The 56,192-nt window shown below is 68.9% G+C and carries 58 protein-coding genes and 2 pseudogenes; 37 read left to right on the forward strand and 23 right to left on the reverse strand.

Features of this window, described 5'->3' with window-relative positions:
- Positions 1–202 precede the first annotated feature (202 nt).
- From eno to JNW87_RS00635, 5 genes are read right to left on the reverse strand one after another with little or no spacing between them, the layout of a single operon-like run.
- Positions 203–1,543 (reverse strand): phosphopyruvate hydratase, encoded by a 1,341-nt coding sequence (gene eno / locus JNW87_RS00615; protein ID WP_309233871.1) that lies wholly within the window; start codon positions 1,541–1,543, stop codon positions 203–205.
- Entirely contained in the window at positions 1,510–2,202 is a 693-nt protein-coding gene (locus tag JNW87_RS00620) for a phosphotransferase family protein (RefSeq protein WP_238452697.1), read from the reverse strand. The genes eno and JNW87_RS00620 overlap by 34 nt, the downstream gene beginning before the upstream one ends.
- A complete protein-coding gene (locus JNW87_RS00625) occupies positions 2,202–2,516 on the reverse strand; it encodes a hypothetical protein (RefSeq protein WP_238452698.1) in 315 nt (104 codons plus the stop codon). The genes JNW87_RS00620 and JNW87_RS00625 overlap by 1 nt, the downstream gene beginning before the upstream one ends.
- 1 nt (position 2,517) lies before the next feature.
- Positions 2,518–3,660: a Gfo/Idh/MocA family protein gene (locus JNW87_RS00630; RefSeq protein WP_109805412.1), complete on the reverse strand. Its 1,143-nt coding sequence runs from the start codon at positions 3,658–3,660 to the stop codon at positions 2,518–2,520.
- Between the two features lie 2 nt (positions 3,661–3,662).
- On the reverse strand, positions 3,663–4,490 hold the full coding sequence (locus tag JNW87_RS00635) for a class I fructose-bisphosphate aldolase (RefSeq protein ID WP_201749989.1): 828 nt from the start codon (positions 4,488–4,490) through the stop codon (positions 3,663–3,665).
- A 187-nt stretch (positions 4,491–4,677) separates the two neighbouring features.
- Here JNW87_RS00635 and JNW87_RS00640 point away from each other — a divergent pair, with 187 nt between their 5' ends.
- The 3 genes from JNW87_RS00640 (at position 4,678) to JNW87_RS00645 (ending at position 7,000) form a co-directional block, all read left to right on the forward strand.
- The gene (locus JNW87_RS00640; protein WP_238452699.1) at positions 4,678–5,490 is read left to right on the forward strand and encodes a carbohydrate kinase family protein; all 813 of its coding nucleotides are present in this window, start codon (positions 4,678–4,680) and stop codon (positions 5,488–5,490) included.
- Between the two features lie 11 nt (positions 5,491–5,501).
- Positions 5,502–5,690 carry a PfkB family carbohydrate kinase gene (locus tag JNW87_RS41170; protein WP_375373442.1) on the forward strand — a complete coding sequence of 63 codons (189 nt, stop codon included), beginning with the start codon at positions 5,502–5,504 and terminating at the stop codon, positions 5,688–5,690.
- 86 nt (positions 5,691–5,776) lie between these two features.
- Complete coding sequence (locus JNW87_RS00645; RefSeq protein ID WP_238452700.1) at positions 5,777–7,000, forward strand: LacI family DNA-binding transcriptional regulator; 1,224 nt, start codon at positions 5,777–5,779, stop codon at positions 6,998–7,000.
- An 8-nt stretch (positions 7,001–7,008) separates the two neighbouring features.
- Here the strand turns inward: JNW87_RS00645 and JNW87_RS00650 are convergent.
- The 3 genes and pseudogenes from JNW87_RS00650 to JNW87_RS00660 form a co-directional block, all read right to left on the reverse strand.
- Positions 7,009–7,590, reverse strand: a pseudogene (locus tag JNW87_RS00650) (phytanoyl-CoA dioxygenase family protein); the annotation flags it as partial.
- 25 nt (positions 7,591–7,615) lie between these two features.
- A complete protein-coding gene (locus JNW87_RS00655; protein ID WP_109805417.1) occupies positions 7,616–8,776 on the reverse strand; it encodes a hypothetical protein in 1,161 nt (386 codons plus the stop codon).
- A 45-nt stretch (positions 8,777–8,821) separates the two neighbouring features.
- A complete protein-coding gene (locus JNW87_RS00660; RefSeq protein WP_109805418.1) occupies positions 8,822–9,613 on the reverse strand; it encodes a phytanoyl-CoA dioxygenase family protein in 792 nt (263 codons plus the stop codon).
- Between the two features lie 107 nt (positions 9,614–9,720).
- Between JNW87_RS00660 and JNW87_RS00665 the strand changes: the two genes are divergently transcribed.
- The 10 genes from JNW87_RS00665 (at position 9,721) to JNW87_RS00710 (ending at position 26,998) form a co-directional block, all read left to right on the forward strand.
- Positions 9,721–10,020, forward strand: coding sequence for a cupin domain-containing protein (locus tag JNW87_RS00665; protein WP_238452701.1), 300 nt, complete (start codon positions 9,721–9,723; stop codon positions 10,018–10,020).
- Positions 10,017–10,583, forward strand: a complete 567-nt coding sequence (locus tag JNW87_RS00670) for a helix-turn-helix transcriptional regulator (RefSeq protein ID WP_238452702.1) — start codon at positions 10,017–10,019, stop codon at positions 10,581–10,583. Before JNW87_RS00665 ends, JNW87_RS00670 begins: the two co-directional genes overlap by 4 nt.
- 261 nt (positions 10,584–10,844) lie before the next feature.
- A complete protein-coding gene (locus JNW87_RS00675; protein WP_109805420.1) occupies positions 10,845–12,140 on the forward strand; it encodes an extracellular solute-binding protein in 1,296 nt (431 codons plus the stop codon).
- 1 nt (position 12,141) lies between these two features.
- Positions 12,142–13,101 (forward strand): carbohydrate ABC transporter permease, encoded by a 960-nt coding sequence (locus JNW87_RS00680; protein ID WP_109805421.1) that lies wholly within the window; start codon positions 12,142–12,144, stop codon positions 13,099–13,101.
- Between the two features lie 4 nt (positions 13,102–13,105).
- Positions 13,106–14,011 (forward strand): carbohydrate ABC transporter permease, encoded by a 906-nt coding sequence (locus tag JNW87_RS00685; protein WP_109805422.1) that lies wholly within the window; start codon positions 13,106–13,108, stop codon positions 14,009–14,011.
- An 83-nt stretch (positions 14,012–14,094) separates the two neighbouring features.
- Positions 14,095–16,140 (forward strand): hypothetical protein, encoded by a 2,046-nt coding sequence (locus JNW87_RS00690; protein ID WP_109805423.1) that lies wholly within the window; start codon positions 14,095–14,097, stop codon positions 16,138–16,140.
- A 12-nt stretch (positions 16,141–16,152) separates the two neighbouring features.
- The gene (locus JNW87_RS00695; RefSeq protein WP_238452703.1) at positions 16,153–18,834 is read left to right on the forward strand and encodes a hypothetical protein; all 2,682 of its coding nucleotides are present in this window, start codon (positions 16,153–16,155) and stop codon (positions 18,832–18,834) included.
- A gap of 4 nt (positions 18,835–18,838) precedes the next feature.
- On the forward strand, positions 18,839–21,073 hold the full coding sequence (locus JNW87_RS00700; RefSeq protein ID WP_238452704.1) for a hypothetical protein: 2,235 nt from the start codon (positions 18,839–18,841) through the stop codon (positions 21,071–21,073).
- Between the two features lie 48 nt (positions 21,074–21,121).
- Positions 21,122–22,393 (forward strand): AGE family epimerase/isomerase, encoded by a 1,272-nt coding sequence (locus tag JNW87_RS00705; RefSeq protein WP_109805426.1) that lies wholly within the window; start codon positions 21,122–21,124, stop codon positions 22,391–22,393.
- Positions 22,394–22,429: 36 nt separating this feature from the next.
- The gene (locus JNW87_RS00710; RefSeq protein ID WP_238452705.1) at positions 22,430–26,998 is read left to right on the forward strand and encodes a heparinase II/III family protein; all 4,569 of its coding nucleotides are present in this window, start codon (positions 22,430–22,432) and stop codon (positions 26,996–26,998) included.
- On the opposite strand, the gene JNW87_RS00715 is transcribed toward JNW87_RS00710, so the two are convergent.
- Positions 26,968–27,474 (reverse strand): SigE family RNA polymerase sigma factor, encoded by a 507-nt coding sequence (locus JNW87_RS00715; RefSeq protein WP_109802807.1) that lies wholly within the window; start codon positions 27,472–27,474, stop codon positions 26,968–26,970. The genes JNW87_RS00710 and JNW87_RS00715 overlap by 31 nt on opposite strands.
- An 88-nt stretch (positions 27,475–27,562) precedes the next feature.
- Here JNW87_RS00715 and JNW87_RS00720 point away from each other — a divergent pair, with 88 nt between their 5' ends.
- The 3 genes from JNW87_RS00720 to JNW87_RS00730 all read left to right on the forward strand — a co-directional run bounded on the left by JNW87_RS00720 (position 27,563) and on the right by JNW87_RS00730 (position 30,317).
- Positions 27,563–28,531: a LysR family transcriptional regulator gene (locus JNW87_RS00720; protein WP_109802866.1), complete on the forward strand. Its 969-nt coding sequence runs from the start codon at positions 27,563–27,565 to the stop codon at positions 28,529–28,531.
- 153 nt (positions 28,532–28,684) lie between these two features.
- The gene (locus tag JNW87_RS00725) at positions 28,685–29,536 is read left to right on the forward strand and encodes an aldo/keto reductase (protein WP_109802808.1); all 852 of its coding nucleotides are present in this window, start codon (positions 28,685–28,687) and stop codon (positions 29,534–29,536) included.
- Positions 29,537–30,092: 556 nt separating this feature from the next.
- The gene (locus tag JNW87_RS00730) at positions 30,093–30,317 is read left to right on the forward strand and encodes a hypothetical protein (RefSeq protein ID WP_109802809.1); all 225 of its coding nucleotides are present in this window, start codon (positions 30,093–30,095) and stop codon (positions 30,315–30,317) included.
- A gap of 2 nt (positions 30,318–30,319) precedes the next feature.
- Here JNW87_RS00730 and JNW87_RS00735 read toward each other — a convergent pair whose 3' ends face one another.
- Complete coding sequence (locus JNW87_RS00735; RefSeq protein WP_161557878.1) at positions 30,320–30,811, reverse strand: hypothetical protein; 492 nt, start codon at positions 30,809–30,811, stop codon at positions 30,320–30,322.
- A gap of 104 nt (positions 30,812–30,915) precedes the next feature.
- On the opposite strand from JNW87_RS00735, the gene JNW87_RS00740 reads away from it, so the two are divergent.
- The 4 genes from JNW87_RS00740 to JNW87_RS00755 all read left to right on the forward strand — a co-directional run bounded on the left by JNW87_RS00740 (position 30,916) and on the right by JNW87_RS00755 (position 33,760).
- Positions 30,916–31,164 carry a hypothetical protein gene (locus JNW87_RS00740; RefSeq protein WP_109802810.1) on the forward strand — a complete coding sequence of 83 codons (249 nt, stop codon included), beginning with the start codon at positions 30,916–30,918 and terminating at the stop codon, positions 31,162–31,164.
- 251 nt (positions 31,165–31,415) lie between these two features.
- Positions 31,416–31,706, forward strand: a complete 291-nt coding sequence (locus JNW87_RS40345; RefSeq protein ID WP_236648003.1) for an aldo/keto reductase — start codon at positions 31,416–31,418, stop codon at positions 31,704–31,706.
- A 156-nt stretch (positions 31,707–31,862) separates the two neighbouring features.
- On the forward strand, positions 31,863–33,260 hold the full coding sequence (gene tnpB / locus JNW87_RS00750; protein WP_236648004.1) for an IS607 family element RNA-guided endonuclease TnpB: 1,398 nt from the start codon (positions 31,863–31,865) through the stop codon (positions 33,258–33,260).
- On the forward strand, positions 33,257–33,760 hold the full coding sequence (locus JNW87_RS00755) for an aldo/keto reductase (RefSeq protein WP_236648005.1): 504 nt from the start codon (positions 33,257–33,259) through the stop codon (positions 33,758–33,760). Before tnpB ends, JNW87_RS00755 begins: the two co-directional genes overlap by 4 nt.
- A gap of 73 nt (positions 33,761–33,833) precedes the next feature.
- On the opposite strand, the gene JNW87_RS00760 is transcribed toward JNW87_RS00755, so the two are convergent.
- Positions 33,834–35,420 carry a S8 family serine peptidase gene (locus JNW87_RS00760; RefSeq protein WP_161557879.1) on the reverse strand — a complete coding sequence of 529 codons (1,587 nt, stop codon included), beginning with the start codon at positions 35,418–35,420 and terminating at the stop codon, positions 33,834–33,836.
- Positions 35,421–35,575: 155 nt separating this feature from the next.
- Positions 35,576–36,073, reverse strand: coding sequence for a GNAT family N-acetyltransferase (locus tag JNW87_RS00765; RefSeq protein WP_109802812.1), 498 nt, complete (start codon positions 36,071–36,073; stop codon positions 35,576–35,578).
- A gap of 256 nt (positions 36,074–36,329) precedes the next feature.
- On the opposite strand from JNW87_RS00765, the gene JNW87_RS00770 reads away from it, so the two are divergent.
- A complete protein-coding gene (locus JNW87_RS00770; RefSeq protein ID WP_255420212.1) occupies positions 36,330–36,830 on the forward strand; it encodes an SRPBCC family protein in 501 nt (166 codons plus the stop codon).
- 92 nt (positions 36,831–36,922) lie between these two features.
- Here JNW87_RS00770 and JNW87_RS00775 read toward each other — a convergent pair whose 3' ends face one another.
- Positions 36,923–38,008 carry a Gfo/Idh/MocA family protein gene (locus tag JNW87_RS00775; protein WP_109802814.1) on the reverse strand — a complete coding sequence of 362 codons (1,086 nt, stop codon included), beginning with the start codon at positions 38,006–38,008 and terminating at the stop codon, positions 36,923–36,925.
- 271 nt (positions 38,009–38,279) lie between these two features.
- Here JNW87_RS00775 and JNW87_RS00780 point away from each other — a divergent pair, with 271 nt between their 5' ends.
- The 11 genes from JNW87_RS00780 (at position 38,280) to JNW87_RS00830 (ending at position 43,180) form a co-directional block, all read left to right on the forward strand.
- Positions 38,280–38,696 carry a YbaB/EbfC family nucleoid-associated protein gene (locus JNW87_RS00780; RefSeq protein WP_236648007.1) on the forward strand — a complete coding sequence of 139 codons (417 nt, stop codon included), beginning with the start codon at positions 38,280–38,282 and terminating at the stop codon, positions 38,694–38,696.
- Positions 38,697–38,703: 7 nt separating this feature from the next.
- A complete protein-coding gene (locus JNW87_RS00785; protein WP_109802816.1) occupies positions 38,704–39,021 on the forward strand; it encodes a hypothetical protein in 318 nt (105 codons plus the stop codon).
- Between the two features lie 4 nt (positions 39,022–39,025).
- Positions 39,026–39,520 carry a hypothetical protein gene (locus JNW87_RS00790; protein WP_109802817.1) on the forward strand — a complete coding sequence of 165 codons (495 nt, stop codon included), beginning with the start codon at positions 39,026–39,028 and terminating at the stop codon, positions 39,518–39,520.
- Positions 39,521–39,817: 297 nt separating this feature from the next.
- Positions 39,818–40,030: a hypothetical protein gene (locus JNW87_RS00795; protein WP_238452706.1), complete on the forward strand. Its 213-nt coding sequence runs from the start codon at positions 39,818–39,820 to the stop codon at positions 40,028–40,030.
- Complete coding sequence (locus JNW87_RS00800; RefSeq protein WP_109802819.1) at positions 40,030–40,482, forward strand: SUKH-3 domain-containing protein; 453 nt, start codon at positions 40,030–40,032, stop codon at positions 40,480–40,482. The genes JNW87_RS00795 and JNW87_RS00800 overlap by 1 nt, the downstream gene beginning before the upstream one ends.
- Before the next feature lie 157 nt (positions 40,483–40,639).
- Complete coding sequence (locus JNW87_RS00805) at positions 40,640–40,978, forward strand: helix-turn-helix transcriptional regulator (protein ID WP_109802820.1); 339 nt, start codon at positions 40,640–40,642, stop codon at positions 40,976–40,978.
- Complete coding sequence (locus JNW87_RS00810; protein ID WP_109802821.1) at positions 40,975–41,430, forward strand: SRPBCC domain-containing protein; 456 nt, start codon at positions 40,975–40,977, stop codon at positions 41,428–41,430. Before JNW87_RS00805 ends, JNW87_RS00810 begins: the two co-directional genes overlap by 4 nt.
- A complete protein-coding gene (locus tag JNW87_RS00815; RefSeq protein WP_109802822.1) occupies positions 41,427–42,026 on the forward strand; it encodes a dihydrofolate reductase family protein in 600 nt (199 codons plus the stop codon). Before JNW87_RS00810 ends, JNW87_RS00815 begins: the two co-directional genes overlap by 4 nt.
- 317 nt (positions 42,027–42,343) lie before the next feature.
- Positions 42,344–42,709, forward strand: a complete 366-nt coding sequence (locus JNW87_RS00820) for a GYD domain-containing protein (RefSeq protein ID WP_236648009.1) — start codon at positions 42,344–42,346, stop codon at positions 42,707–42,709.
- A gap of 24 nt (positions 42,710–42,733) precedes the next feature.
- Positions 42,734–42,958, forward strand: a complete 225-nt coding sequence (locus tag JNW87_RS00825) for an SDR family oxidoreductase (RefSeq protein WP_201749732.1) — start codon at positions 42,734–42,736, stop codon at positions 42,956–42,958.
- Between the two features lie 60 nt (positions 42,959–43,018).
- Positions 43,019–43,180 carry a hypothetical protein gene (locus tag JNW87_RS00830; protein ID WP_201749730.1) on the forward strand — a complete coding sequence of 54 codons (162 nt, stop codon included), beginning with the start codon at positions 43,019–43,021 and terminating at the stop codon, positions 43,178–43,180.
- A 36-nt stretch (positions 43,181–43,216) separates the two neighbouring features.
- Here JNW87_RS00830 and JNW87_RS39105 read toward each other — a convergent pair whose 3' ends face one another.
- The 8 genes and pseudogenes from JNW87_RS39105 to JNW87_RS00865 all read right to left on the reverse strand — a co-directional run bounded on the left by JNW87_RS39105 (position 43,217) and on the right by JNW87_RS00865 (position 50,268).
- Positions 43,217–43,507 carry an aldehyde dehydrogenase family protein gene (locus tag JNW87_RS39105; RefSeq protein WP_309233873.1) on the reverse strand — a complete coding sequence of 97 codons (291 nt, stop codon included), beginning with the start codon at positions 43,505–43,507 and terminating at the stop codon, positions 43,217–43,219.
- A gap of 83 nt (positions 43,508–43,590) precedes the next feature.
- Positions 43,591–44,724: pseudogene (locus JNW87_RS00835) on the reverse strand (aldehyde dehydrogenase family protein); the annotation flags it as partial.
- An 84-nt stretch (positions 44,725–44,808) separates the two neighbouring features.
- Positions 44,809–45,636: an SDR family NAD(P)-dependent oxidoreductase gene (locus JNW87_RS00840; protein ID WP_109802824.1), complete on the reverse strand. Its 828-nt coding sequence runs from the start codon at positions 45,634–45,636 to the stop codon at positions 44,809–44,811.
- Between the two features lie 20 nt (positions 45,637–45,656).
- A complete protein-coding gene (locus JNW87_RS00845) occupies positions 45,657–46,268 on the reverse strand; it encodes a hypothetical protein (protein ID WP_109802825.1) in 612 nt (203 codons plus the stop codon).
- Positions 46,269–46,302: 34 nt separating this feature from the next.
- On the reverse strand, positions 46,303–47,361 hold the full coding sequence (locus JNW87_RS00850; protein ID WP_109802826.1) for an ABC transporter ATP-binding protein: 1,059 nt from the start codon (positions 47,359–47,361) through the stop codon (positions 46,303–46,305).
- Complete coding sequence (locus JNW87_RS00855) at positions 47,358–48,167, reverse strand: ABC transporter permease (protein WP_146231127.1); 810 nt, start codon at positions 48,165–48,167, stop codon at positions 47,358–47,360. Before JNW87_RS00855 ends, JNW87_RS00850 begins: the two co-directional genes overlap by 4 nt.
- Before the next feature lie 5 nt (positions 48,168–48,172).
- The gene (locus tag JNW87_RS00860) at positions 48,173–49,087 is read right to left on the reverse strand and encodes an ABC transporter permease (protein WP_109802828.1); all 915 of its coding nucleotides are present in this window, start codon (positions 49,085–49,087) and stop codon (positions 48,173–48,175) included.
- Positions 49,087–50,268, reverse strand: a complete 1,182-nt coding sequence (locus JNW87_RS00865) for a PotD/PotF family extracellular solute-binding protein (RefSeq protein ID WP_109802829.1) — start codon at positions 50,266–50,268, stop codon at positions 49,087–49,089. The genes JNW87_RS00860 and JNW87_RS00865 overlap by 1 nt, the downstream gene beginning before the upstream one ends.
- A gap of 284 nt (positions 50,269–50,552) precedes the next feature.
- Here JNW87_RS00865 and JNW87_RS00870 point away from each other — a divergent pair, with 284 nt between their 5' ends.
- Genes JNW87_RS00870 through JNW87_RS00890 form a run of 5 tightly spaced genes read left to right on the forward strand, consistent with a single transcriptional unit; the run spans position 50,553 to position 54,536 of the window.
- Positions 50,553–51,308 carry an IclR family transcriptional regulator gene (locus tag JNW87_RS00870; RefSeq protein ID WP_109802830.1) on the forward strand — a complete coding sequence of 252 codons (756 nt, stop codon included), beginning with the start codon at positions 50,553–50,555 and terminating at the stop codon, positions 51,306–51,308.
- A gap of 10 nt (positions 51,309–51,318) precedes the next feature.
- The gene (locus JNW87_RS00875; protein WP_146231128.1) at positions 51,319–51,705 is read left to right on the forward strand and encodes a cupin domain-containing protein; all 387 of its coding nucleotides are present in this window, start codon (positions 51,319–51,321) and stop codon (positions 51,703–51,705) included.
- The gene (locus JNW87_RS00880; RefSeq protein WP_109802832.1) at positions 51,702–52,553 is read left to right on the forward strand and encodes a transketolase; all 852 of its coding nucleotides are present in this window, start codon (positions 51,702–51,704) and stop codon (positions 52,551–52,553) included. The genes JNW87_RS00875 and JNW87_RS00880 overlap by 4 nt, the downstream gene beginning before the upstream one ends.
- Entirely contained in the window at positions 52,550–53,539 is a 990-nt protein-coding gene (locus JNW87_RS00885; RefSeq protein ID WP_238452707.1) for a transketolase family protein, read from the forward strand. Before JNW87_RS00880 ends, JNW87_RS00885 begins: the two co-directional genes overlap by 4 nt.
- Positions 53,540–53,558: 19 nt before the next feature.
- Positions 53,559–54,536 (forward strand): NAD(P)H-quinone oxidoreductase, encoded by a 978-nt coding sequence (locus JNW87_RS00890; RefSeq protein ID WP_238452708.1) that lies wholly within the window; start codon positions 53,559–53,561, stop codon positions 54,534–54,536.
- 250 nt (positions 54,537–54,786) lie between these two features.
- Here JNW87_RS00890 and JNW87_RS00895 read toward each other — a convergent pair whose 3' ends face one another.
- Positions 54,787–55,446, reverse strand: a complete 660-nt coding sequence (locus tag JNW87_RS00895; protein WP_238452709.1) for a hypothetical protein — start codon at positions 55,444–55,446, stop codon at positions 54,787–54,789.
- Positions 55,447–55,459: 13 nt separating this feature from the next.
- Complete coding sequence (locus JNW87_RS00900; protein ID WP_238452710.1) at positions 55,460–55,804, reverse strand: hypothetical protein; 345 nt, start codon at positions 55,802–55,804, stop codon at positions 55,460–55,462.
- Between the last annotated feature and the right edge of the window lie 388 nt (positions 55,805–56,192).

A 56,192-nucleotide genomic window follows, 5' to 3' on the forward strand; every position in this document is an offset into this window, starting at 1 on the left:
GTAGTCTGTGTTCACAGGGGCCTCCAACGTCGTGACGGACGTGAACACCTCCAAGTGAACGCCCAACGGCACGCCCAGAGCGAGATTCACGAGGAGCGGAGGCCCCGCTCCTTCATCACATCAGGTCGGTAAGGAGTCGGTGGATGGCCAGGCCGGGGTGCGGCCGTCAGGCGGCTGCTAGGTGGCCAGGGCGGCAATTCTCTCAAAGGCTTGATGTTCCCGTACCCCGGCTTCCGCCTAGGAACTCTGGACCAGCAAATCTCTTATTTTCCCCCAGTTCCCCAGCGATCCGCAGTAGCCGGTTCCACTTCGCGTTGCGTTCCGACCGGGTCAGGGAGCCGACCTTGATCTGACCCGCACGCCACCCGATTGCGAGGTCTGCAAGGTAGCTGTCCTCACTGTCGCCGGAGCGCGCGCTGACCACGCAGCCGTAGCCAGCGTCCAGCGCTCGCCGGGCCACCTGCTCCGCGCGGCTCACCGTGCCGGTCTGGTTCGGCTTGACCAGTACGGCGTTGCCGGCACCCCGTTCGATCCCGTGATTTAAGCGGGACAGGTGGGTGGCGAACAGGTCGTCGCCCAGGAGTTGGATGTGGGACAACCGTTCGGTGACTTCGGCCCAGCCGGTCCAGTCGTCCTCGTGCAGCACGTCTTCCACCGAGACGACTGGGTAGTTCCTGCACCATCGCACGACCTCCTCGAGCCATTCCGCGCTCGGCAGGTCGCGGTTCTCGACGGCTAGCCGGAATCGCCCGTCCGGCTGGACGATTTGGCTGGCCGCGATGTCCACGGCTAGCGACACGTCGGCTCCGGGGCACAATCCGGCTCGTTCGATCGCTCCGCAGACCAGGTCAAGGGCGGCCGCATTGCTGCGCAAATGAGCAGCGAGGCCACCTTCGTCGGCGACGAGCGCCGTCGGTGCGCCCTGCCGCGCCAGCAGGTCGCTTGCCGCGTGCCGGACTCGCCACACCCACTCGATCGCCTGCGAGAGGTCCGGCGCCCCCACCGGTACTGCGAGTACGTCCTGGATGTCGAGCATCCCTCCGGCGTGCGCGCCGCCAGAGACGATGTTGACCATCGGTAGCGGTAGCAGCGGCGGCTCGCCGGTGTCGTCGAGGTACCGGTACAAGGGAACACCGGCGTCCTGAGCCGCGGCGAGCAGCGCGGCTAGGGACACGGCAAGCACGGCGTTGCCACCCAGCCGGGACAGGTCTGCCGTGCCGTCGACGTCGACGAGCGTGGCGTCGAGGGCGTCCCGCTGGTGCGCGTCCAGGCCTTCGACGGCGGGGCCGAGGACGTCGATCACGTTGCGCACGGCGCCGAGGACGCCGTAGCCGCCGTACCGCTCGCCGCCGTCACGGAGTTCGCGCACCTCGTATCCGCCGGTCGAAGCGCCCGAGGGCACCGTGACCGTGCCCCGCGCGCCGCCGCGCAGCGTCACCTCACAGCCAACTGTGGGCCGACCCCGGGAGTCCAGCGCCTCCCACGCGAACACCTCGCTGATCTGTGAACTCATCGCCGCACCACCGACGACAGGTGCTGCCATATCTCATCCGGATCGTCGGCCGGTCGGCTGAGCAGCGCCGTTGCGAGGTCGCGGACGAGCGCCCGCTGGTCCCCGGTCAGGTACTCGGCCACCGACTTCCCGTCGACCCGCGCCGCCAGCAGGCACCCGACGTGCCGGGAGAGGTATTCGGGCGACAACGTGATCGCCGGGTCGAGACCCTCCTGGTACGCCCGCAGGAACGCGGTGGCACAGGCGTGGTACCGGTCGATCGCGGCCGGCCAGTGCACGCTCTTCAGCAGCAGGTGGGTGACCAGGAAACCCACGTCGAACGCCGGATCCCCGAGGTGGGCGACCTCGAAGTCGGTAACCCACAGCGCGTCCCGCCCGACCAGCACGTTCTTGGGAGAGAAGTCGCCGTGGACCAGGCAACTCGGCCGCTGGAGCATTTCCTCGACGAGAAGCCCGACGGGATTGGCCAGCTCGGGCCTGCGGCGCATCACCTCCCGGTGGTACGGGTCGACGCGCAGCGCGACGAATGCCGTGGCATCCGCGAACTGCTCTGGCACGCCCCGGCCCCCCGCCGTGGCGGAGTGCCACCGCGCCAGCGTCGACCCCAGCTCCCGCGCTGCCCACTCCTCGGCGTGACCGGCGAGGAGCCGGAATTTCCAGTCCTCCCAGCCGTCCGGCGCGAGGCCCATCACCAGCGCGTACCGGTCCTCGTCGCAATCGACGAGGACGGCACGGCGTGCGGCGTGATCTCGTGCGCCAACCGCATCGCGTTGGCCTCGGTCAGCGTCCGCTCCCGTGGCGCCAGCCACTCGTCGGGCACCCGGAGCCGGTCCAGCGACTGTTTGACGACGTATCGGCCGGACTCAGCACGCGCGGCGAAGACCACATTGGAGACCCCGCCGCCGAGCGCCCGCACCTGAACCTGCTCGGCGGCCGTCACGATGCCACGGTCCCGGAGGAACGTGGCGACGTCCTGCTCGTGGCGAAGCAGATGGCGCGGCATGTCAGCCTCCGATCTCGGCGGCCTGTCGGGTCTCGCCCGACTGCAGGGCGGCCTGGAAGATCCGGTGGCTTTCCAGCGCCTCCCGTGGCGTGACGCAGCCGAAGCGGTCGTCGAGCCGGCCCGCCCGTTCGGCGAAGAACGCCGCCCACATCTGCAGAATCACGTCGGAGAAGCCGCTTTCGAAGATGCCGCCGGTGACGGTGGGAAAGACCGACTGGCTGCCCATCTCGACCTGCTGCCAGACCTGCTCCTTGCCGGACAGGGTCATCTGCCACAGCGTCTTCGGGTACCGCGTGGAGAACGCGACCCCGCCGGATGTCCCCACCGCCCGTAGCTGCCAGGTGTTCTTCTGGCCGGGGTCGATCCGCTTCATGTGAAGGGTGAGCGGGAACTCGGTGCCGTCGTGGGGCACCGAGCACAGCAGGGTCGCGTTGTCGTACGCGTCGCAGCGCGCCGGCAGCCCGTCCGGACCGGGTCGCTCCCGCACGATGTCCTGCAGCACCGCGTACACCCGCTCGGGAATCCAACCCAGCCGCAGCGGCACATGACAGACGTGCATGCCGAGGTCGTTCATCACCCCGGCGTCACCGCAGAACTTCCGTTGCCGCTTCCAGTTCAGCGGCTTGTCCCGGTCGAAGTCGCTGGAGTGGCTGAGCTGGCTCGTAGCCTCGATCATCGTGCCCAGGCTTCCGGACCGGATGAGTTGGTATGCCGCGTGGGCTCCGGGGAAGAACGGCATCTCGCTGGAGCATCGTACGAATACGTCCGGCCGGCTCTCCGCCGTAGCCACGATGCGTTCGGCGGCGCCGAGGTCGATGCCGAACGGCTTCTCCGCGAGCAGGTCCTTGCCCGCGTTGATCGTGTCGACGTAGATCTGCTCGTGCATGTCGTGCCGGACCGCCACGTACACCACGTCCACGTCGTCGGCGGCGAGCAGCCGCCGGTAGTCATCGGTGGTGGTGGTGACCGTGTCGACCCGGTCGAACCAGGCGAGCGCCTCGGGGTTGACGTCGCACACTGCGGTGAGGACGGGGCGGACCGGGTGATCGGTCAGGGCACCCCAGCGCGCGATCGCCATGGCGGTCTCCCGCCCCATCAGGCCACCGCCGATAATGCCCAAGTTGACCCGCTGTTGAGTCGACATCGCTAGCCCTTCTCGACGATCGCCAGGGCCTCTTCGGCCGTGGCTTCATCGTGGAGCAGCGCCAAGAGGGCCCGGGTGATCGCCTCGGGGTTCGGGTGCTGGATGATGTTGCGGCCGTAGACGATGCCCGCCGCACCCTGCCGCAGCAGCGCCTCGGTGCGGCGCAGCAACTCCGCGTCGCCGACCCGGCCGCCGCCGCGGACCAGCACCGGCACTACCGCGGTCTGCACCACCAGGTGGTAGTCGTCGACGTCGTCGGTGGGGTCGGCCTTGATCAGATCGGCGCCGAGCTCGCGGGCCTGACGCACCAGCGCCACTATGCGTTGTGTGTCGCCGTCGACCTGGTAGCCGCCGGCTTCGGTGTTGTCCCGCATTACCAGAGGTTCGATCATCAGCGGCATCCCGTACCGGGTGCACTGCTCACGCAGCGCCATGATGCTCTCGATGCAGCGTTCCCGGACCTCCGGCCGGCCGGGAAGGTGCAACAGGTTCGCCACCACGCAGGCGGCATCCAGCCGCACCGCCTGCTCCACTGCGTCAGGGAAGTGGCGGCTGAACAGGTACGAATCCAGCGGGTTGCCGTAGACGTTCGCCACGTCGGTCCGTAGCACCAGAGCGGGTTTGCGGCGGTCGGCGTGCCGCTGCAGCAGCGGCGCCTGGCCCGGGGTGAGCTGGATCGCGTCCGGCGCGGCCCGCACCAGTTGGTCGACCGCTGCGGGCATGTCCTCGATGCCGGAGATGAACGAGGCCTCGCCGAAAAACCCGTGGTCCACGGCGACGTCTAGGCAGCGGCCGGACCCGGGGTGGAAGAGACGGTTCAGTCGGTACATCTGCATACCCTCGCCCTCTTCGGGTTAACGTTATCCGGACCATACCAACGAGTCGCGGTCGTGTCATCGGTGAGGATTCGCCATAAACCCGAAGCACGGCAGCCAGAAGAGGTAGCGGCTTTGAGTCGGGCAGCGCCGGTCAGGTAACGTTCCATCAGAGAGAAGCGAAGGTACGGAGGTCACGACGGTGAAGCGTGCGGTGGTTGCGGGACACGTCTGCGTCGACCTCGTGCCGGAGCTGACCAGGCTCGCCGAGTTGACCCCCGGCCAGCTGACCGACGTCGGGCCGCTCCGGATCCGACCGGGCGGCTGCGTCGCGAACACCGGCTGCGGGCTCGCTTCCCTCGGCGCGCCGGTGCGCCTGGCCGCCGACGTCGGCGACGACGACTTGGGGCGGCTGGTCCGCCACATGCTGGTCGCCAGCGGGGCGGACCTGAGCGGGGTGCTCACCGTCGCCGGTGCCACGTCCTACTCCGTGGTGTTCGACGCACCGGGTGGCGATCGCTCGTTTTATCATCACCTGGGCACCAATGCCCAGTTCGACGGAAGCGGGATCGACCTCTCGGGCGTTGACCTGCTCCATCTCGGCTACCCCACTGCACTCCCGAAGCTCTACGCCGACGACGGCGCACACCTGGTGGACCTCCTCTCGCGAGCCCGCCGATGTGGCGTGACCACATCCGTCGATTTATCTACCGTGGACCCGGGGTCCGACGCCGCGGCAGTTGACTGGCAGACGGTGCTGACGAAGGCCCTGCCGTACGTCGACGTCTTCACTCCGAGCGTGGACGACCTGACTGCCCTCGGCCCCGTCGCCTCCGGCGGCGAACCCGTCGCCCGGACAATGGGGCGGTCGGCGCTCGGGCGAGGCGCCGGTGTGGTGTTGCTCACGGACGGACCAAGCGGGATGTACCTGTTCGCCGCGACGAGAAGCGGTTGGCGGACGCCGGGCGGTGCTTCGCGGGCCGGGCCGGCTGGGCCGAGCAGGAGCTGTTTGTAGCGGCGGAGGCAGTGCCGCGGGCGCGGACTACGGGGGCGGGGGACGCCGCGGCCGCAGGGCTGATCTACGGGATCCTCACCGGCGTCGGGCCCGACACCGCCCTACGATATGCCGCAGCGGCTGCGGCGGACGTGGTGCGCGGGAGACCACTGTCCGCGCGCACGCTGCAAGGTGACGCATCGCCCGGAGTCGAGCAGTGAGCGACACGACAAGGAGCAGACGTGGCAGCTTCGGTAACCGGCGTGACCCGGCCGGGGGCGGGGCCGGAATCCCCGACGTGACGCCGATGGCTCGCAAGGACGGCAGGCGGCCCACGATGCGCGACGTCGCGCAGGCCGCCGGGGTCAGCGTCATGACGGTGTCTCGGGTGATCAACAACGAGCCGACCGTCCATCCGGACTACATCGACAGGGTGCTGAAGGCGGCGGTGCAGCTCGGCTTCCGCCGCAACAACCTCGCCCGCGACCTGCGCGCCGGCCGGGAGACCGCCACCATCGGCCTGGTCACCGAAGATCTCCGCAACCCGTTCTACTCTCAGCTGGCCCGGGAGATCGAGCAGGTGGCGCGCAGCCACGACACGCTGCTCATCACCGGCAGCTCCGAGGAGGATCCGGCGCGCGAACAGGAGCTGATCGTCGAGCTGTGTCACCGCCGCGTGGACGGCCTGATCGTGGTCCCGACCGCGAGCAACCACGTGTTCTGCCGAACTGAGATCGACCTCGGCACGCCGATGGTCTTCCTGGACCGGAAACCGGAGGGGATCGAGGCGGACACCGTCCTGATCGACAACGTCGGCGGTGCCGCGGCCGGCACCGAACGACTCATCGCCCGGGGGCACCGGCGCATCGCGGTGATCGGGTACGAACAGGACCTGTACACCATTGCGGAGCGGACACGTGGCTTCCGAGCCGCGATGGAGGCGGCCGGCCTGGAGGTGGACGAGTCGCTGCTGCGCTTCGGCGCGTTCACCACGGAGCAGGCGGCGGCGGAGGCGGCGGCGCTGCTGGACGGCCCCAACCCACCGACAGGTTTCTTCTGCTGCAACAACCGTATGACGGTGGGCGTGGTGGAGGAGCTGGACCGGCGCCGCGCCGAGGTGGACATCGTGGGGTTCGACGACATCGACTTCGGCAAGTTCCTCCCGATGCCGGTGACCCTCATCGGCTACAGCGTCGAGCAGTTCGGCCGTCGCGCCGCGGAGATGCTGTTCCGGCGGATCCGCGGTTATCGTGGCAGGCCGCAAACGAGCATTATCCGTACCAACCTGATCACGCGTGGCCGTCGCGCCAGCTCGCGCACCGGCCGTACGGGCCGGTGCCGGCGAGGGTTGAGCGAGAATAATCGTCACCGTCTTGCCACCGTGGGATCGATGCCGCGCAGCATCGTTCCCTGGCCCGGTGACCGGTGCGCGTCGTTGGCCGGTGGGTCCTCCGGGTCCCGCATCTGGACCAGCAGCGTGGTACGCGCTTCGTCACTGGTGTTGACCCCGGAGCCGTGCACCGTCAGGTAGCTGAAGTACAGCACGTCCCCGGCGGTCGCCGGGCAGGGCAGCGCGGACTCGATCGGGTACTCGTCGGGCGGCAGGTGGAGGCTACCCGTCGTGTCGTGCGCGAGCGGCCCGAGCCGGTGGCTTCCGGGAACGACGCGCACGCAACCTTTCTCCTCGGGCGCGTCGTCGAAGTGAATGATCGCGGCGAGCACGGTGTGCTTGTGGTGCGGGAAGTAGGGGTGGTCCTGGTGCATGGGGAAGGGCGACCCCTGCTCCGGCGGCTTGATGAATACCTTCGTGTGGTGTAGTTGCACGTTCTGGCCGCCAATGAGCTGGGCTGCTGGGCCGGTCAGCCGTTCGTCCACGATCAGCCTGGTGAATGCGGCGGCGAGGAATTGGACGTCGTGCTGCCCCTGAATGGTCGTTTTCCGCCCCCCGGCCAACTCGCGGGCGCTGCCCCAGGTGCGGTCCTCCGCGGCATCGCCGGCAAGGCGGCCGAACATGCGGTGGCTCTCCTCGCGGTAGGCGGCCGCCTCATGCCTGCTGAACACCCCGGGGACCAGTAGGTATCCGTTCTCGCGGTAGAACTCGATTTGCTTGTCGCTGAGCATTTCTCTTCGTCCTCCTTCTTGGGCGTCAGTCGGTGTCCGCGTCTGCCTGCGCCAGACAGGTGTAGACCTCGCTGCCGCCGTAGTACAGCCACCAGGTCCCCTCGTGGCGGGTCATGCCAGTGAAGAAGATTGTGTCGCGGAAGCAGGAGACCAGCCGTTCCGGCTCCTCGGCGTCGCGGCAGTTCTCCCACGGGTATCGCTCCTCGGCGACCAGGACGGGCCGGGGGAGCCAGTCCACAGCGCGTGCGGGGTCTGACTTGGATAGCAGCACTTCGCCTGCGGCGTAGAAATGGCCGGTGTGGTGGCCACCGGTGAAGAGCACAATCCGATCTGGGTCACTTTGGGAGTAGTCGGTCAGGGCGAAGCAGCCCTCGCCGCCCGGCCAAAGCTCGTCGACCTTGGTGGACTCCCAGTGCAGCAGATCCTCGGAGTACGCAATCAGGCCGTTGTTGAGGTACATGACGAACCGTCCGTCGACCCGTACCGCCTGGTTCTCAGGGTTTTGCAGAACGCAGGCGTTGCGGTGGATCTCATCAGCCTCGGGGAACGCCAGCCCGATCTTCTGCCAATCGACGAGGTTGTCGGAGACGGCGATGTAGACGCCGTTGATCGCCGGGTTCTCGGCGTCCTTCCAGTCCCACCGGTTGCAATACAGATAGTACCGGCCGTCGTGCTCGACGACGCAGACATCCTCGAAGCTGTACCGAGCGTCCTCGCCATGCCGGAACAACGGGTTGTGCCCCTCAAGGCGGGTGAAAGTGACGCCGTCATGGCTGGTAGCAACGCCGATATCGCAGATGTAGTCGATCTCGCCGAACTCAATCGACTGTTGCTCACCCTGGCCCCAGAAGCCCTCCGGTAGTGGCTCCTCCCCACGGTAGACGTAGTAGAACAGGCCGTCCTTGCGCACGATCGCCCCGTTGTGGACGCCGCCACCGAACCGACCGCGGTCCCAACCCTTTTCTGCCGGGCCGAACACTGGGTTGCCGGGATACTTGCCAAACGGGCCGATCGCCCATTCCGGCAGCTCGTACGTCGCTTCGTCGACCGGTTCGGTAGAGAAAGCGCCCCAGTACTCCGCCTCGTTGTAGCCAGTCCTCTCGTACAGCCGCCGCAGGTGGTCCGGGCCGGAGCGCTGCCAGTCGAAGAAGCCGGTGCCGAAGAAGTCGTTGGTGAGCTCTGCCATTGAATACGCCCTTCTGTGCCTCAGATGGCCTTCGTTGCCGCCAGATCAGCTGCCCGTCCACGCCTCGCAGCCACGGAACGGGAAGTCGTACCCCGGCACGTGCCGGGGAAGCGGCTGGTAGCTGTTGACGCCCGGCTCGCCGCGCAACAGCAGTGCGCTGACGAACGGCGGATCGTCGGTGACGATCCGGGTGGACGTCGGGATGTAGCGGATGGTCAGGCCGCACCTCCGCTTCTGCGAGGTGTTGCCGTCGCTCGCGTGCAGGATGTTCGGGTGGTGCACCTCCACGTCGCCGGGCTGCAGCACCAGGTCAACCGCGTCGGACTCGTCTATGTCCACGATGCTTTCCGCGCCGAGCACGTTGTCGATGTCGGGTCGTTGTCGCAGTGGATGGAACTCCTGACGCTGCGAGCCGGGAAGGACCCGCAGGCAGCCGTTTTCAGGCGTGGACTCGTCGACGGCGAGCCAGAGCGTCACCACCTCCATCGGCTCCAGCGGCCAACCGGCACCGTCCTGATGCCACAGCACGGGCCGGTTGGACAAGGGCGGCTTGCAGATGTAGTGGGAGGCGAAAAGCGCGATGTTCGGGCCGATGAAGACCTCAGCGACATCGAGCAGCCGGTCGTCGCTGACCAGCCGCACCCAGAACGGGTCCTGCGCCACCAACTCGTGGCTCAGGTCCTCGGGTCGCCGGTCCGGGTACTTCGCCTGGAGCCAGTCCACGTGGTCGCTCGCCTCGGCGATCAGTTCACGATCGAGGACGTTGCGGAAGACGGCATAGCCGTCCCTGTCGTACTGGGTGCGCATGACGTCGCGGTCGGTGGTCAGGATGCCCATCGGCATGCTCCTTTCGAGTCACTCATCGGGGGCTGTCGGCCCCAGCATTTCGTCGCTGGAGTGACTCGGGCTAGCAGAATCTCTGCAGGAAGTTGTAAATTTCTGACATGCCCGCAGTAGTCAAGTTCGATGAGATTGCCTGCGGCGAGCCGTACCATGCAGCGCTCGCCTTCGTCGGGCACGAGCCGCGAGAACTCTCCTTCCCTCATTCGCACGCCGACTTCTACGAGCTCATGTACGTGGTCTCCGGCCGGGGAGTGCAGCGGATCGCGGGTACAGACCTGCCGATGCGCCCCGGTGATCTCGCACTCGCCAGACCGCACGACCGGCACCAGTTCCTCGTCACCGGCCGGGAGCAGTTGCGCTTCATCAACATCGCGTTCCCGGCGGCCTGTGGCGAGCCTTGAGTGATCTCGCCGGCATTGAGCAGGCGGCCGACTGGGATCGGACCCCGACGCCGCCAATGGTGCGGGCCGATGAACCGGACGGTGAGGTCGCGACCGAGTGCCACCGGGTGCTCGAGCTCTTCCACCGTGGTCCCAGCACCATCGACCTGATCCGGCTGTGGACGGCGGTGGTGCCCGCCTTGGCAGCCGGCGAGGGTGGCACGTTGGGCGCCGCGGGGCGACCGGCCTGGCTGGTGCGGGCGTGTGCGGCGATGAATGTGGAGGAAAACCTCGGGGCGGGGCTGCCGAGGCTGCTCGAGCTGGCCGCGGTGAGTCACGGCCACCTCGCCCGCAGCATGCGAGCGCACTACGGGCGTACGCCGGTCGAGCACGTCACCGAGCTCCGACTGGCGCATGCCGCCCTGCTGCTGGCGACCACGGCCGAGCCGGTGGGCCGGATCGCGGAACGGTGCGGCTTCGACAGCCTCTCGTACTTCGGGCGCTGCTTCAGACACCGCTACGAGGTGAGCCCGCGGGAATACCGGGCCGCCGCCAGCCGTCGCGTCGTACCCAACCAACGCTGACGGGGCTGCGGATCGTGGCGGCGTGTGCGTCAGATCGTGAGTCAACGCCATCGTGGACGCTCGAGGAGTGGGGGGCACGTAACGCCTCCAGGAGTCTGTCGTGACTTCTCTCCGATAGACGTTCGTTTCGAGGGGATGACTTCTGGTCGAGCTGATGTTAGCGTCCGGGTAACGTTATCTCAATTACACGGCTCGAGGGCGAGGCAGCTTCCCTGCCATCGCACAGCGATCGCTCGAGGGCCTTGAGGAGGAGAAAGCCTCATGAAGCGCAAGGCAACCATCCTCAGCGGCCTGCTCGTCGGAAGTCTGCTGCTCACGGCGTGCGGCGGTGGCGGTAGCGCTGGCGGTGACAGCGCCAACGCCCAACGTGGTCCGATCAAGATCTGGTACGCCAACTTCGAGCCCGAGATCAAATGGGCCCAGCAGATGATCGAGGCATGGAACGCCGAACATCCGGACCAGAAGATCACCGGTCAGGAAGTTCCCGCCGGGAAGTCCTCGGAGGAGGCGGTCACCGCGGCGATCGCCGCCGGCAACACCCCGTGCCTGATCTTCAACGGCGCCCAGATCGCGACCCCCGACTACCAGCACATGGGCGGCCTGGTCTCGCTGGACTCCTTCCCAGGCGCCGCCGAGTACATCGAGTCGCGCAGCGGCGAGAAGGTGGCACAGCAATACAAGTCGCCGGACGGGAAGTACTACCAAATCCCCTGGAAGGCCAACCCGTTGATGATGTTCTACAACAAGGACATCTTCGCGAAGGCCGGGCTGGACCCCGACAATCCGCCCCTGAGTACCTACCAGGATTTCCTCTCTGCGGCACGCAAGGTAGTAGCGAAGGGCGGTGCCAAGTACGCCATCGCACCCGCTCCGACCAACGAGTTCTACCAGTCGTTCTTCGACTTCTACCCGCTGTCCGTGGCCGAGTCTGGCGGCACACTGCTCGTCAAGGACGGCAAGGCCCAGTTCAACTCGGATGCCGGCCTACAGGTCGCGAATTTCTGGCGGACCATCTATCAGGAGGGTCTGGCGCCTAAGGATCCGGTGAGCACGACCACCGACCCGTTCGCCGAGGGCAAGGTCGCCATCCGCTCCGCCGGCCCCTGGGCGATCAGCACCTACGGAAAGCTCCACTGGGGCGTCGTACCGGTCCCCACGCCGAACGGCATGCCCGCCAACCAGACGTGGACGTTCGCCGACGCCAAGACCATCTCGATCTACAGCTCATGCAAGAACCGGGGCACCGCGTGGGATGTGCTCAAGTTCGCCACTGGTGAGGAGCAGGACGGCAAGTTCCTCGAGATGACCGGGGAGATGCCGCTTCGTCAGGGCCTGCCCGACAAGTACCCGGACTATTTCGCGAAGAACCCGTCCTACATGACCTTCGCCGACCAGGCCTCCCGGGTCGCCGAGGTGCCTTTCGTGCCCAACAGCATCGGGATCTGGCAGACCTTCCGCGATGCGTACGTGGCATCCGTGGTCTTCGGCAAGCAGGACGTCACGTCGGCCTTCGACCAGGCCGCGCAGAAGGTCGAGCAACTCGCCGGCGAGAAGTGACATGAGCCCGGATACCGCATCGATTACCGCCGGACGACTCGGCGATGTGGCGGGCAAGAAACAGCCGCCGCGCCCCCGGCGCCCGGTCCGGCGGCTGCTAGGTCAGCACCCGATTGGGATCGCCTTCGTCACGCCGTACACGGTCTTCCTGGCTGTGCTCGCGGCGTACCCGATCCTGCTCGCGCTGTGGATTTCGTTTCATGACTTCTTCTTCACGGCACCCGGCGTCGATGTGCCCAAGCCGTTCGTCGGCCTGGACAACTACGCCGACGTGCTCAGCGACCCGCTGGTACGGCGCTCGTTTGTGAATATCGCGATCTTCCTGGCCATCAACGTACCGCTGACGACGATCGCTGCGCTCGCCTTGGCGGCCGTGCTCAACGCCGTGCTGCCGCTGCGCGGGTTTTTCCGCACCGCGTACTACCTGCCGTACGTGACCGCGAGCGTGGCAGTGGTCGCCGTGTGGCTGTGGTTGTTCAGCCGGGACGGTCTGGTCAACACCATTCTCGGCCACCTCGCGCCGCAGCCGTCGTGGCTGGTCAACGAGACGTTGGTGATGCCTCTGATCGCGCTGTACGTGACCTGGAAACAGCTCGGCTTCTTCGTCGTGCTCTATCTCGCCGCGCTGCAGAACATTCCCCGTCAACTGTACGAATCGGCGGCGGTCGACGGTGCCGGGCGGCTACGCATCTGGTGGTCGATCACCGTGCCGAGCGTGCGCCCGGCGACCACGCTCGTCGTGGTCCTGGCGACGATCTGGGGCGCGAACCTGTTCACCGAACCGTATCTGCTCACCGGCAGCGGCGGACCGAACGGCGCCTCGATGTCACCGGTGCTGATCATGTATCAAAAGGGAATTCAGCAGGGCAAACCCGACTTCGCCGCTGCGCTGGGCTTCGTCCTGGTCGCCGCCGTACTCGCGCTGAGCCTGCTCAACCGGCGCCTGCTCGAGCGGGAGTGACGAGATGACCACAACCCACGTACCCCAATCTGTCGCGCCCGAGGCGGCAACCGCGAGCTCGACGACGGCCAGCGCACCCGCTGCGATCGGAAAGGCGGCCCGGCTGCTCGCGCTGTCGGCCGGCGCCTTCATGTTCCTCTTCCCCTTCTACTACATGGTCGTCGGCTCGCTACAGACCGAACCGGACTCCTCACCCGGCGGCGCGGTCCCCGATCCAGGCGATCTGTCGCTGGACAATTACGCGGCGATCAACGCCACGGTCCCGCTCGGGCGCGCCCTGCTCAACTCCGCCATCTACACCGGTGGGGTAGTGATCATGAGCGTGGTGGTGGGCGCCCTGACCGGATACGCCCTCGCGCAGTTGCGGTTCCGGGGACGCGAGGCGCTGTTCACCGTGCTGATCCTGCTCCAACTGGTGCCGTTCACGCTCTCGCTGATCCCGCTCTACATCCTTATCGTGCGCGACTACGGGTTGGGGGACACGTACCTCGGGATGATCCTGCCGGGCGCAGTGAACGCTACCGGGGTGTTCATCTTCCGGCAGTTCTTCCTGGCCATTCCGGCGGACCTCTTCGACGCGCCCCGCGTTGATGGCGCCAGCGAGTTGCAGGTGCTGCGGTACGTGGCCCTGCCGCTGATCCGGCCGGCGCTGCTCACCGTGGTGCTGGTGACGTTCATCGGTCCATGGAACGACTTCCTCTGGCCGTTCCTGGTGACCAAAGACCGCCACATGCAGCCGCTCGCGGTCGCGCTGGCGAACTACATCAGCTCGCAGGCCGGCAACGCGGACAATCCGTTCGGCGCCATCCTCGCCGGCGCGGTGGTTCTGGCCGCACCTGTCGTACTGCTGTTCGTGCTGTTCCAAAGGCATTTCTCAGCCACCAACCTGAGCAGCGGCGTGAAGGGTTGAGCACCCCAACCCCCTCGTCGTACCTCGAACGCCCGCTTCCGGCTGGAGCCCAAATGATTACCAGGACTTTGACACTGAGACGAGTGAGCGCAATCTGCGCGCTGCTACTGGTCGGAGCCTTGCTGCCGGCCCTCAACCCCGCGGCGGCGGCCGAAAGCGCCGCACATGGGCTCACCAACCTCGACCACCTCGACTTCCTGTACGACACCGTCAAGCCGCCAAGCCAGGAGGGCCACACCACCTACCGGTTGGCGGAGGAACCCGAGTTCGGCGTCGTCTGGGTGTACGCACAGCACAATTCCGACGGCGGCTACACCCGGGCTGGTGGAGGGTCGTACGACGCCGACTCCGACACCTGGGGCCAGGGCGCCTACTATCCCGGCGACGCGACCCGCGCGGCTGTTGCCTACCTGCGCCACTGGCGGATCCGCGAAGACCAGCACAGTCTCGACCGCGCGTACCAGTTGCTCCGCGGCGCGGCCTACATGCAGGAGGCCGGCGGCGCCAACCTCGGCAATTTCGAGCAGTGGATGCAGCCAGACGGCCGCATCAACCGTCAGTCGGTGCCCTTCGACGGAAATTCCGATAGGGAGAGTTATGCCAACGCCAGGGCCATCTGGGCCTTCGGCGAGGCGTACGACGTCTTCAAGGACCGTGACCCGGGATTCGCGCGGTTCCTGCAGGACCGGCTGGTCCTGTCCTTCGATTCCCTCGACCGCCAGAGCCTCAACCGGTACGGGCAGTACCACATCGTCGATGGCCTCAAATGGCCCAGCTGGTTCCTGGGCAAGTACGGCGTGAACTCTACTGCCGACCTGATGCAGGGCCTGGTTGCCTACGTCCACAGCACCGAGGATGCCGAGGACGCGAGCACCAGGCAGGTTCACGACCGGGCGCAGCACATGCTCGCCCAGTACGGCGAGGCCCTCAACGAAATGAGTCTCGGCGACGCCTACCAATGGCCGTTCGGGGCGATGATGAACAACGCCGCGTACCGGGCGCACTGGGCGGGCTGGGGAAACATGATGGCCGGCTCGCTCGCCGAGGCGGGCGCGCTGCTCGGCCGCCGCGACTGGATCAACACGGCCGTCGCGTCCGTGTCGACGTTCACACCGCACATGATGATCCAGGGTGGGCCGGACAACCAGTGGTCGCCCGCACCCGTGGGGCGCATCCAGTTCGGCTTCTCAGCCGATGACCTTGTCCAAAGCCTCTACCAGGTTGCTGTGGCGGCTGATCGTCCCGGTATCCGTGCCCTGGCCGGGTACGCCGCGAGCTGGTACTTCGGCAACAACTACGCCGGCCGGGCGATGTACAACCCCGACAATGGGGTGCTGTTCGACGGTCTGACCGGCGACGGCTACATCAACACCAACTCCGGCGCCGAGGTCTCCCACGCACTGATGTCGATGGAGCTGCTCGACCAGAATCCCGACCTGGCCAGGCGTGCGCTCACCGCGAAGCCGATGCAGCGGCACACCTGGCGGATGGTCGAAGCCGAAAGCGGGAAGCTTTCCGGCGCAGCGACAGTCAGCGACCCCTGCCCCTTCCTGTCCGGCGAAGGACAGTGCAGCGGGCGCAGCGTGACCCTCGACCCCGGCGGCCGGATTGACGTGACCGTCGAGCTACCCGCCAACGGCGAATACCTGGTGCTGCCGGTGGTCAACCGGGAACAAGTGCCGAAGGGTGAACTCGGCCTCGGGATCACCGCAGACGGCGCCCCGCTCGCCACTGTCGACCTCGGTGGCGCGGGAGACCGGGGCGTCACCAGCCGCCCGGGCTATCCCGACATCGTGACCGCCCAGGCAGTGACCGTACGGCAGAACCGTCTCGCGCTCTCCTTCACGCACGAAGGTGCGAGTGACCATCCGATCGCTTTCGACGCCGTCCTCGTCCAGCCCCTGGTCGAGGTGCAGACCGTCGGCGACTCCACCAGCGCACAGGCGCTGCTGCGCAGTTTCTCGCGTCAGTTCGAGACGCGAGAGGTGAGCCTGCCCACTGACAAGCTGGTAATAGCTCGCGCGTACGACGTGTCCGGCCGACTCGTCCGCACGGTGGTGGGGCGCTCGGGCACCGTCGAAGCCCCCGTCGCGCCGGGCGGCTTCACCCTGGTCTCCAGCGGTGCCTAGGAGGTGTTGGGTATGACGCGAACCAAGCGCGCACGAAGGTATCGTTACCTTTCGCCGGCGGCGGCGATGCTGGTCGTCCTGTCGGCGCCCGTGACCGCCAGAGCAGTGGTCAGTCCCGGCACGGGGCCGGCTTCGCAGTCCTCCACGGGGGAGTCGGCGAGCGCTGAGCCACCCACCGTTCAAGCGCTCAGGGACACCGGGCCGGACCAGCGCCGTTGGATGAGCCTTCCCGGCAGCCGGGTCGTCGTCAACCCCTACAACTTCAACCTGCTGGGGGCCAACCGAACACCGGGAATGGAGAAACCGACCGCGTACAGCAATGGCCCCCAGCTGCCAATGAACGTCGGCTACTACGTCGGCGACCGAGCGGAAGAGATCCCACAGGCAGCGTCTCTGTACATGCGGGACGGAGAACGTACACCGCGGCTGCGAAGCGCGCTCGACGACGACTTCAGCACCCTCAGCGGAGAGTGGGACGTCAGCCCGCAACTCTCCACCGAACTGATCGACGGGCAGGCGAAGCTGACTGTCCACGACACGATCGCCGCATCGATCTCCCGCTCTCTGGAGATCAACGTCGACCAGACCCCGTTCCTGCAGATCACGGTGCCCAGAACGGAAGGCAAGTGGTCGCTTCAGGTGAGGGACGGGGCGCAGTCGCCATTGATCTTCCTGCAGCGCGATACCGATCAGACGGGCGCCTTCACCTTCGATCTTCCAAGGGCCACGGGGTGGCACGGAACGAAGAGCTTTTGGCTCAGCTTCGTCGCGATCTACCAGGAGCGACCCACCTACCTGGATCACCTGCGCATCGTGGGCGTGGACTCTCCGATGCAGACTGCGGCCTCGTTCGAGACGGAGTGGCTGCCCGGCGAGCTGCCCTTCCACGCAACGTACCCGAATGGCGTGGCGCTCAGTGGCAGCGATGCGTTCCACGACCGTGACACGGTGGTCCGTTCGATCGACCTCCAGCCGTCGTCAGGCGAGGGTAACCCCGTCCCGGTCGTCACCGTGGCCGGCAAATTCGCCGGCAAACCCTCATGGGATCGGAAAAGCCGCACCCTGACGGTCACCTCAGCGGGCTACAGCTATGCGGTCAGCTTCTCCCTGCCACTGTCGGGGGAACCGCGCCTGTATCGGTCCGCCGTCGACTTCCTGCTCCAGAACCCCTCGCAGGAGGTGGACGGCGAAGGCTTCTGGTCGGTCGACATCCCGCTGCCAGTGGCCCGTCGATCTGGTCCGGCGGAGCTGGGCATGTCGATCGCCTTCGCGCCGGGCGACAACGCTGGCGCGCTCGCCCGGGAACGAGCGAGTCGACCTGTCCTCGACGGGACGTGGCGAGGCGCCGTAAGCGAGCAGACCCGCTTCTGGGACCGTCTTCTCGCCGGCGTCCCGCAGCCACACGACTTCGCCGTACATGGCGTCCCGGCGTCCGGAGTGACGCCGGACGAGGTGCGCCGTGAGTACTACACGGCGTGGGTTCACATCGCGTCGAATGTGCTGCCGCCGATGCCCGAGACCGGCTTCCACTATCCGCAGATCGCCAACGGGAAGGCGTCGCTCTGGAACTTCGGCGCTCCTGGCGCCAAGCCCTCCGCCCAGTGGGAAAGCGTCCTCGAGATGCAGTTTTTCGCCTACGTCGATCCCGACCTCGCATGGCAGGCGTACAAAGGGTTGCTCTCCTTGGTGAGCCACGACGGGGAGATGGGCGGTGAGAGCCTGCCCTCCCGCAAGGCGCAGACGGCTGACGTGCTGTACCGGCTCACGGGCGATCAGGCGTCGCTGCGCAGTGTCTATCCAGCGCTCAAACGTCATCTGCTGTGGGAACGGGACAATCCCCGATGGATCTGCTGCGGCGAGGATCCTGCGGTCGACTTCCCCAACGAGCGGGACTCGGACTTTGTCGTGTCGCTGCTGGTTGACATGCGCTACGCACGGGAAATCGCGGGCATCCTCAAGATTCCGGGCGAGGTGGAGTTCTGGAATCAACAACGTACCCAGCTGTTCGAGAACTACCTGCGCTGGCTCTGGCCCTCGACCAGCGACCCGGTGCAGTACCACTTCGTCGGCGAAGAGCGGTGCAACTATCGGGGCGACTGCCGTGGTAATGACCTCGACGTGGCGATCGGCCTGAACGTGGAATTGCTGGACAGCGAGCACGCCGCCGGTCTGACGAACCGGTTCGACGCCAGCTACGATCCCACCGACGATTTCGCGGGATTTACCGAGACCAGGTACCCCGAGTTTAGTCTCGCCAGCTATGGTCTACTCGCACACGGCATGCCGGAGCGGACCGCCGTCCTGGCCAACGCCTATCTTCGCGACATCGTGCGGGCGCACATGTTCGCCGAGAGCTATGTGCCCCACGAGGGAACCATCCGACCAACCGGTGTACGGCCTTCGTCATTTGCCGCCATGACGGTGATCGACGCGGTGTGGATGAAGAACGGGTACCGTGCAGATCTGGGCTGGCCACACTTCGTGGCTCTGCCCGGCGAGACCGGCGGTCTGGACGGGATCAGAATCCTTGGTCGGCGACTGAACGAAAACATCGCTCCCGCGGCGGCCGAGCTCCGCTTGTCCGGCAGTCTCATCAGTCCCGTCGAATCGTGCCAGCGACTTCGATTGCCCGTGGGCGAGACGATCGCCCTTCCGCAGCCCTGTATCGCTGGTCGTCAGCAACTTCCCGGGTGAACCGATGACCGATCGCAATACAAATCGGATTCACCCCATGGCACTCACTTGCCTGAACCGTCTGATCCACCCTGGTCCCGCCGTTACCTCGATGTGCGGGTCGACCACGCGTTCTTCGAAGAGGGAAGTAAACATGAGGACGACAAGAAACAGGACCGCCTGGGCGGCCACGATGATCCTGATGGCCGGTCTGCTGCAGGCCGCCAGCCCTGCCGCCCACGCACAGACCCCGCAGCCCGGGCGGCTGGCCAACCTCGACCACCTGAACTTCCTGTACGACACGGTGGACCCGCCGGAACAGGCCAACCACACCACCTATCGACTGGCGCAGGAACCCGATCTCGGGGTCGTGTGGGTGTACACCCAGCACAATCCAGACGACAGTTACACCCGGCTCGGCGGCGGTGTGTACGACGCACAGACGAAAACCTGGGGGCAGGGAACGTTCGACACCGACGACATCACCCGCAACGCGGTCGCCTACCTGCGGCACTGGCGCCTGAACGGCGACGACCACAGCCGCCAGCACGCCTATCAGTTGCTGCGCGGCACGGCGTACTTCCAGACACTCGCCGGACCCAACCGCGGCAACTTTGAAATCTGGATGCAACCGGACGGCACGCTGCAGCACGTGCAGAAGCCCCATGATGGCAACGACGAGCAGGCCAACTGGTCCCTGGCGCGTGGGATGTGGGCGTACGGCGAGGGATACGCCGCCTTCAAGAACAGCGACCCGGACTTCGCCGCTTTCCTCGCCGACCGGCTGGCCCTGTCCTTCGACGCGTTGGATCGCGAGGTGCTGGACAAGTACGGGCAGTACCAGGTCGTCGACGGGCTGCGCCGGCCCCGCTGGTTCATCCCGGGCTGCTACTGCGAGCCGTACGGCGACGCCGGTGCGACCGCCGACGCGATGCAGGGCCTGATCGCCTACCTGAAGGCCACCGTAGGAGCATCCGACGCCGGGACCCGGCGGCTGCGGGCCCGGGCCGAGAGGATCACCACCCAGTTCGCCGAGGGGCTCACGCAGATGGCGCTGGGCGATGCGTACACCTGGCCGTTCGGAGCTATCATGCCCAACCCCGGCTACCGCGCGGTTTGGCACGGCTGGGGCTCGATGATGCCCGGCGTACTGGCCGAGGCCGGGGCGGTGCTGCAGCGGCGGGACTGGGTCGAGGCCGCCGCGACGTCGATGGCCCGCTTCGCGCCTCACGTCCTCGCGCAGGGCGGCCCCGACGCCTTCTGGGCACCCACTCCGGCACTCAGGGTCCAGTGGGGATTTTCGGTGGACAGCTTGGTCCAGAACCTCTACAAGGTCGGGACCCTCGCGCACCGGGACAGCCTTCGTGACCTCGCCGGCCTTGCCGCCGCCTGGTACTTCGGGGACAACTACGGCTCGGCGCAGATGTACAGCCCGCAGACCGGGCGGCTGTTCGACGGTCTGGAAGGCAACGGCCGGGTGAACACCAACGCGGGCGCCGAGACCGCACACGCCGTGATGTCGATGCTGCTGCTCGACGCCAACCCCGACCTGGCGCGCCGCGCGCTCGCCTGGCGTCCCGGTGAGCGGTACACCTGGCAACAGGCCGAGGCGGAAGACGGAACCCGCTCCGGCGACACCACATTGAGCGAGTCCTGCCAGTTCGTGGTCGCCGAGGGCTGGTGCAGTGGCAAAGAGGTGATTCTGCGGCCCGGCGGCACGGTGCGGCTCACCGTCCAGGTGCCCCGGGACGGCCGTTACCTGTTGATGCCGGCCTTCACCCGGATGCAGATACCCACTGGTGCGGCCGCGCTGACGGTGTCGGCGAACAACGAACGGCTGGCGTCGGTAGACGTCGGTGGTGCGGGCGACAAGGGCGTCACCCCACAGCCCGGCTACCCCGACGTCGTCACGCTCGACAAGCCGGTCAACGCGACCCAGCGCCAGCTCACCATCGACATCGGATACGCCGGGCAGGCGGGCCACGAGATCCGACTGGACGGCGTTCTGGTCCAGCCCGCGGTGGAGTGGCATGTCGCGGGCGACACAAACGCCGCCCAAGCCCTGCTGCGTAGCTTTTCCCACAGCTGGGAGACGCGCCCGGTGTCCCTGCCCGACGACGGCCCGGTGACCGCGCGGGCGTACGACACCGCCGGCCGACTCGTCCGGACCGCGTACGGGCGCTCGGGCAGCGTCGACGCGCCGGTCCCACCAGGCGGGTTCACCGTCGTCACCAGCGAAGCCCTGACCGGGCGGAACTGACCGTACCGGCGTCTCGCTCTGCAGCCTCGACACAAACCCGGAGGGAACGTGGCAGACCTGACCGACGACGGACCCTGCTGGCTGACCAGTCGCAGCCACTGGCGGTGGCTGCAGAGTGAGACGGACCGCTTGTTGCGCTTCTACGAGCGCACATTGATCGACCCGTCCGGTGGCTACCACTGGCTCGGCTCCGACGGCCAACCGCTGCCGGGTCAACCCAAGTACCTCTGGCTGACCGCCCGGATGGTGCACTGCTTCGCCATCGCCGAACTGCTCGGTCGTCCAGGTGCGCACCACATCGTCGAGCACGGCCTCGCTTTCCTCGATGAAAACCTGCGCGACCGGCGGCACGGCGGGTGGTTGTGGTCCATCGGGCCGGGCGGCCCGCTCGACGATGCCAAGGACGGCTACGGCCACGCGTTCGTCCTGCTGGCGGCGAGCAGTGCCGTGCAGGCCGGGCACGCCCGGGCAATGGAACTGCTCGACGACGTCGCCGCCGTGATCGACTCTCGCTTCTGGGAGCAGAAACACGGCCTGTTCGCCGAGCGCTATCACCGGGACTGGAGCAACCCCGAGCCGTACCGGGGCGCGAACAGCAACATGCACATGACCGAGGCGCACCTCGCCGCCGCCGAGGCCACCGGCGATGGGATCTTCGTCGACCGGGCGACATCCGTGGTGCAGCGCCTCATCGGCGAGTTCGCGCCCCACAACGAGTGGCGGCTTCCGGAACACTACGACACCGCATGGAACATGCTCCCGGACTACAACCGGGACCAGCCGGGCAACCAGTTCCGCCCGTACGGCTCCACGATCGGGCACTGGCTGGAGTGGGCGAAGCTGCTGGTGCAGCTCTCCGCCGTGTACCCGGCGGGGCGGAGCTGGATGACCGAGTCTGCCGCCCGGCTGTTCGACCAGGCGACCATTGAGGGCTTCGATCCCGCCGACGGGGGATTTGTGTTCACCGTGGACTGGCATGGCCAGCCGGCCAACCTCGACCGCTATCACTGGGTGACCACGGAGGCGATCGGTGCGGCGGCATACCTGCACCGGGTCACCGGAGACCGATCGTACGAGCGGTGGTACCGCCGGTTCTGGGAGTACGCGCACCACCGTTTCATCGACCACGACCTCGGGGGATGGCATCACCAGCTCGACCGGAACCACCACCTGATGGACGACGTGTGGCAGGGGAAGCCCGACCTATACCACGCGCTTCAGGCCACCCTGGTGGCCCGGGTTCCAGCCGATCAAGGCATCGCGGCCGCGCTGCGCCAGGACCGACTCGACGAGCACGCCGAGACGTCCTGCTGTCCCTGACCCGCCGTTACCGCACCGCAAGACAGGAGCACCACCATGGTGAACAGGAGTAATTTCCCCTCCGGTCCGGCTGGCCACCACCTTTGGCCGGGGCGCCTGCTCGCGCCCACCCTGAGCCGTCGCGACCTGCTGCGCTATTCCGGACTGGTCGTCGCGGCCGGGACGCTGGGAACGTTCAGCGGGGCGCGTCCCGCCTCGGCCGCCGTGGTCGACCCGGTGAAAACCAAGCCGAGCTTGTACACGCCGCAGAAGGTCGCCGCGCTGCGCCGAAACATCGAGCAGTACGGCTGGGCGCGGGCGCTGCGCGACGAGCGGGTCAAGCAGGCCGCACCCTGGCTCGACAAGAGCGACGAGTGGCTGTGGAACAGCGTGACCGGTCAGGGCCTGCCACGCAGCTACGCGGTCAACGAGCCGCTCGGCTCGCCCACCAGCGGCACCGCCATCTACAAGTACGGCCGCCAGCCCTGGCGCGTCGACCCGTTCAACCGCCCCTGGAAGCTGGTCGACCCGATCAGCGGTGATGTGTTCCCCACCAACGACTTCGCCAAGTTCTATGCCTCGGGCCTGGACGAACAGGGCCAGTTCCACCGGGAGCGGGCTGACCGTAACCTGCTGATCAACGAACTGTACCCGGAGCGTGGCCCGAACTGGGGCGTCGACGACGGCTTCGGTTGGGTGGACGACAACGGCGACAAGTGGACGTTCGTCGCATACTACAACTTCTTTGTCGTCTGGTTCGCGGTGACCACGGCGCCCTCGCTGATCTGGGCCGGGCTGATCTATCTGCGGGACGCGTTCCTGTGCACCGGTGACCTGCGCTACGCGCACGCCGGCCTGATCCTGCTCGACCGGGTCGCCGACGTGTTCCCGGCGATGGACACCGGCGCATACCGTCGCCAGGACGGGTATCTGGTCTCCGACGGGCTGAGCGGGAAGGGCAAGGTGGTCGGCTCGATCTGGGACTGCGACCTGACCCGCGAGTTGCTCAGCGTCTACGACGCGTTCTTTCCGGCGATCGCCGAGACCGACGAGGCGGGCGTGGTGCCGTTCCTGTCCGAGCAGGCGCAGCGGTACGGGCTGCCGCCCAAGGACTCCCCGGCGGCCGTCCGCCGCAACATCGAGAACGGTCTCTACCGGGTGATCTTCCCGGCGGTCAAGGACGCGCAGATCCGCGGCAACTTCGGGATGCACCAGAGTGCCCTGGCGACGGCCGCGGTGGTGCTCGACGACCCGCAGGCGTCGAGGGAGTGGATCGACTGGATTTTCGCCAGCGGTGGCGTCGTATACGACCCCGACATCCGGCTCACCGGCGGCAACGTCTACGCCACACTGGTGGACGACGTCGACCGCGACGGCTTCGGCAACGAAGGGTCCGCGCAGTACGACCAGCTCTGGCTCAGTCAACTCCGCGGCGTCGCCGACATCCTGTCCGACTACGACGGCTATGACCGGGCGAACCTGTACGCGCACCCCAAGATGCGGAAACTCGTGGGTAGCCGACACCGAATTTGGATGCTCAACCGCTACACGCCGGGCATCGGCGACACCGGCCGTACCGGCCAACCGGATCTCTTCGCCGGGCCGAACGAGTACTTCGCCTACTTCGAGCGCTACGGCAACCCGGAATACGCGCAGATCACACATCTGCTCAGCAAGGGCGACATCGACTCCAGCTACGGCAGCCAGTTCAGTCTAGACGTCGCGGGCGCCCAGGATCTGATTCGTCAAATCGTCCATGATCGAGGCGAGCTGAACCTGCCAAGCGAAAACCTGACCGGATTCGGGTTCGCCGCCTTGCGGACCGGGCGAGCAGGCACGATGCGGGGTGCGTGGTCGTACTACGGCCGCAACCACGGCCACGGACATTCCGACGCGCTGAACCTCGGCTTGTACGGCGTTGGGGTAGACCTCGCCCCGGACCTCGGTTACCCGGAAACCGCCGACGGCAGCGCCCGCGAGGTGGAGTGGCAGCACAACACCATCGCCCACAACACGGTGGTGGTCGACGCGAGCCGCCAGCAGCAACACTGGGTCGGGCGTCCGCAGGGCCTCGCCGTCACGGATCGGGTCAGGATGTTCGATATCGCCGCGCCCGAGGTGTATCCGCAGACCAGCAGCTACCGGCGAATGACCGCGATGGTCGACATCGATGAGACGAACTCGTACTACGTCGATGTATTCCGCGTCGTTGGCGGCGAGCAGCACCACTTTTCCTTCCATGGCGCGGATGGCCCCGCGAGCGTCCAGGGTCTGTCGCTGACGCCACAGTCGACCGGAACCTACGCCGGCGCGGACGTGCAGCCGCCACCCGACAACTCGCGGGCCCGTCCGAACGCCAACGGGTTCGACTGGCTGTTCAACGTGGAGCGCGACGGGTCGCCGAGTCCCGTGTTCAGCGTCGACTGGGCGGTGCGGGACACCTGGGACGTCCACGAGACCGATCCCGATCTGCACCTACGGCTCACCATGCTCACCGCCGTGGACGACGTGGCGCTGGCCGACGGCATACCGGCGCGCAACCAGCCCGGCAATCCGAAGAAGCTGCGCTATCTGATCGCCCACCGTTCCGGTACGAAATTGGCCACCCAGTTCGTGTCCCTGCTGGAACCGTACGTCGGGACTCGGTCGGTACGGTCGGTGCGTCTCGTACCGGTGACGGCGATGACCGGCGCCGTCGCCGAGCACGAGGCGGTCGCGGTCCGCGTGGAGCTGGTCAACGGGCGGATCGACTACGTGGTGAGCTGTGCTGAGCCGGACGTGCTGCTGCGCGTGGACGACCGTTTCCTGTTCCGCGGATCGTTCGGCGTCTACTCATTGCGGGACGGCGAACCGGAATACGCCTGCCATCACGACGGGACCATGCTCGGTCCACTGCCGCAGCTGTCCGCCGGTCACGGCGCGATCATTGGAAAGCTCGCCGACTTCACCCGGGAGCTGTCGACATCCAATCAGTTGGTGGTGACGCTCGATCGGACGTTGTCCCACGGCGAACAACCCGCCGAGTTAGAAGGCTGCTACATCTACATCTACGTCGACAACGACGGCGAGCGTAACGCCAGCTATCAAATCGTGGCCGCCCATTTGGACGACGACACCCGACTGGTGCTCGACATCCACCCGGAACTCCCCGGCCCCGACGGCAGGATCGCCGGAAGCGGAGGTGCCGCCGGCAACCGCCACCGGATCGAGCTCCTGCTGAACAGCCGCCGATTCCGGCCGTGGGCCGTCAGGTCCGGCGCAGCCGCGCCACAGCAGGAGCGCGGCGCCGAGGACGACGGTGACGACGGGGATCGTCAGGGCGGCCGGCCAGGGGCCGCGCTGTGGGCGGCCGGCGTGCCGGACGGTCAGGTCGGGCAGCAGGCCGGTGGCGAGCTGCAGGTCGAACACCTGGCAGGTCTGCATGCCCAGTTCACAGCTGTCGCCCGGGTCGAAGCGGGACAGTGTCCGGCGGGTGCCGGCGCCGAGCTGCACCTCGGTCAGCGACAGCTGCCCCGCGGCGTTCGCGGTCGCGGCGACCACGCTGCCCGCCGAGCGCCAGCCGAGGAGCTGCACGACGTCCTGGATCGGCGCCGGCGGCGGTGTGCCGCCGTCGGTGATGGCGACGAAGTCGACGTTGCCGGCGATCGACAGGAACACACCATGGTTGGTGTTGCCGCCGGTGGTGCCGTTGAATGGCCCCTCCGAGAGCCAGGGCACGGTGGCGAGGAACCTGCCGTCCGGCGACCAGCCGACGTTGGCGGCCAGCTCGCGCCCGGCCGTGATGTGGACGCTGCCGGACTCGCGGCCGTCGAGGTCGACGAGGTGGACCTCCTGACCGACCTGTACGGCGAGCCGGCGGCTGTCCGGCGCGAACGCCGCCGTCCACGCTGGTTTGATCGCCGGCACCTCGGTGCTGCGTCCGGTCGACAGGTCGAGCAGCCGCAGCGTGCCGGTGCGGGCCACCTCGGGTTCGACGAAGTTGACGCTGCCGAACTCGCCGGAGCGGGTGAGGGGGGCGGCGCTGTACGCGACGTGGCGGCCGTCGGGGGACCAGGCCAGCAGCCGCACGCGGACCGGGCCGCCGAGCGGAATCGACCGGCGCTTGCCGGTGGTCAGGTCGACGAGGACCAGGTCGCCGGTCGCGCCGCGGTCGTCGCCGAGCAGCACGCGGGTGCCGTCCGGGGCGAGCAGCGCCGACGGGCGGTTGCGCTCCTGCAGGGCGTCGACCTGCCGGTACGTGTCCCGGTCGGCCCCGACGACCAGCGGCTGGAACATGTTGAACAGTTCGCCGTTGCCGTAGCCGTAGAGGGCGATCGCGCGGCCGGGCGGGGCCTTGGTGACGGTGCTGGTGAGCAGCGAGTACCCGGCGAAGCGGTCCGGCAGGCCGGGCTTCTTCGACGGGGCGCCCGGCTGGGCAGGAAGCGGCACGCCGGGCACGACCAGGACGGCGAGGGCGAGCACGACGACCGCCCACACCGCGGCGGTGCCGATCCGCCGGCGGCGGGCCGAGCGGCGGCCCAGGGTGAGCACGGTGTCCAGGTAGCCGGCCGGCATCGGCGGCGCCGGCTCGTCCGGCAGGGTGGCGAACAGGTCTCTCATGGGATGTCCGACCCTCCCGGCACGTAGTTCGGCAGCAGGCGTCGCAGCGCCGCGATGGCGTACGACGTCTGGCTCTTGACGGTCCCGGTCGAGCAGCCCAGCGCCGCCGCGGTCTGGGCGACGTCGAGGCCCTCCCAGTAGCGCAGGACCAGCACCGCGCGCTGCCCGCGGGACAGCTTGGCGAGCGCGGCCAGCAGGTCGATGCGGTGCTCGGCGCCGGTCAGCGGCGTAGCCGAGGGCCCGGCCACGTCGGCGGCGGGGCGGACCCGGCGGGTCCACGTGCGCTCCCGCTCGGCCAGGTAGGCGTGGACCAGCATCGCCCGAACGTAGGCGTCGATCGAGTCCGCCGCCGACGCCTTCCGCCAGTGCCGGTACAGCGCGACGAGACACTCCTGCACCAGATCGTCAGCGGCCGACCACTCTGCGCACAACCTGTAGGCAAGCCGCCGCAGCGACGGCGTGCGCGCCTGCACGTAGTCGACGTATTCCCGTTCATCCCGCAACCCGACCTCCCAGCAACACTATGAGTGGTCCGGGACCCGATTCGGTTGTGGCCTCAACGAACCCGGGCCGGAGTACTAGGGTGCGGTGGTGGATCTGCTGCGGCATCTGCGGCACTTCGTGGTGGTCGCCCGGGAGCTGCACTTCGGGCGGGCGGCGGAGGCGTTGGGGATGGCGCAGCCGCCGCTGAGCCAGTCGATCCAGCGGTTGGAGCGGGAACTCCAGGTCGAGCTCTTCGACCGGTCCCGGCGGCAGGTCCGGCTCACCACCGCCGGTCAGCTGCTGCTCGGCGAGGCCGACGAGCTGCTCGCCGGGGAGCAGCGGCTGCGCAACCTCATCCACCAGGTACGCCGGGGGGCGCTGGGCGTGCTGCGGGCCGGCGTACCGCCGGAGACCCCGGCGGTGACGCTGCGCGTGCTGCTGGACCGGCTCGCCGCCGAGGCGCCCGGGCTGGAGGTCGACCTGCACGAGCTGACCAGCGCCGAGCAGGTCCGGATGCTCGCCGAGGGCGGGCTCGACGCGGGCCTGCTGCACCACCCGGTGGACTCGGCCGGGCTGCGGTTCGGCCCGGCGGTCGACGTACCGCTGGGGGTGCTGCTGCCGCGGGCCTCGCCGCTGGCCCGGGGCCGGCAGGTCGACCTGGCCGAGCTGGCCGGGCTGGATCTGGTCACCGCGCCTCCGGCGACCGCGCCCGGCCTGCACGACCACGTCCTGGCGGTGTGCCGGCGGCACGGCTTCACGCCCGGTCGGGTCCGGCACGCCCGCAACCCGGAGTTCCTCTTCGGCCTGGTGCTGGCGGGCGGCGCGGTGGCCATCGAGCCGGAGGCGCTGGCCCGCCGGGAGCCCCGGATCGCCTGGCGGCCGGTGGTCGGGAATCCGCTGGTGAAGCGAACCTCGGCGGCCTGGCCGGACCGTTCGGCGCACCCGGCCGCGCCGATGTTCGGGCAGCTCGCGGCCGAGGTGCTGGCGGTGGCCGAGCCGGCGCTCGCCCCGCCGATCCCGTCGGTGGCCCGGCCGTGGCCGGTCCTCTTCGAGGCCGGTCAAGCGCCGACCGGCTGAGCGACCGAAGGAGACCCTTGTCGCAGATCACCCGCAAACCGCTGTGACGAAGCGGCGCCGTCGGGTACGACAAGGAAGTGAAAGGCGCGCCCGGCGGGCCGTGGCAGCGCTCCCGCGCCGGACGGGCGCCTTGACGATGGGAGAGACAGCCGCATGGCAAACCCGATTCCCGACATCTCGCTCAACGACGGCAACACCATTCCGCAGCTCGGCTTCGGGGTCTTCCAGATCGAGCCGAAGGACACCCCGACGGCGGTGGGCAAGGCGCTGGAGGTCGGCTACCGGCACATCGACACCGCCGAGATGTACGGCAACGAGGCCGAGGTGGGGCAGGCGGTCCGCACCTCCGGGCTGGACCGCGGCGAGGTCTTCGTCACCAGCAAGCTGAACAACGGCTTCCACCGGCCCGACGACGCCTGCAAGGCGTTCGAGTCGACGCTGCAGGCGCTGAAGTTCGACTACCTGGATCTGTTCCTGATCCACTGGCCGCTGCCGACCCTCTACGACGGGGACTTCGTCTCCACCTGGAAGGTGCTGGAGGAGCTGCAGCGCGACGGCCGGGTCCGGTCGATCGGGGTGTCGAACTTCCAGGTGGCGCACCTGGAGCGGCTGGCCGCCGAGGCGGACGTGGTGCCGGCGGTGAACCAGATCGAGGCGCACCCGTACTTCGGCAACGAGGAGGTGCGCGCGTACGACAAGGCGCACAACGTCGTGACGCAGGCGTGGTCCCCGATCGCGCAGGGCAAGGTGCTCGACGACCCGACGATCGTCGACATCGCCCAGCAGGTCGGCCGCACCCCCGCGCAGGTGGTGCTGCGCTGGCACGTGCAGCGCGGCGACATCGTCTTCCCGAAGTCGACCACCCCGAAGCGGATCGAGGAGAACTTCCAGATCTTCGACTTCGAGCTGGACGACGCGGCGATGGACCGGATCACGAACCTGGACAAGGGCGAGGCCGGGCGGCAGGGCCCGAACCCGGACACCTTCGACTACGTACCGAGCTGACGTAACGCACCGGAGGAGCGCGGCGCAGGTAAGGAGGGGGCCCGGGAGGGCCCCTTCCTCGCGTACGAAAGGACCACCTCGCCGCGATGATGCGCCGCCGTCTCCCGCTCGCCCTGCTGTCGTTGCTGATCGTCGCCGGAGTCGGCGCCTGCAGGCCGGCCGCGGCCCCGCGGGCCAGCCAGTGGTCGGCGCCGCCGACCCCCTCGGCGACGCCCCCACCGCCGCTGCGGCCGGCGCCCAACACGGCCGCCCAGATCCGCAGCCGGGTGAAGGCCGCGATGCTGGACCTGGACGCCGACTTCCACCCGGAGACGGCCGACTACGCCGAGAAGAGCACCGAGGCGGTGAAGCTGATCGCCCCCTGCCGGGACAGCCTGCCGTCGGACCGCAAGCGCAGCGGCCAGCGGGAGCGGCTCTGGCGCGGGGAGAAGATCTGGCTCCGCCAGTACGTCGTCGGCTACCTGAAGGTGCCCGGCCGCAAGCTCGCCGACGAGCTGCGCGACCCTGGCCAAGTGCAAGCGGCACCTACTCGTCCGACGGCAAGGTGTCGACGATCGTGCGCCCGTCGCCCCCGCTGCTGCCGGACGGGCCGGAGACCATCACCTTCTGCGAGCGCCTCGCCAGCAGCCGCCCGTTCCACCAGTGCACGCTGCTGCTGGCCCGGGGCAACTTCGTGCTGGAGATCGACGCCTCCGACGAGAACGGCGACCTCGCGGCCACCCAGAAGCTGCTGACCCGGCTGGCCCCGCTGGCCGTCGCGGCCCTGCAGAAGGCCGCCTGATCTCAGGAGCCGACGCGCTCGGCGATCCGGTGGAACGCCGCCGGGGTCGCCGAGCCCGGTTCGGGGACGTAGACGATCAGCCGCTGGTCGGTCTCCGGGACGTGCAGCACCCGGCATTCGAACTCCAGCGGCCCCAGCTCGGGGTGGTCGATCCGCTTGACGGTCGGGCGGCGCTCGCCGACCTCGTGCTCCGCCCAGAGTGCGGCGAACCGCGGCGACACCCCGAGCAGCTCGGTGACGAGCGCGGCGATCGCCGGGTCGCCCGGGTAGCGGCCGTACGCGGCGCGCAGGTCGGCCACCGAGGTACGGGCGAACCGCAGCACCTCCGGGTCGTCCCAGTACGACCCGGGGATCGCGCGCCGGAACATCCAGCGGATCATGTTCCGCTCGGCGGCCGGCACCGCCGACAGCTCGCCGACGAACCAGGTGGCCAGCCGGTTCCAGGCCAGCACCTCGTAGCTCGCGTCGACCAGGTACGCCGGGGTCCCGGTCACAACACCCTCTTGCTCACGCTGGCCTACCTGCGCGCCTTCGCGGTTTTTATCGCTGGCGGCAAGGGCGGCTGGAGCGCTACCTAGGGAACCGACGAGACCGAAGGATGAAGCTGCTCATGTACACCCTCCCGAAGACCGGTGCCGGAATCAGCGTTGCGGGCGTGAGCCTGGCCGCATATCAGCTCACCTGGCTGGCCGTAGCCTTGGTGGTGGCCGGCGGGGTGCTCTTCACCGCCGCCAAGCTCTTCCCCCGCGTGGCCGTCGAGCCTGTACCCGATGCGAGCGGCCGCACCCGCATGCGGATGACCCTGAACGGTCGCCCCATCCGTGCAGCTCGGGGCGCACACCGCTAACGGCGCAGGCGGACGCCGCCGGGAGTTCCAGTCCCGGCGCGTCCGCCTGTCCAAAGGCGGTCAATCAGTGACTCGGGAGCAGGGCGCAGAGGTGATCGTGCACCTGGCGACGCTGCCGGCGGACGGGCCGAGCGGCCTGCTGTGGGGCTTCCAGATGGACGCCGGCGGCGGCTACGGGGTGCTACCTCGGACAACTACGCCTTCTGGCAAAACGGCGGCCAGGGCGGGGAGAGCGAGGAGCTGCTCTGCCGGTGGCGGCGCAGCCGGGGCGTCGGCGACGAGATCGTCATCGCCACCAAGCTCGGCGCGCGCCCCCTGGCCCCGGCACCAGCTACGCCGACAATCCGGAGGGCCTGTCGGCGAAGGTGATCCGGGAGTCCGCCGAGCGCTGCCGGGAACGGCGCGGCATGGAACCGCTGCACCTGCTCTACGCGCACATCGAGGACCGGACCGTGCCGCTGGAGGAGACCGTCACGGCGTTCGCCGAACTGGTTGCCGAGGGCACGGTGGGCCTGTTGGGGGTGTCAACTGTTGCCGTTTGAGTAAATTTGGGTATGCGTTAGTGACCTTAAAAGAGTGGCTTGCGATGTGGGTGGTGCATTGTGACGGGGGATCAGGCGGTCGGCGGCTCGGCGCCGTGGGGGCCAGGTCGTGGTGGTTGCGGGTGAGTGTCGTACCGGGTGGTTATCGTGCTGGGCGTGGCGGGCCGCGAGCGGTTGGGTGTGGTGCAGGCGTACCGGTTCGCGTTGGACCTGACGCCCCGACAGGAGCGGGCGGTGCTCGCGCATGCTGGTGCGGCGCGCGTGGCACACAACTGGGCGCTGGCCCGGGTCAAGGCGGTGATGGATCAGCGGGCCGTCGAACGCACTTACGGCACCCCCGACGAGCAGCTCACCCCCACGATCGGCTGGTCTCTGCCCGCGCTTCGCAGAGCGTGGAACGCGGCGAAGGCCGATGTGGCGCCGTGGTGGACCGAGTGTTCGAAGGAGGCGTTCAACACCGGCCTGGACGCGCTGGCCAGGGGATTGAAGAACTGGTCCGACTCCCGCACCGGCAAGCGCGCCGGGCACCCGGTCGGGTTCCCGCGTTTCAAGTCCCGCCGCCGCTCCACCCCGTCGGTGCGGTTCACCACCGGGGCGATCCGCGTCGAGCCGGACCGCAGGCATGTGGTGTTGCCCCGGCTGGGCCGGTTGAAGCTGCACGAGTCCGCGCGTAAGCTCGCCCGCCGGCTTGAGGCGGGCACCGCCCGGATTGTGTCGGCGACGGTGCGCCGCGACGGTGGGCGCTGGTACGTGGCGTTCTGCGTCGACGTCGACCGCGCCGCACGCACTCCAAACCAGCCGGAAGTGGTGGTCGGCGTAGACCTTGGCGTCAAGCATCTGGCGGTGCTGTCCACCGGTGAGGTGGAGCCCAACCCGCGCCACCTGCACACTGCCGCCCGCCGGATGCGGCGTTTGGCCCGGCGAGCCTCTCGCCGGGTCGGCCCTGACCGGCGCACCGGCCGGCGTGGGTCGAGGCGGTGGGAGCGGGCGTCCGTCCGGCTCGGTCGGGCGCATGCCCGGGTCGCTCATCTGCGCCGTGACGGTCTGCACAAGCTGACCACCCGGCTCGCCCGCGAGTACGGCACGGTGGTGGTGGAAGACCTCAACGTGGCCGGGATGCTCGCCAACCGGCGGCTGGCCCGGCACATCGCCGATGCCGGGTTCGCCGAACTACGGCGGCAACTGGCGTACAAAACCTCATGGGGCGGCGGGCGGCTGGTGGTGGCCGACCGGTGGTATCCGTCCTCGAAAACCTGCTCGGGCTGCGGCACGGTGAAAACCAAACTCGCCCTGTCCGAGCGCACCTACACCTGCACCACCTGCGGCCTCGTCCTGGACCGGGACGTCAACGCCGCACGAAACCTGGCCGCGCTGGCGGTCACCGTCGCCGGGAGTGGCCCGGAGACGCGAAACGGACGTGGAGCCGACCGTAAGACCCCGCTCGCGGGGCTGGTGGCCGTGAAACGTCAACCCGGCACCGCCAAAGCGGGTAACACCGGGACCGTCCCACCGCAAGGTAGGACATCCAATCATGAGCTCACCCACGCATCATGAGAGGAAACGGCGAGCAACCACCGGGCCGGGTGGAGCGGGCCCGGGCGCTCGCCGCCGCGGCCGGCCTGCCCGGGTACGAGGTGCTCCAGTACCACCACACGTACCTGCAACGCCGCTTCGACGTGCCCAGCGAGCTGGACCCGGACGGCGACGTCGGCGCGGTCGGCCCGGACCTGGCCAGCTACCTGCGGGCCGAGCCGGAGCTGACGCTGGTGGCGTACTCGCCGCTGCTGACCGGCGCGTACACCCGGGCGGACAAGCCGCTCGGCCCGGCGTACGACCTGCCGAGCGTCCCGGGGCGGCTGGCGGCGCTGCGGGAGGTGGCGGCGCAGACCGGGGCGACGGTGAACCAGGTGGTGCTGGCCTGGCTGATGGGCGGCGACGTGCCGGCGATCCCGCTGGTCGGGGCCTCGTCGGTGGCGCAGCTGGACGAGAGCCTGGCCGCGGTGGACCTGGAGCTGACCGCCGAGCAGCGGGATCGTCTGGACCAGTCGCGGTAGTGGCCCCGAGTCAACGGCTCGGGCGCCGCGACCGGATGGTCACGACGCCCGAGCCGGGGCGCTGATCCTCCCGTCAGCCGTTGCCTCCGGTGTCGTGGGTGACGGCGCGGAGGGCGTTGACCTGGCCGTTGCCGTACCACGAGTTGAAGCCGGGGCCGCCCTGGCAGGCCTGCGGCTCACCCAGGCTGGTGGTGACCGTTTCGTACCCGGCCGGCACCGACGCCGGACACGGCTGGGGGTCTGCGGTCTGGGTCACGTACTGCTCGACCTGTCCCGGACGCATCTTGCCGTTCTGCGGGTTCTGCAGGTCGCCGTAGCGGCTGACGACGAGCGCCGCGACGCCGGCGACGTGCGGGCCTGCCATCGAGGTGCCCTGCAGGTAGCAGTACACCGCGGACGGCTCGTTCGGGTCCACCTCGCGCCGCAGGCACGGCGTGGTGGCCGGGTACGTCGACAGGACGCGCCCGTTGGGCGCCTCGGCGTTGCTGCCGAAGACGGAGTCACCGCCGGGGGCGACCACGTCCACCGCGCTCACGCCGTAGCTGGAGTAGAACGACTTGAGGTAGTCCGGCCCCTCGTCGCTGTCGGCCTGCTCGTTGTGGCCGTTGGCGCTGACCCCGATGACACCGGGAATCTCGACCGGCACGACCACGCAGGCGTTCGTGACGTCGCGCGTCTGCTCGTTGCCAGGCGGGAAGTCCGGGCTGGTGGTGTCGATGCCGGGGTGCGAGAGGTCCTCGCTCTCGTTGCCGGCCGAGGCCACCACGGTGACGCCCTGGTTCATCGCGTGGCGGATGGCCCGCTGTTCGGCCTTCCAGATCGCGTGCTGCGCCTTGTCGTTGCGGCAGTTGAACAGGAAGGGGTCGGCGAAGTAGCTGTTGTTCGTCACGTCCAGGTGCCGCTCGGCCGCCCACATGAACGAGCAGACGACCATCTCCGGGAAGAAGAACCCGGCGTCGGTCGAGGACTTGATGCCGGCGATCCTTACGTTCGGGGCTACGCCGACGATGCCGATGCCGTTGGACGCCGCGGCGATGGTGCCGGCGGTGTGGGTGCCGTGACCGTTGACGTCGTTGCCGGGTCGCAGCGGCGCCGGCGCCCCGCTGGAGCAGTCGGCGCTGTCGGCGGCCGAGTAGTTGGGCGCGATGTCGGGGTGGGTGAAGTCCAGTCCGGTGTCGATGTCGCCGACCACGACGGTCCGGCTGCCGCCGGTGACCGCGTGGGCCTGCGGCGTGGAGATCTGCCGCATGTCCCACTGCAACGGGGAGAGGTTGTCGCCGTCGGTGGCGGGCGAGTTCGGCAGCTCGGGGGCCTGCTCGTCGCGGCCGTCCGCCTGGACGCCGCCGACCTGGACGCCGAACCTGTCGGTCGCCGAGGCACCCTCGACCTTGACGTCCTTCTGGATGGCGTCGGCGAAGCCGGAGTAGCCGGAACGAGCCACCAGGATGCCGGTCGCGTCGTAGGCCGCGACGATCTCACCGCCGGCGTCGCGGACGGTGTCGGCGGCGTCCGACGGCACCGCGGTCTGCTTGTAGAGGACGAGGTAGGTGCGGGTCGGACCGTCCGCTGTGGCGGGGGCCGCGCCGGCCGGCGGCGCGCCGACCAGGGCGGCCGTGACGGCGGCGGCAGCGAACGCCGCTCCTAGCTTGCGGGGACTCATGCGCATCATTGCGGTCCTCCCTCACCCAGCCGCCCCCTCGCGAGTCTCGCGAGGACGGAGACGGGTGGGCTTAGCTGGAACGTAGATGAATGTCCCGGGGCGTGGGAAGACCAAGCGCTGGGAAAAGTTGCCAGTGGACAACAGCTGTGAACTGATCAGAATAGGTCGATGCGCCAGTCGTTGGAGCGCATCAGGTGCCCCGGCGGGTACTCGAACTCGGTCTCGCCCACCAGCGTGAAGCCGGCCTTGCGGCAGACCGCGTTCGACGGCGGGTTGTCCACCGACGGGTAGGCGTGCGCCCAGCGCCGGTCGCCGCGCGCCGCGGCCTCCGCGACCGCCGCGCGCACCGCCGCGGTCGCGAGGCCCCGGCCCTGGTACCCGGGCAGGATCGCCCAGCCCATCTCGTAGACCTGCTCGCCGCGCCACTCCCGGGCCCAGTAGCCGACGCTGCCCACCTTTTCGCCGTCGGGCAGCACGACGCTGAACATGGTGCCGCTGCGCGGGCCCGGGCCGCGGACGTACCGCTCGTGCCGGGCGACCACCTGCTCCTCGGTCTCCGGGCCCCCGGTGTGCGCGCGGACCTCCGGCGCGTTGAGCTGTCGCAGCAGGTCGAGGTCGCCCTCGCTCCACGGCTCAATGCGCACCTCAGTCATGTCGCCCCCCCGTTCTCCCGAGGGCTCATTGAAACAGCCGCCACCGACGATTCCTTGCACATCACCCTTGATCGCCGGATGCCCTCGTCGACCCAGGGACACGCGACAACTGGTGGCTCGACTGCGCCGAACGGGGATCGCCGCCAACCAGCTCGGTGAGTCGTCGGCATGGCGGATGGGTCAGCGGGTACGCGAGGGCGCGACAGATCACGTCGAGCGGCAGCGCCCACGGTTGGGAGACCGATCGGAGACTGCGATGCGGGGAACATCATCGCGACCGCGAGCACACAATGCGGTCGAAGCGCGAGTGACGATTCGGCGCCCGGTGCGGGAGGTTTTCGCGTTCTATCGCGACTTCACGAACCTGCCACGGTTTCTGGGCGATGTCATGGCCGTCGAACAGGTGGGCCCAGCGGTGTCCCGATGGACGATACAAGGCCCGCTGGGCGTTCGGTTCAGGTCGACGATGAGGGTGACCGAGGAGCGTACGAACGAGGTCATCGGCTACGAGACGCGCTCCCTGCCCGGGCTGCGGACCTACTGGGAGGTCCACTTCATCAGCGGCTCCGCGGTTGGCGAGACCGAGGTGCGCGAGGTGATGCGAACGCCGCTGGGGAGGCTGGGGCACCGGGTCCTCGCGTTGATGGGTAAACCTCCCGCCGGGGAGGTGCCGGCAAATCTGCGGAGATTGAAGGAAGTGCTGGAGACGGGAAGGGTGACCAGCTTGGACCATTCCGTGGCGGGCAAGTTCGGCTAGGGTACGGCGGCTCCTGGAAGCCGTAACCCCCTGGCGTGGGGCCGGCCTCTGCCGCCCCGCTCCGGCGGTCGGCTGGGCCGGGCTGGCGCGAGCTACCCGGCCCACGCCTCCCGGGTGGTGACCACGGGCCTACCGCTGCGCACCGATTCCTCGATGGCGAGGCTGATGAGGTGGTCCTGGCACGCCTCGGCGAGGGGATAGGGCGCCGGCCCTTCCTCTCGCGCCCAGGCACCGGTACGAGCCACGATGTCGGCCACCGCGAGGTCGTCATCGGACAGACCGCTGCCGACGAACGGATTGCGGTAGACGACGCGGCCGTCGAAGCTGATGTGCTTCAGGTCGAGCCCTTCGAGGTTCAGGTCGACGCCGGTCTGCCGCCGCACCAGGGACGACTCCACAGGCGTCGTCGGGTCGACCAGGCGGACGACCGGGTCATCCACCATCTCGCCCAGCGAGCCCCGGACGACCAGCCGACGCGAACGCAGCGGGTTCCACCACTGGTTGTCGGTGAAGTCGTACAGCCCCATCCGCCCGCCGAAGTCGATGGTCGCGAGGGTGGTGACAAGCTGCTGGGGCGTCATGTCACCGCTCCAGCCCTCCGGTGACAAGGGGTTGGCCAGCGATGCGACGAAGGCCCGCGCGCTGACCTCGGCGGTGTCGTACCCGACTCCCAGCAGGCCACGGATCAGCGAGACCGCGTGGTACAGGTGCGTCGAGGAGATCTGGACGGAGGTGGGCTCGCCCAGCACCCCGGCGCGGATCAACTCCAGCCGGGCCGCGTGCCCGGGCATCAGCAGGTACTGCTCGGCGACCTGCACCAGGCCGCTGTCCCCCACGTCGGACCACAGCGACCGCAGCCCGGCGAGGTCAGGGGCGGGGGGCGTCTCGGCGAGTACCGGCACACCAACGGCGACCAGTTCGCGGGTCACGTCGGGCGTCACCGACCAGGGCACCGACACGATGACGAAGTCGGGCCGCTCGTGCGCGAGCAGGTCGGCGGCGGAACGGAAGGTCGGCACGCCCCACTCGGCCGCGACCTCGTCCCCACGCGATGCGGCACGGGTGACCACCCCTGTCACCCGGAAGCGCTGTGGCAGCAGCCTGGCCAGCCGCAGGAAGAACGCCCCCCGCCAGCCGCTGCCGACGATGGCGAACCGAGTCTGGACCGCGGTTGTCATCTCATTTCCTGACGTCGAGACCGGATGTTGAGCCGTAGACGACGCACCCTCTCAACGATTGGCTGCTCCGGCCGGCACCTGGCCGGGATCTTAGCGATGGCGCCCTTCGGAAGCTGGCCAGGTTCTCCGTCGCGGAGGGTGGGACGCGGGCCATCTGAGGCGGACCAGTGGCTGGTAACCGAATATCGACAGCGCACCGACAGGTGTCGATGCGCTTGCGAGGGTCGCCTAAGATCACGCTGACGTAGTCACAACGGAAGCGGGGGCTGAGGTGGCGTCTACCGACCCGTCCGGCATGGACAAGCTGCTCACCGACACGTTGCGTAGCCTTGCCGCCTACCAGTCCACAAGGGAGGACGCAGGTGCGGCGCCGCCGGAGGGGCGCGGCGAGGCGGCCGACGGCCTGGTCCGCGTCCGCACCGCACCGCCGGGCCGGATGACCGCGCTGGAGGTCGACCCGCGGCTGCTCCGGCTCGACCTCGCGACGCTGACCGGCCACATCATGGTCGCGGTCAACAACGCGATGGAGGACCTCCAGCGGGCCACGGCGACGCCGGCGGGCCCGGTCGACCTCGGCGACCTGGGCCGGCAGCTGAGCACCATCCAGCAGGACGCCGCCCGACAGTTCACCACCTTCCTCGACGGGCTCGCCGAAGCGCAGGACCGGCTGAGCCGTCGGGGCGGGTGACCGCGCCGTGCAGATCGATCCGGACGGGCTGGCCGCCGCCGGCAACGCGATGCGTTCGGCGGCCGACGACTTCGCCAGCCGGGTGACGGCCTTCCAGGCGCGACTGGCCTCGATCGGCCCGGCGTTCGGCGACGACGACACGGGTTCCCTGCTCGGCGTGGCGCACGAGGAGGCGTCGGGCTTCGTCTTCGAGGTGCTCACCGAGGCCCTCGAGGAGGTCGGTCTCGCCGGCGACGACCTCGCCGCGATGGCGCGGTCGCACGAGGAGAACGAGGCCGACACCGGCGACCTGTTCCACTCCATCCTCGGTCGGCTCGGAGGCTGACGGCGTGGGCCTGCAGATCCCCGGCGAGCTGCGCAGTCTGCTCGACATCCTGGGCTACGACTGGCCGGCTTCGGACGAGCAGAAGCTGTTCGAGCTGGGCCAGGCGTGGCTCGAGTTCAGCGACGACATGGCCGAGTTCCTGGCCGGTGCCGTCACCGCCGCCACCAACGCGCTCACCGGCAACGAGGGCGGCGACATCGAGGCGTTCCGGAACTGGTGGGCGGGTGAGGAGAGCCCGGCCGCGAGTGTGGTCAGCAATGTCACCGGGGCGGTGGTCGGCGGCGCCGGGCTCATCATCTGCGCCGCGATCGTGCTGGCCCTGAAGATCGCCGTCATCGTGCAGCTGACGATCCTGGCGATCCAGATCGCGCAGGCGATCGCCACCGCGGGCCCGACCTTCGGCGCGTCCCTGCTGGAGATTCCCGTGTTCCAGACGCTGGCCCGCACGATCATCGGCAACCTCATGCAGGAGGCCGTCTGGCGGTTGATCGATGGTTAGGAACCGCACCGGCAAGATCGCCGCCAAGTTCGCCCGGGAGTGGGTCCGGGATCTCAAGAAGGTCAAGCGTCGGCGGCGGGGCACACCCGACGCACGGCCGACCCGCAACGCGTCCCCGGCCCGGCAGGCGTCGTACCGGGCCCGGCGGGAGGCCGACCGCCAGCAGCGCAACGGGCGGGTCAACGGCACCGCCGAGGCGGTCACCACGGCGGACGGTCGGCACACCGCGGTCTCCGTGAGCGACGGCCCGGACAAGATCTACCCGCACCACCGCGAGGTGCCCGGGCGCTCGACAGCGTGCCCCAGAACCTCCGCGCGCCGTGGCACGGCAACTGCGCGCTGCCGCAGTCGTTGTCGAAGCTGCTGGACCGGGGCATCGACCCGCGCGGCGGCGCCATCGGCGCGGCGCGGATCCGCGCCCCCGGCAACCCCGGCCACGGCGCCCACAACCCGTGCTGCAACAGTTGCAAGTCGTTGCGGAACGAGTTCGACCTCAAGGAGGCGCTGTGATGCGCGGCGACGAGCGCGACCTGCCGGCGCGGGCGGCACAGGAGCTCAAGGCGGCGGGCTGGTCGCCGCGCCGCCGGACGGACGTGTCCGAGTGGGAGAGCGCGCTCGCCCCGGAGGGGTTCACGATGCACCCCGCCGCGCGCGCGTTCCTGACCGAGTTCGGCGGCCTGGCCGTCCCGGTGAGCGGTCCCGGCCGGGACTACGCCCGCATCGGCGTACGACTCGACCCGACCCTGTGCCTGGGGCAGAAGACGTGGTTCGACAGCCTCGACGCATCGACGGCCGGCCAGCTCTATCCGGTCGGGGAAGAGTACGACGGGCACGCCAGCCTGGCGATCGACGCCGCCGGCACCGTCCACATGCTGTTCAACGACCAGATCAAGCGGGTCGGCCCCGGCGCGACCGGCCTGGCCCGGCTGCTGGAGGGCGAGGACGCCCCGGACGAGCCGTAGGCCGCCGCGCCCACGAGAGCCCTCGACCAGCTGAACGGCGCGGTCGGGGGCTTCCTCGTATGCGCCGCCCCGACGCATCCCGCTCGGCCGCGGCCAGCCCGGATAAAATTCAACCAATCGGTTTACGAACGGTCCGCCGGCGATTATCGTCAACCGCATGGTTGAGGATTCGGTGGGGATGGACGCGGTGTTCCACGCCCTCGCGCACGGGGCGCGGCGCACCATGCTGCGCCGGCTCGCCGGACGGGAGCTGACCGTCGGCGAGCTGGCCGAGCCCCTCGAGATGTCCCTGGCCGCGGCGTCGAAGCACCTGCAGGTGCTGGAACGCGCCGGCCTGGTCCGGCGCACCATCACCGGCCGCCGGCACGTCTGTCGGCTCGAACCGGCGCCGCTCGCCACGGCCTCCGCCTGGCTGAACTTCTACCGACGCCACTGGGACGACCGCCTCGACGCCCTGGAGACGCTCCTCATCGACGACGAAGGGACCGACCGATGAGCACCGCCGTACGGCTGCACCGCGAACTGCCCGCCCCACCCGAGAAGGTCTACCGGGCCTGGCTCGACCCCGACCTGCTGCGTCGCTGGCTCGCCCCCGGCGGGCTGGAGGTGAGCCACGCCGAGGTGGAGCCCCGGGTCGGCGGCCGGTACCGGATCTGGCACACCGACGCCGGCGCCGACGTCGGCGGCTTCGACTGCGAACTGCTCGAGCTGGAGCAGGACCGGCGCATCGTCTGGCGCTGGGGCTTCGTCGGCCCGCAACGCACCGAAGGCCCGACGTTCGACTCGCTGCTGACCGTCACCCTCGAGGGGAAGCCGGAGGGCGGGACCGCGCTCACCCTCGTACACGAACGGCTGGACGACCTGGCGGCGGCGATGCCGCAGGTGGCCGACGGCGTCGCGCCCGGCTGGAAGTCGGTGCTGGACAAGCTCGCGGAGGTGGCGGCGTGAAGCTCGTGGTGGTCGAGTGGATGAGCATGGACGGGGTGGTGCAGGCGCCCGGCGCGCCCGACGAGGACCCCAGCGGCGGTTTCGCGCACGGCGGCTGGCACCTGCGCTGGTTCGACGACACCTCCCGGCAGTGGGTGGTCGACGGATTGGATGCCGCCTCCTCCTTCCTTTTCGGACGGTTGACCTACGAGCGGTTCGCCGCGCACTGGCCGCGCGTCACCGGACCCGAGCGGGTGGTCGCCGAACCGCTCAACCAAAAGCCGAAGTACGTGGTGTCGACGACGCTCGCCTCGCCGCTGCCCTGGGAGCACTCTTCGTTGTTGGCTGGCGATGTGGCCAAGGCGGTGGCCGAGCTCAAGGAGTCGGGCGAGGGTGAGCTGCAGCTGATCGGCAGTGCGCGGCTGGCCCGGACGCTGCTCGAGCACGACCTGGTCGACGAGCTGCGGCTGATGCTCGACCCGGTGCTGCTGGGCGGCGGGAAGCGCATCTGGCCGGAGGGTGGGCGGCTCGCGTCGTTCCGCCTGAGGAGCAACGAGCCAACCAGCACCGGTGCCCTGCTGCTGACGTACGCCCGGGAGCCGGCACTCGCCGGCTGACCGGTGCGACCGCGGTCGCCGCGGGATGACTAGCGCCCCACGTAGCGGGTACGCGCGGCGCATGGGTAGCCACAAGGCAAACAAGCACGACCCCGGCGGCGAGTCAGCACGCGCGGGGCGGAATCCGGGCAGCGGGGCACGGGGCCGGCAGGGCTCCGAGGTCGAACACTCGCCAGACCGCCGGCACCTGCGGGCGGCGACCGGGACATCGGGCACGGAACGCGACCAGGGCCGGGCCAAGGTCGAGGGCGCTGAGCGGATCCAACGCCAAGGGACGCGCTGAGGCGCGATCTGATCCACGAACCGAGCAGGCGCTGGTGGCCGTCGAGCGGCCGCCAGCACATCTGGGAGTTGATGCCGAGGTGCCCAAATTCCTGTTGCAGTCGACGTACACCATTGACGGGCTCAAGGGGCTGATCACCGACGGTGGTTCCAAGCGGGTCGAGGTCGTCCGAAACACGATCGAGGCCAGCGGCGGCCGGCTGGAGTCGATGCACTTCTCATTCGGTAAGAACGACACCTATGTGTTGTGTGAATTGCCGGACCACAAGGCCGCGGCCGCACTGGCCATCGCCATCCGGGCGGCGGGCGGTGTGGACTCGCGGATCACACCGGTGCTGACAGCCGAGGAAGTCGATGAGGCGGTCCGGGCGAAAGAGGCCTACCAGCCGCCGGGTAGATGACCTCTGTCCGATGAGCGAGCGGTGATGCCACCGGTCCTGGTCACGGGCGGGACGGGGACACTCGGCCGCCACGTCGTGTCACGTCTGCGCGACGCGGGCTGCGACCTACGCGTCCTGACCCGGCGCGGCCGACCGGCCGAGGACGGAGTCGAGTTCGTCACCGGCGATCTGACCAGCGGCGCAGGCGTCGACGCGGCCGTGGGCGCGTGTCGAGACGATCGTCCACTGCGCCAGCAGCTACCAGGGTGACCTCGGCGCCGCTCGGAATCTCGTCCGGGCGGCGTCGCGGGGCTGGTAGGCCGCACCTGAGTGTGCATCTCCATCGTCGGAGTCGACCGGATTCCGATCAGCAGCCCGGTCGACCGCGGCATGTTCGGCTACTACGAATTCCGGGGCGGGGCTAACCTGGCGCCGGAGCAGGCCGTAGGTCGGCGGACCTGGGAGGAGTTCCTCGCCGAACGGGCTCACTGAGGGGCACCCCTGGCCACGCCGCAGCGCATCCGACCGCTACACGTTCGCGGCGATGTACTTGGTCTCCAGGTACTCCTCGATGCCCTCGCGGCCACCCTCTCGTCCGACCCCGGACTGCTTCATTCCGCCGAATGGGGCTGCGGGGTTGGACACAATGCCTTGATTGAGGCCGACCATGCCGAACTCCAGCGCCTCAACGACCCGGAAGCATCGCCGCATATCGGAGGTGTACACGTAGGCGGCGAGGCCGTACTGCGTGGAGTTCGCGATCGCCAGCGCTTCCTGTTCGTTCGTGAATGTCGCGATGGGTGCGATGGGACCGAAGATCTCCTCCGTGAATACCCGGGCGCCGGGTCCACGTCAGCGATGACGGTGGGCTGGTAGTAGTAGCCACGCTCTTCGGGAGTGTTGCCCCCGGCGAGCACCCGACCGCCTCGCTCGGTCGCATCGGCGACGAACGCCCGCATGCTGTCCCGCGCCTTCGCCGTGATCAGCGGGCCGACCTGGACGCCGGGTTCGGTGCCGCGGCCGACCTTCAACGCACTCATCCGTACGGCCAGGCGTTGGGCGAAGTCGGCCGCGACGGACTCCGCGACGAGGAACCGGTTCGCTGCCGTACACGCCTCCCCGATGTTCCGCATCTTCGCGATCATCGCTCCCTCGACGGCCGCATCCAGGTCGGCGTCGTCGAAGACAATGAACGGTGCGTTGCCGCCCAGTTCCATCGATACGCGGAGCACCTGATGGGCCGACTGAGCGATGAGTGTGCGACCAACCTCCGTCGACCCGGTGAACGACATCTTGCGTAGCCGCGGGTCGGTGATAAGCGGTGCAGTCGCGTCACCTGCTGTGGAGGTGGTGATCACATTGAGGACACCAGCGGGAAGACCGCTGTCGGACAGGACTTCGGCCAGCGCGAGCATCGAAAGAGGTGTCTCACGCGCGGGCTTGACCACCATGGTGCACCCAGCGGCGATCGCGGGCCCGATCTTGCGCGTACCCATCGCCATCGGGAAATTCCACGGCGTGATCAACAGGCACGGCCCGACGGGCTGCTTCATCACCATCAGACGGCCTTGACCGTTCGGCGCGACAGCGTACCGCCCGTCGATCCGTACGGCCTCCTCGGAGAACCAGCGAAGGAACTCGGCCGCGTAGACGATCTCCGCCTTCGACTCCGGGAGCGGCTTACCCATCTCGAGTGTCATCAGCAGGGCCAGCTCGTCAGCCCGGGCAATGAGCTGCTCGAACGCGCGTCGGAGGATGTCCGAGCGCTCCCGAGGCGGGCACGCGGCCCAACCCGACTGGGCTGCGGCGGCCGCGTCGAGCGCAGCCACCGCGTCGGCGGGCCCCGCATCCGCCACGTGGCACAGAACCTCACCGGTCGACGGGTCGTGCACCGGCAACTGGCGCCCATCCGTAGCCGGCCGCCACCGCCCGGCGATCAGAAGCTCCTTCCGCACCGCCTCGACGACTGCCCGTTCGTCTTCTTTCGAGGGGTTGAGGAACCTGCGCACGCCCTCTTCGCTGGCCGACCGACTCACTTCTTCCTCCGTGTCACTTCTTGACCGCTCACCGCATCAGTCATCGACGGCCGGGACTGGTGCGTGACCGGGTGTCATCCATGGTCAGCTGTCGGACAGCCCTGGGGTACGCGGGGACAGCGGGCGCTCCACCGCGTCCCAGTCGCTCGCCCGGTAGCCGGCGGTGAGTCCGCCGTCGCACATCACGACCGACCCGGTCATGTACGAGGCGTCGTCGCTCAGCAGAAAGCAGGCGACGGCCGCCAGTTCCGCCGGCTCGCCCGGACGGTCGAGCGGAATTCGAGTCCGGTGCTTGCTCCAGATGGCGACGTCGTCCACTTCGGCCAGTGTCGCCCGGGTGCGTACCCAACCGGGCGCGAGGGCGTTGACGCGGATGCCGTACCGGGCCAGGTCGACGGCGAGCGACCGGGCCAGCGCCATCACCGCGCCCTTGGACGTGTTGTAGATGATCTGCCCCTCCTCGCCGAAAAGCGAGGCGGTCGACGCGGTGAGCACCATGGCGCCGCCACCGCGCCGGCTCATGTGCCGGGCGACGGCGCTGGTCACCGCGTACTGGCCGCGGGTGTTCACCCGCATCACCCGGTCGAAGTCCTCGATCGGCGTCTCGAGCACGTTCTCCCAGATGCCGATCCCGGCGTTACTCGCCAGCAGGTCGACCCCGCCGAACGCGTCGCACGCGACGGTCAGCGCACGCTCCGCGGTGTCGGCGTCACCGACGTCGCCGGTCACCGTGACGACCTTCGCCCCTGCCTCGGCGCGCAGCTTCTCCGCCACCGTCTCCAGGTGGGCCTCGTCCTGCGGCGCGGCGAGCAGGCACAGCGAGGCACCCTCTGTCGCCAACCGCTCGGCGATGGCCGCGCCGATGCCGTTGCTGGCACCGGTGACCAGGGCATTCTTACCTTCGAATCGCATGATTTCGCTCCTGGTACGGGCTAGAGGATTTCTTCGCCGAGGTTCGCGTAGACGCCGGCGGTACGGAGCACGACGGGCGCCGTCACGTCCTGCAGCTCGCTGGCGATCTCGTCCAGGTGTCCGTAGTCCGGCAGGCCCCACACCGCGATACACCGCGGGTCAGGGCCGAGGTGGCCGATGCGGTCGGCAACGACGTGCAGCCGCAGTGCCGGGTGCTCGCCCGCGCGCTTGTCGAAGAAGGCGGCGACCTCGTCGGGCGTGGCGCCGGGGGCGAAATCGAGGAACTCGGCGTAGTAGGGACCGACCCGGCCGGCGACCGGCTCCCGCAAGGGCCGGTAGCAGCCCGCGCGGTCCAGCCGGCCAACCACCTCCATGGGCTTCTCGAACGCGTCGGCCTCGCCGGACCGGAAGGCCCGCTCCCACTCCCCCAGCAGCTCAAGGCCCGCGTTGCGGTTGAGCCACACGGCGAGGTACTCCGGCTCCGGGCCGATACGCCACGTCCGACCGAGGTTCAGCAGCAGCTCGTCGTCGCCGTACTGCTTGGCCCACCCCGTCTGCCCGGCGCCCGCGATCGCGTGGAAGTGCTCGATGGAGATGCCCGGACGGCGGGAGATGAATTCGATGTAGATCATGTGGTACGACTCCTGCTCTGCTCTCAGCGGGCGGTCAGTCGGTGAGGACGTGGACGGGGTGATCCGGCAGAACGACGCGTACGACGTCACCGACGCCGAGTGTCAGGGGGGCAGCGCCCGCCGGCTCCTGTACGCGGAGCGTCATGCCGTCAAGGTCGACGTGGAACTGGACAGCGGAGCCGAGGAACGCGATGTCGGAGATGGTTCCGGACAGGCCGTCGTCACCGGTGGCCGAGAGTCGAAGGAGCTCGGGACGCACCACCAACACCGCCTCACGCTGCGGCAGTGTCTGCCGCAGCCGCAGGCGCTGCCCGGTCTCGACGACCTTCACCTCGGTGCCGTCCCCCGCGCTGTCGAGGGCCTCGACGGCGACCAGGTTCGCGTCACCCACGAAGCCGGACACGAACTTGGTGGCCGAGCGGTGGTAGACGTCCGCCGGCGTGCCGATCTGCTCGATGCGGCCCGCGTTCATCACCACGACCCGGTTGGAGAGCGACATGGCCTCCTGCTGGTCGTGCGTCACATAGACAAAGGTCGTGCCGGTCTCTCGGTGGATGCGCCGCAGCTCGGCCTGCATGCTGATTCGGACCTTCTGGTCCAGCGCCGAGAGCGGCTCGTCGAGCAGGAGCACCTGTGGGCGCTTCACCAGCGCCCGGGCCAGGCTGATCCGCTGCGACTGGCCGCCGCTGAGCTGTGTGGCCCGCCGGTCGGCAAGATCCTCCAGCCCTACCAGCTCCAGCGCCTCCCGCACGCGTCGCTCGATGTCCCGCTTGCCGACCTTGTCGATCCGCAGCCCGAAGGCGACGTTGTCGAAGACCGACAGATGGGGAAAGAGCAGGTAGCGCTGAAAAACGATGTTGACCGGGCGGCGGTGCGGTGGCACGTCGGTGATGTCCTTGCCGGCCAGGACCACGCGGCCGCGGTCCGGCCGTTCGAACCCGCCGATGATGCGCAGGATGGTGGTCTTGCCGCATCCGCTCGGGCCCAGCAGCGACAGGATCTCACCCTCGTGGACGTCGAGGTCCACGCCGTGCAGGATCGGCACCTTGCCGAAGCTCTTGCTGATGCCCGTCAGGCTGAGAACGGTATTCACGAGGCCTTGACTCCCTTTCGAGCAGCCCTGCCCGTCCGTGCCAGGACGGCGATCACGACGCCGGACAGGAAGGTGACGAGCAGGAGGAGGGTCGCGAACGCGTTGATCGACGGGTCGATCGCGCGTCGCATCGCTGAGTAGATGACGAGCGGCACCGTGCTCTGCGGCCCGATGACGAAGAAGGTGATGAAGAACTCGTCGAAGCTCAGGACGAAGGAGAGCATGCCGCCGGCGACGAGCACCGGCCACGTCATCGGCAGCGTGACCCTCGTGAACCTCAGCAGCGACGACGCCCCCAGGTCGGCCGCCAACTCGTCGTACTGCGGGTCGATCCGGTCGAGGACGGACTGGGCGACGAGCAGGAAATACGGGAACGTGTAGACCACGTGCGCGGCGGCCACGGTCCACAGTGAGAGCTCGATGTCGAGCTTGGCGAACCACGCCAGCAGCGACAACCCGAGGAAGAGCCCGGGAAGCGTGATGGGCGCGAAGAACAGCACCGCGAGCCACGGGCGCACCCGGGGGGACACGTGGGTCAGCCCGAACGCCGCCAGCGTGCCCAGAACGGTGGTGATGATCGCGCAGACCACCGCCACGATCAGGCTGTTCCGCAGGGCCGAGGTGTAGGTCGGGTCGGTCAGCACCGCCTCGTACCAGCGCAGCGAGAACCCCTTGATCGGAAGGTTCAGGGTGCTGCTGGAGTTGAACGAGAACAGCACGACGACCGCGATCGGCAGGTACAGGAAGGCCAGGACGACGGCCAGGTAGAGACCCGGCGACCGGCGCCTGCTCCGCAGAAGACTCATGCCGCTCACCCCTTGATAACCACGGAGTTCAGGCCCAGCACGCGGAGGAACACGGTGACGACGGCGTAGGCGAGCATGAACAGCAGCAGCACGATGATCGAGGTCGCCGCGCCGAGCGGATAATTACCGAACTGCGTGAACTGCTGCGAGATCTGCAGCCCCACCATGTTCCCGTCCGTTCCTCCGAGAAACTGCGGGGTGACGTAGTCGCTGGCGGCCAACACGAAGGTGTAGAGGAAGCCGGAGGCCGCCGCCGGCGCGACCAGCGGCAGGACGACGCGGCGCCACCGCTGCATCCGGCCGGCGCCGAGGTCGGCGGCGAGATCGAAGAAGTCGCCTGGGATGTTGCGGAACGCGGCATAGGCGACGAGAGCGACGTACGGCACGAAGATATGGACCAGCGCGATGACGACGGCCGGCTTCGAGAACAGCAGCGATCCGTCCTGCGGGGCCAGACCGATCGGTCCGAGGACCTGCGTGAGCAGCCCGTCCTTGCCGAGGATCACCCGCCACGCGTAGATGCGGACGAGGTAGCTGGTGAACATCGAGAACACCACGAGCGCCAGCAGCGGGTATTCCATGCGCCCGGCGCGGTACCGAATCGCGTACGCGAGCGGCACCCCGAGCGCCAGGGTCAGGGCCGCGGTGACGAACCCGATCCCGAGCGCATTCAGCGTGAGCCGGCGGGTCAACTCCGAACCCACGGCCGAGGTGAAGTTCGACAAAGTGACGGTGCCCGTCACCTCGTAGAAACCGCCCTGCAGGAACGCGTAGACGGTGAACACCAGGAAGGGAGCCAGCAGGAGGAAGCCCAGGACGACAACGGCCGGCAGGGTCAGCAGCCACCCGCGCCGACGAGCCGGTGCGGGTGGCTGTGCCGCGGCGACGCCCGCCTGAGGCGGTACGACGGCCGCAACCATCACACGCCTCCCTGGATGTTCGACCACTCGCTGAGCCACTCCTCGTGCTGCACGATCCCCGACCGCCCCTTGTCCGGGAAGCCGAAGACCGGGGCCTTGGTGAAGAACTCGTCGAGGTTGTCGTACGGGTAGAGCTTCTGCTGTTTGGCAGGCAGCAACTTGACCGCCTCCGGCGAGGTCACGGCCGTGCCGAGCGCCACGGCGGCCTCCGCCTGCACCTCTGGCGAGAGGGCCTGGTTGACCCAGGCGTACGCGGTGTCGCGGTTTTGCGTCGTCTTGGGCACCGCCCACGCGTCACAGGAGGTGTAGGTGCCCTCCTTCGGGATGATGCTTTCCACCTTGGCGCCCTTGTCCCCGGCCCACAGCCCGACCGTCGACCAGCCGGCGAAGGAGGCGATCACCTCACCGCTGACCAGCTGGTTGGTGAGGTCACCGAAGGAGGGCGCGAAGCCCTTGATCTGCCCGCGGAACCGGCGGAGCAGTTCGACGATCTGCTTGAACTGGTCCTGGGTGTAGTTGGGGACGTCGAACCCGAGGATCCGGCCGCCGAGGGTGAACGCTGCCGTCGCGTCCGGGACCCAGCCGATCTTGCCCTTGAACTCGGGCTTCAGCAGGTCGAGCCACGACTCGGGCTTCGCCATGCGGTCGGTGCGGTAGTCAAGCGTGGTGGCGCTCCAGAACATCGGGATGCCCACCTGCTTGCCGTCGATGTTCCAGAACTTCGCCGCGGCGTCACCCTCGCGGAAGAACGGGAAGAGCTTCGCGGCGTTCGGGATGTGCGCCAGGTCGAGCGGCTCGATGATCTCCAGCGGCTTCTTCGAGTACAGGGGTCCGTACGCCTGGTAATAGGTGATGAGGTCGTAGCCGACGCTGGAGCCGGACTTGATCTTCGCGAGGATGTCGTCGCTCGTCGAGATGTAGGTGGGGTTGACCTTGACGCTCGTCTCGCCCTGCCACGCCTTCATCTTCTGTGATCCGGTGAGGTCGTAGCCCTCCCAGGACAGGAAGTTCAGCGCCCCACCGACCTTGTCACCCACCTTGGGCACCGCCGCGGACTCCCCACCGTCGCCGCAGGCGGCCAGGAGGGTCGGCGCGGACACGGCGAGGGCGGCGAGGAGCCCTCCCCGACGCAGCAGACCGCGTCGAGTAAGACCTTGCGGTTTCAACGGCGTTTCAGCCATGTGTATCTCCTGTCACACATCGACTCGGTGGCAGTACTGTTCCACCGGACGGACGACTTGTCCATAGGGCGGTACAGAGTTTCTTGCCGTCGCCCCTCCAGCGCCCACCCGCGATCCCGACACTCCCGCCCAGACGCGCCGAACGCAGCCATGCCACCTGCAATAGTTTGGCTATGGCACCTCGGAAAGAGGAATGCACTGTGGTCTGTACAGCGGTCGCCGTGCTCCGCTATAGTCCCGCTCTACGGTCAGCCTGACCGCTACGCGGGACAACGGGAGACGTCATGCCGCCGGTGAATGTGCTCAGCAAGGCCGACCGGGTGCTGGAGCTGCTCGCCGACCAGGGCGAGATGCCGATCGCCGGGCTCATCGAGGCGCTGGAGGAGCCCCGTACGAGCGTGTACCGCCTTCTGGAGAGCATGCAGGAACTCGGGTGGGTGGAGCCAGGTGCGCGGCGGGGGCAATACCGGCTCGGGCTCAAGGTGTTCCGGCTGGGCGCGGCGGTTGCTCAGCGGTTCGACGAGCGTCAGGCCGCGCTGCCCGTCATGGAGCGGCTGCACGAGCAGACCGGCGAAACCGTTTTCCTGTGCGTACGCCAGGGGCTCGAGGCGGTGTGCATCGAGCGCATCGACGGCGCGCGCGTCCAGATTCTCGAGCTCAGGCTCGGCGGCCGGCTGCCGTTGCACGTCGGCGGGGCACCTCGTGTCCTCCTCGCTTTCGCTGGCGAAGCCCTCTGGGACGAGTACCTGTTCCGCTCGCCGCTCACCACCTACACAAGCAAGACCCTGAACACCCCCGAGCTGGTGCGGCAGTCCCTCGCGGCGGACGTGAACGCGGGAATCGTCATCAGCGACGAGGACGTGACCCCCGGCATCGCGTCGATCGCCGCTCCCGTCTTCAACCACACCGGCACGGTCTGCGCCGCGCTGTCACTGGCCGGCGTGTCTCCCGTGCTGCTCGGTGACAACCGACAGCGACACGAATCGATGGTGCGGGAGGCGGCCGCGGAGGTCTCCCGCTCGCTCGGCTACTCCAGTTAGGAGAAACGCTTTGTCTGACGGAACAACCCCCGTCGTACGTCGTGATCAGGGACGAGAGTTCCTCGCGCTCGGTGCACCGGTCTACCGACTGGTGCATCCGAAGACCGTGGGCTCCGTCGGGGTCGGCGTTTCGCTGTGCGTCATGCAGCCGGGCCAGCAGGTCCGCCGCCACCGGCACGACTACGAAGAGGCCTACTACGTGGTGCGCGGCACCGGCCTGATGTATCTCGAAGACCACGAGCCCATCCGCTTGGAGCCCGGCCTGTCCGTCTACATCGCGGCAAACCGCGTGCACGGACAGATCAACGACGGCTCGGAGACGCTCGAGATCGTGTGCTCCCTGTCGCCTCCCCCGGTCGAGGGACAGGTTCCGGAATTCGTGGAGGAGAACCAGTGAGTGCAGCAGCCGACGACGGTGAGCTGATCGCCCGGATCAAGGAGAAGGCGCTCTTCGCCCGCGAGGAGACGGTGCGCCTGACCGGCATCGCGAAGACCGGGCACTACGCCTCGGCCTTCTCCTGCGCCGAGATCCTCGCGACGCTCTACTACGGCGACATCATGCGGCTCAAGCCGGGCGAGCCGCAGTGGAAGCAACGCGACCGCTTCCTCTTCGGCAAGGGCCACGCGGCGATCGCGCTGTACCCGTTCCTCGCCGACTACGGCTTCTTCGACAAGTCCGTGCTCGACGAGTACACCCGCCTCGGCAACCCGCTCGGCGACCACCCGGACATGCGCAAGGTGCCGGGCATCGACTTCAGCTCCGGCTCCCTGGGGCATGCGCTGTCCGCCGGTCTCGGGATGGCCCTCGGCGGCCGGCTCAACAAGATCGACTACAACGTCTTCGTGCTGCTCGGCGACGGCGAGCAGCACGAGGGTCAGGTGTGGGAAGCGGCGCTGTCCGCGGCCCACCACCGCACCGGCAACCTGATCGCGATCGTCGACCGCAACGAGTACAGCCTCGACGGCAAGGTCGACGACGTCATCGGCATCGAGCCGGTGCTCGACAAGTGGCAGGCCTTCGGCTGGAACACCATCGACATCGACGGCCACGACGTACCCCAGGTGTTGCGGGCCCTGCGCGACGCGACCGCCGCCAGCGACGGCGGCAAGCCGACGGTCATCGTGGCCCACACCGTCAAGGGCAAGGGCATCCCCTACATGGAGACCCAGTTCGGCTGGCACCTCGGCTACCTGCACCCCTCCGACGAGAAAGCCGCCCTCGCGCACCTGAGGAGCAACGCGTGACCACCAGCGAGCCCGAGCTGCACCCCGACTCCTGGCACCTGCTGATGCTGCTGGACCAGGCGCCCGGGTTCGCCGCCATCTCGCAGGCCCTCATCGAGCTGACCGACGAGGGACACCCCATCGCGGTCACCACCGCCGACCTCAAGTACTCCAACGGGCTGGTGCGCTTCCAGGAGAAGCACCCCGAGCGGTTCCTGCAGTTCGGCATCTCCGAGCAGAACATGGTGTCGGCGTCGGCCGGGCTGGCCACCACGGGCCTGCTGCCCTACACCGCGACGTTCGCGTCGTTCCTGGCGCTGCTGTGCTGCGAGCAGATCCGCACCGACGTGGCGTACTGCAACCAGCCGGTCCGCCTCATCGGCCACCACGCCGGCATCAGCCTCGGCTTCTACGGCACCTCGCACCACGCCACCGAGGACCTGGCCATCATGCGCAGCATGGCCAACATGACCGTGATCGCGCCGTCGGACCCGGCCCAGTTCCACGCGGCGATCCGCGCCACGGTGAACCACCCCGGGCCGATCTACTTCCGCGCCAGCCGCGGCCGCGACCCGATCATCTACGAGCACGGTGTCGACTTCCAGCTCGGACGCGCCATCGCGCACGGCGAGGGCAGCGACCTCATGCTCATCGCCACCGGCTCGTCGGTGCACCCGACGCTGGCGGCGGCCGAACAGCTCCGCGAGCAGGGGATCTCGGTGGGCGTGCTCGACATGCACACCGTGAAGCCGCTCGACGGCGACGCCGTGCTGGCCGCGGCGCGGGGGGCCGGCCGGCTCATGACCGTCGAGGAGCACAACGTGCTCGGCGGGCTGGGCGGCGCCGTCGCCGAGGTGCTCACCGAGGAAGGCGTGGCCACCAAGCTGCACCGGCACGGCATCAAGGACGAGTACAGCCTGATCGGGCCGCCGACGCACCTCTACCGGCACTACGAGCTGGATGCCGCCGGCATCGCGCAGGTCGCCCTGCGCTTCCTGAACGCGTGAACGGAAAGGTTGATCAGTCATGAGGGCGGTTGTCTTCACCGGGGCGGGCGGCAACGAGGTCATCGACCTCGTCGAGCGGCCAGACCCGATCCCGACCGGCAACGACGTTCGGGTCCGCGTCCGCTACGCCGGCATGAACCCGGCGGACGCCCAGCAGCGCAACGGGATCTACCCGGCCCCTCCGGGCAGCCCCGCGGACATTCCCGGTCTGGAGGTGTCGGGCGTCGTCGAGGCCGTCGGTGACGCGGTGACCACGTGGTCGCCCGGCGACCGGGTGTTCGGCCTCGTGGGTGGCGGCGGCCTCGCCGACCGGGTGATCGTCAACGAGCGGCACCTGGCCCGCGTGCCGGACTCGCTGTCCGAGGCCGACGCCGCGGCAGTGCCGGAGGCGTACATGACCGCGCACGACGCGATCCGGTCGCAGGCCGGGCTGCAGATGGGCGAGACACTCCTCGTTCACGGGGCCGCTGGCGGCGTCGGGAGCGCTGCCGTCCAGATCGGGCTCGCGGCCGGTGCGCGGGTCATCGGCGTCGTGCGCAGCGAATCGTCGTACCAGGCGGTGAAGGCGCTCGGCGCGGAGGTCGTCCACGACGCCGACTTCGCGACCGAAGTCGCCGAGCTCACCGGCCGTCGAGGTGCCGATGTCATCCTGGAGCTGGTCGGCGCCACGCACTTCCCGGCCAACCTCGACGCGATCGCCGTACGCGGACGGATCATCGTCGTGGGCGTCGGTGCCGGCAGTGAGACTCAGATGCCACTGCTGCGGCTCATGCAGAAGCGGGTGCGCGTGCAGGGGACCGTCCTCCGCGCCCGGCCCATCGAGCAGAAGGCGGAAGCCGTCCGCGCCTTCGAACGGGAGGTGCTGCCCGCGCTCGCGAGCGGACGCGTCCGGCCGGTCATCGACCAGATCTTCCCGGTGGCGCAGGTGAAGTCGGCATTCGACCGGCTTGAGGGCAAGGGCAAGGTCGGCAAGATCCTGCTGGACTTCGGCGGCTGAGCAGGAACTGCCCGCTCCGCACGTCTGACAGTGCGGAGCGGGCAGTCGGCCGCGCTGGCAATTGCCACTGGAGCGGCGGGCGACGTCGAGTTGGACGAGAACGCCCTCCGGGACGTCGTCGCGTACGAGGAGCTTCTCGCCAGCCGGGTGCTGAGGCCACAGTGTGTTCGCGCGGGCCCTCGGTGTTCGCGCGAGGCCTCGCCATCGGGCGAAGGAGCAACAGATCGCGGTGTCCGGGCGGCGGGGTTGGTCAGTGGGCGTCGGTGACCACATGAGAGCAGGCCGGGCAGGCCACCGGCCCCTGCTCGGCGAACCACCGGCAGCTACGCCGAATCGCGCACTTGGGAAGCTCGATCTCCGCCGGCCCCACGGTCTCCTGGTAGGAGGCGGCCATCCGGGCGCCCAGCCCGCAGTGCTCGCCGGTCCAGAAGCCGCAGGACGAGGTGACGCACGGCCCGGCGAGCCGGTAGCGGGCCTCGACCGGCGTGTCCGAGCCGGCCGCCGCGGCGAGCGCTACGTCGGCGGGAACCTGCGGGGTGACGTAGGCGACCCGACCCGCCGGAGTGATCATGCCGAGGAACACCGTGGCGTTGGCCGCGGGGGTGCTCGGGCACATCCGCTCCGGCGGTCCGGACGACGGACGACGACGGTCACCGCTGGATCCAGAAACCGATGTCGTTGATCTTCTGACCGAGGTCCTCGGCGGAGATGCGTCGAGCACCCACAGCCCGTACCACTCGGGGCGGAGCTTGAGGTTGGCGTGGCCGAGGGTGAGCGGGTTGGCCAGCTTGGCGTTGGCGGAGGAGAGGGCGGCCAGGCCGGCCTTCTGGATCTCGCCGGCGATGAGGGTCTGCTGCTCGGCGGTCAGGTCGACGCCGTCGACCACGAACCGGAACTCGTTGCGGGACATGTGTTACCTCCGGTCATTCGTACGATTCGGTGCCCAGCCCGTGGCGCAGGCTGGTCCGGGTGAAGGCCGCCCAGCCGGAGCGGGAGGCGACGCCGACGTGCTGCCCGGCCCGGCTGAGCAACCGGTTGGCGTGCTCCTGCCAGTGGGCCGTGCCGGCCGACCGGTCGCCCCACAGCTCCCGGCACGCCGCGCCCGCGAAGGCCACCTGCGCGGGCGAGCCGGTGAAGCCGGCGACCCCGTCGGCGACCCGGACGGCCCCGCCGGCCAGCACGGTGACGGTCGGGAAGTGGTGGTGCAGGCTGGCCAGGGTCGCCCAATGGCGGCCGTCCATCCGGCCGGCGGCGAACCCGTCGTGCAACCCGTCGTCGCGCCGGTAGCGGATCGCGTGCAGGGTGAAGGCGTCGCCGCCGGTCGACCCGGCCGACCACCTGGACCGGGGCGCTCCAGACGTGGGGCGAGTTCGCCGACCAGAAGGCCAGCCAGCCGGCCAGCCGGTCGTGAAAGTCGGCCTGGAAGCGGCCGGTGGTCGCCGCCCCGCCCGGTGCGTGCATCGTCGCGGTGGCGATCCGGTCGCGAGAGACCAGCGGGGTAGCGGCGGTCGGGCTCGCGGCGATCGCGGCGGTCGGGGCGCCGGCCACGCCGGTCACGGTGACCGCCGAGGCCGCCGCCGCGCCGGCGAGGAGTCGCCGGCGCGAGAACGGGTGTCCGTTGTCGTTCATCGTCGGCCTTTCGTCGACGGCCATTGG

Origin of the sequence: Micromonospora sp. ATA51, from assembly GCF_016802855.1 — a bacterium.
GTDB classification, from domain to species: domain Bacteria; phylum Actinomycetota; class Actinomycetes; order Mycobacteriales; family Micromonosporaceae; genus Micromonospora; species Micromonospora sicca.

What these genes read in the sequence shown, in the direction of transcription:
- JNW87_RS00800 (WP_109802819.1), top strand. Translation starts at nt 40,030, where the DNA reads ATGCGCGGCGACGAGCGCGACCTGCCGGCGCGGGCGGCACAGGAGCTC.
- JNW87_RS00700 (WP_238452704.1), top strand. Translation starts at nt 18,839, where the DNA reads ATGACCGATCGCAATACAAATCGGATTCACCCCATGGCACTCACTTGC.
- JNW87_RS00655 (WP_109805417.1), bottom strand. Translation starts at nt 8,776, where the DNA reads ATGGCAGAGCTCACCAACGACTTCTTCGGCACCGGCTTCTTCGACTGG.
- JNW87_RS00645 (WP_238452700.1), top strand. Translation starts at nt 5,777, where the DNA reads ATGGCTCGCAAGGACGGCAGGCGGCCCACGATGCGCGACGTCGCGCAG.
- JNW87_RS00860 (WP_109802828.1), bottom strand. Translation starts at nt 49,087, where the DNA reads ATGGTTGCGGCCGTCGTACCGCCTCAGGCGGGCGTCGCCGCGGCACAG.
- JNW87_RS00625 (WP_238452698.1), bottom strand. Translation starts at nt 2,516, where the DNA reads ATGCCGCGCCATCTGCTTCGCCACGAGCAGGACGTCGCCACGTTCCTC.
- JNW87_RS00695 (WP_238452703.1), top strand. Translation starts at nt 16,153, where the DNA reads ATGACGCGAACCAAGCGCGCACGAAGGTATCGTTACCTTTCGCCGGCG.
- JNW87_RS00710 (WP_238452705.1), top strand. Translation starts at nt 22,430, where the DNA reads ATGGTGAACAGGAGTAATTTCCCCTCCGGTCCGGCTGGCCACCACCTT.
- JNW87_RS00895 (WP_238452709.1), bottom strand. Translation starts at nt 55,446, where the DNA reads ATGTCCCGCAACGAGTTCCGGTTCGTGGTCGACGGCGTCGACCTGACC.
- JNW87_RS00845 (WP_109802825.1), bottom strand. Translation starts at nt 46,268, where the DNA reads ATGATCTACATCGAATTCATCTCCCGCCGTCCGGGCATCTCCATCGAG.
- JNW87_RS00805 (WP_109802820.1), top strand. Translation starts at nt 40,640, where the DNA reads ATGGTTGAGGATTCGGTGGGGATGGACGCGGTGTTCCACGCCCTCGCG.
- JNW87_RS00765 (WP_109802812.1), bottom strand. Translation starts at nt 36,073, where the DNA reads ATGACTGAGGTGCGCATTGAGCCGTGGAGCGAGGGCGACCTCGACCTG.
- JNW87_RS00635 (WP_201749989.1), bottom strand. Translation starts at nt 4,490, where the DNA reads ATGTACCGACTGAACCGTCTCTTCCACCCCGGGTCCGGCCGCTGCCTA.
- JNW87_RS00630 (WP_109805412.1), bottom strand. Translation starts at nt 3,660, where the DNA reads ATGTCGACTCAACAGCGGGTCAACTTGGGCATTATCGGCGGTGGCCTG.
- JNW87_RS00685 (WP_109805422.1), top strand. Translation starts at nt 13,106, where the DNA reads ATGACCACAACCCACGTACCCCAATCTGTCGCGCCCGAGGCGGCAACC.
- JNW87_RS00755 (WP_236648005.1), top strand. Translation starts at nt 33,257, where the DNA reads ATGAGAGGAAACGGCGAGCAACCACCGGGCCGGGTGGAGCGGGCCCGG.
- JNW87_RS00620 (WP_238452697.1), bottom strand. Translation starts at nt 2,202, where the DNA reads ATGGGCCTCGCGCCGGACGGCTGGGAGGACTGGAAATTCCGGCTCCTC.
- JNW87_RS00870 (WP_109802830.1), top strand. Translation starts at nt 50,553, where the DNA reads ATGCCGCCGGTGAATGTGCTCAGCAAGGCCGACCGGGTGCTGGAGCTG.
- JNW87_RS00725 (WP_109802808.1), top strand. Translation starts at nt 28,685, where the DNA reads ATGGCAAACCCGATTCCCGACATCTCGCTCAACGACGGCAACACCATT.
- JNW87_RS00865 (WP_109802829.1), bottom strand. Translation starts at nt 50,268, where the DNA reads ATGGCTGAAACGCCGTTGAAACCGCAAGGTCTTACTCGACGCGGTCTG.
- JNW87_RS00775 (WP_109802814.1), bottom strand. Translation starts at nt 38,008, where the DNA reads ATGACAACCGCGGTCCAGACTCGGTTCGCCATCGTCGGCAGCGGCTGG.
- JNW87_RS00890 (WP_238452708.1), top strand. Translation starts at nt 53,559, where the DNA reads ATGAGGGCGGTTGTCTTCACCGGGGCGGGCGGCAACGAGGTCATCGAC.
- JNW87_RS00665 (WP_238452701.1), top strand. Translation starts at nt 9,721, where the DNA reads ATGCCCGCAGTAGTCAAGTTCGATGAGATTGCCTGCGGCGAGCCGTAC.
- JNW87_RS00825 (WP_201749732.1), top strand. Translation starts at nt 42,734, where the DNA reads ATGCCACCGGTCCTGGTCACGGGCGGGACGGGGACACTCGGCCGCCAC.
- JNW87_RS00810 (WP_109802821.1), top strand. Translation starts at nt 40,975, where the DNA reads ATGAGCACCGCCGTACGGCTGCACCGCGAACTGCCCGCCCCACCCGAG.
- JNW87_RS00840 (WP_109802824.1), bottom strand. Translation starts at nt 45,636, where the DNA reads ATGCGATTCGAAGGTAAGAATGCCCTGGTCACCGGTGCCAGCAACGGC.
- eno (WP_309233871.1), bottom strand. Translation starts at nt 1,543, where the DNA reads ATGGCAGCACCTGTCGTCGGTGGTGCGGCGATGAGTTCACAGATCAGC.
- JNW87_RS00770 (WP_255420212.1), top strand. Translation starts at nt 36,330, where the DNA reads ATGCGGGGAACATCATCGCGACCGCGAGCACACAATGCGGTCGAAGCG.
- JNW87_RS00660 (WP_109805418.1), bottom strand. Translation starts at nt 9,613, where the DNA reads ATGGGCATCCTGACCACCGACCGCGACGTCATGCGCACCCAGTACGAC.
- JNW87_RS00740 (WP_109802810.1), top strand. Translation starts at nt 30,916, where the DNA reads ATGAAGCTGCTCATGTACACCCTCCCGAAGACCGGTGCCGGAATCAGC.
- JNW87_RS00675 (WP_109805420.1), top strand. Translation starts at nt 10,845, where the DNA reads ATGAAGCGCAAGGCAACCATCCTCAGCGGCCTGCTCGTCGGAAGTCTG.
- JNW87_RS00855 (WP_146231127.1), bottom strand. Translation starts at nt 48,167, where the DNA reads ATGAGTCTTCTGCGGAGCAGGCGCCGGTCGCCGGGTCTCTACCTGGCC.
- JNW87_RS00680 (WP_109805421.1), top strand. Translation starts at nt 12,142, where the DNA reads ATGAGCCCGGATACCGCATCGATTACCGCCGGACGACTCGGCGATGTG.
- JNW87_RS00760 (WP_161557879.1), bottom strand. Translation starts at nt 35,420, where the DNA reads ATGAGTCCCCGCAAGCTAGGAGCGGCGTTCGCTGCCGCCGCCGTCACG.